At 73.7% G+C, this 57671-nt stretch carries 50 protein-coding genes and 1 pseudogene (2 of these 51 cut by a window edge); 12 read left to right on the top strand and 39 right to left on the bottom strand.

What is annotated here, in order from left to right:
- The 3 genes from recO to leuA form a co-directional block, all read right to left on the bottom strand.
- On the bottom strand, positions 1–221 hold the beginning of the coding sequence (recO, locus tag GXW83_RS07515; RefSeq protein WP_182442113.1) for a DNA repair protein RecO. It extends 526 nt beyond the left edge of the window; 221 of the gene's 747 nt are visible here — the first part of the coding sequence; the start codon lies at positions 219–221; the stop codon falls past the left edge of the window.
- Positions 222–266: 45 nt separating this feature from the next.
- Complete coding sequence (locus tag GXW83_RS07510) at positions 267–932, bottom strand: TerB family tellurite resistance protein (RefSeq protein WP_182442111.1); 666 nt, start codon at positions 930–932, stop codon at positions 267–269.
- A gap of 169 nt (positions 933–1101) precedes the next feature.
- Complete coding sequence (gene leuA, locus GXW83_RS07505; RefSeq protein WP_182442109.1) at positions 1102–2889, bottom strand: 2-isopropylmalate synthase; 1788 nt, start codon at positions 2887–2889, stop codon at positions 1102–1104.
- Between the two features lie 364 nt (positions 2890–3253).
- Between leuA and GXW83_RS07500 the strand changes: the two genes are divergently transcribed.
- The gene (locus tag GXW83_RS07500) at positions 3254–3523 is read left to right on the top strand and encodes a protealysin inhibitor emfourin (protein WP_182442107.1); all 270 of its coding nucleotides are present in this window, start codon (positions 3254–3256) and stop codon (positions 3521–3523) included.
- A 40-nt stretch (positions 3524–3563) separates the two neighbouring features.
- Here GXW83_RS07500 and GXW83_RS07495 read toward each other — a convergent pair whose 3' ends face one another.
- Complete coding sequence (locus GXW83_RS07495; protein WP_182442105.1) at positions 3564–6059, bottom strand: beta-glucosidase; 2496 nt, start codon at positions 6057–6059, stop codon at positions 3564–3566.
- A 2-nt stretch (positions 6060–6061) separates the two neighbouring features.
- Positions 6062–6760 carry an alpha/beta fold hydrolase gene (locus tag GXW83_RS07490; RefSeq protein WP_182442103.1) on the bottom strand — a complete coding sequence of 233 codons (699 nt, stop codon included), beginning with the start codon at positions 6758–6760 and terminating at the stop codon, positions 6062–6064.
- Between the two features lie 134 nt (positions 6761–6894).
- Here GXW83_RS07490 and GXW83_RS07485 point away from each other — a divergent pair, with 134 nt between their 5' ends.
- A complete protein-coding gene (locus GXW83_RS07485) occupies positions 6895–7905 on the top strand; it encodes a LacI family DNA-binding transcriptional regulator (protein ID WP_225446827.1) in 1011 nt (336 codons plus the stop codon).
- Between the two features lie 37 nt (positions 7906–7942).
- On the opposite strand, the gene era is transcribed toward GXW83_RS07485, so the two are convergent.
- From era to GXW83_RS07465, 4 genes are all read right to left on the bottom strand, one after another.
- On the bottom strand, positions 7943–8938 hold the full coding sequence (era, locus tag GXW83_RS07480) for a GTPase Era (protein ID WP_182442099.1): 996 nt from the start codon (positions 8936–8938) through the stop codon (positions 7943–7945).
- A gap of 60 nt (positions 8939–8998) precedes the next feature.
- Complete coding sequence (locus tag GXW83_RS07475) at positions 8999–9157, bottom strand: hypothetical protein (RefSeq protein WP_182442097.1); 159 nt, start codon at positions 9155–9157, stop codon at positions 8999–9001.
- Between the two features lie 32 nt (positions 9158–9189).
- Positions 9190–9564, bottom strand: a complete 375-nt coding sequence (locus GXW83_RS07470) for a cytidine deaminase (protein ID WP_182442095.1) — start codon at positions 9562–9564, stop codon at positions 9190–9192.
- 85 nt (positions 9565–9649) lie between these two features.
- Complete coding sequence (locus GXW83_RS07465) at positions 9650–10867, bottom strand: M20 family metallopeptidase (RefSeq protein WP_225446826.1); 1218 nt, start codon at positions 10865–10867, stop codon at positions 9650–9652.
- Positions 10868–11084: 217 nt separating this feature from the next.
- On the opposite strand from GXW83_RS07465, the gene GXW83_RS33855 reads away from it, so the two are divergent.
- Together GXW83_RS33855 and GXW83_RS07460 are read left to right on the top strand one after the other, a co-directional pair.
- The gene (locus GXW83_RS33855) at positions 11085–11210 is read left to right on the top strand and encodes an AsnC family transcriptional regulator (protein ID WP_225446825.1); all 126 of its coding nucleotides are present in this window, start codon (positions 11085–11087) and stop codon (positions 11208–11210) included.
- On the top strand, positions 11171–12100 hold the full coding sequence (locus tag GXW83_RS07460; RefSeq protein ID WP_225446824.1) for an Lrp/AsnC family transcriptional regulator: 930 nt from the start codon (positions 11171–11173) through the stop codon (positions 12098–12100). Before GXW83_RS33855 ends, GXW83_RS07460 begins: the two co-directional genes overlap by 40 nt.
- 34 nt (positions 12101–12134) lie before the next feature.
- Here the strand turns inward: GXW83_RS07460 and GXW83_RS07455 are convergent, their stop codons facing one another.
- From GXW83_RS07455 to hrcA, 12 genes and pseudogenes are all read right to left on the bottom strand, one after another.
- A complete protein-coding gene (locus tag GXW83_RS07455; protein WP_182442094.1) occupies positions 12135–13379 on the bottom strand; it encodes a M20 family metallopeptidase in 1245 nt (414 codons plus the stop codon).
- Positions 13380–13687: 308 nt separating this feature from the next.
- Positions 13688–14974: pseudogene (locus GXW83_RS07450) on the bottom strand (hemolysin family protein); the annotation flags it as partial.
- 37 nt (positions 14975–15011) lie between these two features.
- Positions 15012–15500, bottom strand: a complete 489-nt coding sequence (ybeY, locus tag GXW83_RS07445; protein WP_182442092.1) for an rRNA maturation RNase YbeY — start codon at positions 15498–15500, stop codon at positions 15012–15014.
- A 14-nt stretch (positions 15501–15514) separates the two neighbouring features.
- The gene (locus tag GXW83_RS07440) at positions 15515–16675 is read right to left on the bottom strand and encodes a PhoH family protein (protein WP_182442090.1); all 1161 of its coding nucleotides are present in this window, start codon (positions 16673–16675) and stop codon (positions 15515–15517) included.
- 214 nt (positions 16676–16889) lie between these two features.
- Complete coding sequence (locus GXW83_RS07435) at positions 16890–17810, bottom strand: ribonuclease Z (RefSeq protein WP_182442088.1); 921 nt, start codon at positions 17808–17810, stop codon at positions 16890–16892.
- Between the two features lie 4 nt (positions 17811–17814).
- Positions 17815–18189 carry a histidine triad nucleotide-binding protein gene (locus GXW83_RS07430; protein WP_182442086.1) on the bottom strand — a complete coding sequence of 125 codons (375 nt, stop codon included), beginning with the start codon at positions 18187–18189 and terminating at the stop codon, positions 17815–17817.
- A 120-nt stretch (positions 18190–18309) separates the two neighbouring features.
- Positions 18310–19389 carry a tetratricopeptide repeat protein gene (locus tag GXW83_RS07425; protein WP_182442083.1) on the bottom strand — a complete coding sequence of 360 codons (1080 nt, stop codon included), beginning with the start codon at positions 19387–19389 and terminating at the stop codon, positions 18310–18312.
- Positions 19386–20786 (bottom strand): 26S protease regulatory subunit, encoded by a 1401-nt coding sequence (locus GXW83_RS07420; protein ID WP_182442081.1) that lies wholly within the window; start codon positions 20784–20786, stop codon positions 19386–19388. Before GXW83_RS07420 ends, GXW83_RS07425 begins: the two co-directional genes overlap by 4 nt.
- A gap of 77 nt (positions 20787–20863) precedes the next feature.
- Positions 20864–24022, bottom strand: coding sequence for a S41 family peptidase (locus tag GXW83_RS07415; protein ID WP_182442079.1), 3159 nt, complete (start codon positions 24020–24022; stop codon positions 20864–20866).
- Positions 24023–24079: 57 nt separating this feature from the next.
- A complete protein-coding gene (locus tag GXW83_RS07410; RefSeq protein ID WP_182442077.1) occupies positions 24080–24823 on the bottom strand; it encodes a 16S rRNA (uracil(1498)-N(3))-methyltransferase in 744 nt (247 codons plus the stop codon).
- Positions 24824–24862: 39 nt separating this feature from the next.
- Positions 24863–26008: a molecular chaperone DnaJ gene (gene dnaJ / locus GXW83_RS07405; RefSeq protein ID WP_182442075.1), complete on the bottom strand. Its 1146-nt coding sequence runs from the start codon at positions 26006–26008 to the stop codon at positions 24863–24865.
- A 61-nt stretch (positions 26009–26069) separates the two neighbouring features.
- Positions 26070–27101: a heat-inducible transcriptional repressor HrcA gene (hrcA, locus tag GXW83_RS07400; RefSeq protein ID WP_182442074.1), complete on the bottom strand. Its 1032-nt coding sequence runs from the start codon at positions 27099–27101 to the stop codon at positions 26070–26072.
- 182 nt (positions 27102–27283) lie between these two features.
- Here hrcA and htpX point away from each other — a divergent pair, with 182 nt between their 5' ends.
- From htpX to GXW83_RS07385, 3 genes are all read left to right on the top strand, one after another.
- The gene (htpX, locus tag GXW83_RS07395; protein WP_182442072.1) at positions 27284–28201 is read left to right on the top strand and encodes a zinc metalloprotease HtpX; all 918 of its coding nucleotides are present in this window, start codon (positions 27284–27286) and stop codon (positions 28199–28201) included.
- Positions 28202–28267: 66 nt separating this feature from the next.
- Positions 28268–28849, top strand: a complete 582-nt coding sequence (locus tag GXW83_RS07390) for a hypothetical protein (RefSeq protein WP_182442070.1) — start codon at positions 28268–28270, stop codon at positions 28847–28849.
- On the top strand, positions 28846–29691 hold the full coding sequence (locus GXW83_RS07385; protein ID WP_182442068.1) for a DUF3097 domain-containing protein: 846 nt from the start codon (positions 28846–28848) through the stop codon (positions 29689–29691). Before GXW83_RS07390 ends, GXW83_RS07385 begins: the two co-directional genes overlap by 4 nt.
- A gap of 26 nt (positions 29692–29717) precedes the next feature.
- Here GXW83_RS07385 and hemW read toward each other — a convergent pair whose 3' ends face one another.
- Together hemW and GXW83_RS07375 are read right to left on the bottom strand one after the other, a co-directional pair.
- On the bottom strand, positions 29718–30947 hold the full coding sequence (gene hemW / locus GXW83_RS07380) for a radical SAM family heme chaperone HemW (protein ID WP_182442066.1): 1230 nt from the start codon (positions 30945–30947) through the stop codon (positions 29718–29720).
- 44 nt (positions 30948–30991) lie between these two features.
- Positions 30992–32917: a long-chain fatty acid--CoA ligase gene (locus tag GXW83_RS07375; RefSeq protein WP_225446823.1), complete on the bottom strand. Its 1926-nt coding sequence runs from the start codon at positions 32915–32917 to the stop codon at positions 30992–30994.
- A gap of 317 nt (positions 32918–33234) precedes the next feature.
- On the opposite strand from GXW83_RS07375, the gene GXW83_RS07370 reads away from it, so the two are divergent.
- Positions 33235–34968, top strand: a complete 1734-nt coding sequence (locus GXW83_RS07370) for an ABC transporter ATP-binding protein (RefSeq protein WP_182442064.1) — start codon at positions 33235–33237, stop codon at positions 34966–34968.
- Positions 34965–36935 carry an ABC transporter ATP-binding protein gene (locus GXW83_RS07365; protein WP_182442062.1) on the top strand — a complete coding sequence of 657 codons (1971 nt, stop codon included), beginning with the start codon at positions 34965–34967 and terminating at the stop codon, positions 36933–36935. Before GXW83_RS07370 ends, GXW83_RS07365 begins: the two co-directional genes overlap by 4 nt.
- 122 nt (positions 36936–37057) lie before the next feature.
- Here the strand turns inward: GXW83_RS07365 and GXW83_RS07360 are convergent, their stop codons facing one another.
- Positions 37058–37912 (bottom strand): AraC family transcriptional regulator, encoded by an 855-nt coding sequence (locus GXW83_RS07360; protein WP_182442060.1) that lies wholly within the window; start codon positions 37910–37912, stop codon positions 37058–37060.
- A 65-nt stretch (positions 37913–37977) separates the two neighbouring features.
- Here GXW83_RS07360 and GXW83_RS07355 point away from each other — a divergent pair, with 65 nt between their 5' ends.
- On the top strand, positions 37978–38562 hold the full coding sequence (locus tag GXW83_RS07355; RefSeq protein WP_182442059.1) for a TIGR03086 family metal-binding protein: 585 nt from the start codon (positions 37978–37980) through the stop codon (positions 38560–38562).
- A gap of 50 nt (positions 38563–38612) precedes the next feature.
- Here the strand turns inward: GXW83_RS07355 and GXW83_RS33850 are convergent, their stop codons facing one another.
- The 3 genes from GXW83_RS33850 to GXW83_RS07340 all read right to left on the bottom strand — a co-directional run bounded on the left by GXW83_RS33850 (position 38613) and on the right by GXW83_RS07340 (position 41503).
- Positions 38613–38786: a peptidoglycan-binding protein gene (locus GXW83_RS33850; protein ID WP_225446822.1), complete on the bottom strand. Its 174-nt coding sequence runs from the start codon at positions 38784–38786 to the stop codon at positions 38613–38615.
- 294 nt (positions 38787–39080) lie between these two features.
- Entirely contained in the window at positions 39081–40952 is a 1872-nt protein-coding gene (gene lepA, locus GXW83_RS07345) for a translation elongation factor 4 (protein WP_182442058.1), read from the bottom strand.
- Positions 40953–41065: 113 nt separating this feature from the next.
- Positions 41066–41503, bottom strand: coding sequence for a hypothetical protein (locus GXW83_RS07340; RefSeq protein WP_225446821.1), 438 nt, complete (start codon positions 41501–41503; stop codon positions 41066–41068).
- Between the two features lie 91 nt (positions 41504–41594).
- Here GXW83_RS07340 and GXW83_RS07335 point away from each other — a divergent pair, with 91 nt between their 5' ends.
- Both GXW83_RS07335 and rpsT read left to right on the top strand, forming a co-directional pair.
- Positions 41595–41882, top strand: a complete 288-nt coding sequence (locus tag GXW83_RS07335) for an antibiotic biosynthesis monooxygenase (protein ID WP_182442057.1) — start codon at positions 41595–41597, stop codon at positions 41880–41882.
- A 100-nt stretch (positions 41883–41982) separates the two neighbouring features.
- A complete protein-coding gene (rpsT, locus tag GXW83_RS07330; RefSeq protein ID WP_182442056.1) occupies positions 41983–42249 on the top strand; it encodes a 30S ribosomal protein S20 in 267 nt (88 codons plus the stop codon).
- Between the two features lie 290 nt (positions 42250–42539).
- On the opposite strand, the gene holA is transcribed toward rpsT, so the two are convergent.
- From holA to GXW83_RS07275, 12 genes are all read right to left on the bottom strand, one after another.
- Positions 42540–43529, bottom strand: a complete 990-nt coding sequence (gene holA, locus GXW83_RS07325; protein WP_182442055.1) for a DNA polymerase III subunit delta — start codon at positions 43527–43529, stop codon at positions 42540–42542.
- A 102-nt stretch (positions 43530–43631) separates the two neighbouring features.
- Positions 43632–43889, bottom strand: coding sequence for a hypothetical protein (locus tag GXW83_RS07320; RefSeq protein WP_225446820.1), 258 nt, complete (start codon positions 43887–43889; stop codon positions 43632–43634).
- 7 nt (positions 43890–43896) lie between these two features.
- A complete protein-coding gene (locus GXW83_RS07315) occupies positions 43897–46362 on the bottom strand; it encodes a ComEC/Rec2 family competence protein (protein WP_182442054.1) in 2466 nt (821 codons plus the stop codon).
- A 15-nt stretch (positions 46363–46377) separates the two neighbouring features.
- Positions 46378–47442, bottom strand: a complete 1065-nt coding sequence (locus GXW83_RS07310) for a ComEA family DNA-binding protein (RefSeq protein WP_182442053.1) — start codon at positions 47440–47442, stop codon at positions 46378–46380.
- A gap of 100 nt (positions 47443–47542) precedes the next feature.
- Positions 47543–48382: a DegV family protein gene (locus tag GXW83_RS07305; protein WP_182442052.1), complete on the bottom strand. Its 840-nt coding sequence runs from the start codon at positions 48380–48382 to the stop codon at positions 47543–47545.
- Between the two features lie 110 nt (positions 48383–48492).
- Positions 48493–49215 (bottom strand): hypothetical protein, encoded by a 723-nt coding sequence (locus GXW83_RS07300; protein ID WP_182442051.1) that lies wholly within the window; start codon positions 49213–49215, stop codon positions 48493–48495.
- Between the two features lie 215 nt (positions 49216–49430).
- Positions 49431–52319, bottom strand: a complete 2889-nt coding sequence (locus tag GXW83_RS07295; protein ID WP_182442050.1) for a leucine--tRNA ligase — start codon at positions 52317–52319, stop codon at positions 49431–49433.
- 328 nt (positions 52320–52647) lie between these two features.
- A complete protein-coding gene (locus GXW83_RS07290) occupies positions 52648–53535 on the bottom strand; it encodes a hypothetical protein (protein ID WP_225446819.1) in 888 nt (295 codons plus the stop codon).
- A complete protein-coding gene (locus tag GXW83_RS07285) occupies positions 53532–55706 on the bottom strand; it encodes a polysaccharide deacetylase family protein (RefSeq protein ID WP_182442049.1) in 2175 nt (724 codons plus the stop codon). Before GXW83_RS07285 ends, GXW83_RS07290 begins: the two co-directional genes overlap by 4 nt.
- Before the next feature lie 103 nt (positions 55707–55809).
- Positions 55810–57036: a glycosyltransferase gene (locus GXW83_RS07280; RefSeq protein ID WP_370466867.1), complete on the bottom strand. Its 1227-nt coding sequence runs from the start codon at positions 57034–57036 to the stop codon at positions 55810–55812.
- A complete protein-coding gene (locus GXW83_RS35275; protein ID WP_370466590.1) occupies positions 56925–57614 on the bottom strand; it encodes a hypothetical protein in 690 nt (229 codons plus the stop codon). The genes GXW83_RS07280 and GXW83_RS35275 overlap by 112 nt, the downstream gene beginning before the upstream one ends.
- Positions 57611–57671 carry the 3' end of a nucleotide sugar dehydrogenase gene (locus GXW83_RS07275; protein ID WP_182442048.1) on the bottom strand. The gene runs 1328 nt beyond the window's last position, so only the last 61 of its 1389 coding nucleotides appear in the window; its start codon lies beyond the right edge, outside the window — the gene reads right to left on this strand; it ends in the stop codon at positions 57611–57613. Before GXW83_RS07275 ends, GXW83_RS35275 begins: the two co-directional genes overlap by 4 nt.

Genomic DNA, 57671 nt, shown 5'->3' with positions numbered 1-57671 from the left:
GCCAGATGGCGGCTGACCAGCTCCTCGCCGCGGGAGAAGAACTGCACGTCGACGTGGGAGAACGGCTCCAGCCGGGCGCCGAACTTGGACTTGGTGCGGCGTACGCCGCGGGCGACCGCGCGCACCCGGCCGTGCTGGCGGGTGAGCAGGGTGATGATGCGGTCCGCCTCACCCAGCTTCTGGGTGCGCAGCACCACACCGTCGTCGCGGAACAGGGCCATGCCGCCATTGTCGCGCACGGCGGCGGCGGAACCGGCCGCCCCGGGTCAGGAGTGCGGCTGGCGGGTGGCGGCGGCCAGCGTCGCCTCGATCCGCTCGGCGCTGAGGCCGAGGCAGCTGCCGGTGGCGCGCAGCGCCTCGCGCTCGGCCGGGCGGTAGGGGCCGTCGGCGAGGGCGATCCAGGCGCCCTGCAGCAGCAGGTGCTCCAGGCCGGGCCCGGCCAGGTGCGGGACCAGCGGCTCCAGCGCGGTGTGCAGCTCGACGGCCAGGCCGCTGCCGCAGCCGTACAGCCCGGACAGCTCCTCGTCGCCCTCGCGCAGCGCTGCCAGCGCGGCCAGCACCTGGGGCTCGTCCAGGTCGGCGTAGCCGGCCTGGTGGATCACCCCGACGGCGGCCTCGCGGGCGGCCCGGACGCCGGTGCCGCCGGCGGCGAGGACGGCCAGGGCGATGGTGTACTGGGCGGTCCGCAGCATCGCCAGCAGATTGCCCGAGGTGGGGCGCTCCAGGGCGTCCAGCCCGTACCGGGCGGAGCAGGCGGTGCACTGGAGGGTGGATCCGGCGCCGCCCAGCGGCAGCACCGGCAGCGCCAGCAGCCGCAGCCAGCGGCGGCCGTGCTGGCGCCGGTAGTTGCGGTCGCCGCCGCAGCCCGGGCAGAAGAACTCTCCGAGCACGTCGGTGCGCCATCGGGCGCTGACACCCACGAGCTGCGTCATGGCGCGACTCCCCTGCCTGCCACACCGACTCCGCTGCCGGTTGCCATGATGCTGTCACGACCTTGACGCCCTGTCAGTACCCAGAGCGGCCGGTGGAACGGAAAATTGTGGCAGAGAACACACCAGCCCCACGCTGAACAGCGGGGGCCGGTGCGGGGAACTGCGGGTGTCAGTTGCGCTGCGCGCGGTTGACGGCGCTGACGACGGCCTTGATCGAGGCCCGGACGATGCTGGTGTCGATGCCGACGCCCCACAGCACCCGGCCGTCGACGGCGCACTCCCAGTAGGAGGCAGCCTGGGCGCCGGAGCCCTGGCTCATGGTGTGCTCGACGTAGTCCAGCAGCCTGGCGTCCACGCCGATGCCGGACAGCGCGGAGAAGAAGGCGTCGATCGGGCCGTCGCCGACGCCGGACAGGGCGATCGGCGCGCCGTCGACCACGGCCTCGACCTCGATGGCGTCCTTGCCCTCGGCGGTGGTGCTCAGCCGGTAGCCGCCCAGCTGGATGCGGCCCCAGGGGTCCTCGGGGGTGGGCAGGTACTCGGCCTCGAAGGCGGCCCAGATCTGCGCCGGGGTGACCTCGCCGCCGTCGGTGTCGGTCCGGGTCTGGATGATCTTCGAGAACTCGATCTGCATCCGGCGCGGCAGGTCCAGCTTGTGGTCGTTCTTCAGGACGTAGGCGATGCCGCCCTTGCCGGACTGGCTGTTGACCCGGATCACGGCCTCGTACGAACGGCCGACGTCCTTGGGGTCGATCGGCAGGTACGGCACGCCCCAGGTGTGCTCGCCGACCGGGTGGCCGGCCGCCGCGGCGTCGGCCTCCAGCGCGTCGAAGCCCTTCTTGATGGCGTCCTGGTGCGAGCCGGAGAAGGAGGTGTAGACCAGGTCGCCGGCGTAGGGGTGGCGCTCGGGGACGACCATCTGGTTGCAGTACTCGTAGGTGCGGCGGATGCCGTCGATGTCCGAGAAGTCGATCATCGGGTCGACGCCCTGCGAGAACAGGTTCATGCCGACGTTGACCAGGTCCAGGTTGCCGGTGCGCTCGCCCTGGCCGAACAGGCAGCCCTCGACCCGGTCCGCGCCCGCCATCAGCGCCAGCTCGGCGGAGGCCACGCCGGTGCCGCGGTCGTTGTGCGGGTGCGCGGACAGGGCGATGAACTCGCGCCGGGACAGGTTCCGCGACATCCACTCCATCTTGTCGGCGTAGACGTTGGGGGTGGAGCGCTCGACCGTGGTCGGCAGGTTCAGGATGATCTCCCGGCCCTCGCCCGGCTGCCAGACGTCCATGACCGCCTCGCAGACCTCCAGCGCGAAGTCCAGCTCGGTGTCGATGAAGATCTCCGGCGAGTACTGGTAGCCGAACACCGTGGCGTCGCCCAGCAGCTTCTCCGCGTACTCCATCACCAGCCGGGTGCCGTCCACCGCGATCTGCCGGACGTCGTCCCGGGAGCCCTTGAAGACCACCCGGCGGAACAGCGGCGAGGTGGCGTTGTACAGGTGCACGGTCGCGCGGGGGGCGCCGATCAGGGACTCCACCGTCCGCTCGATCAGCTCCTCGCGGGCCTGCGTCAGGACGGAGATGGTCACGTCCTCCGGGATGGCGTCCTCTTCGATGATGGAGCGCACGAAGTCGAAGTCGGTGGCGCCGGAGGAGGGGAAGCCGACCTCGATCTCCTTGTAGCCCATCCGCACCAGCAGGTCGAACATGGCCCGCTTGCGGGCCGGCGACATCGGGTCGATCAGTGCCTGGTTGCCGTCCCGCAGGTCCGTGGAGAGCCAGCGCGGCGCCGCGGTGATCACCTTGCCGGGCCAGGTGCGGTCCGGCAGGTCCACCGTGCCGAAGGGTACGTACCGCTGGTACGGCATCTTCGAGGGCTGCTGGCGGACGCCGGCCGCGGTGACGGGCGTGGGCCGCTCGACATAGGGCCGCGCGACGAACTGCTGCTGCGTGTCGGACATGGGTCTCATGCTCCCTGATCGGTGTGGGCTCTCGGAACCGACGACCGACGGACTGCGGCGCGAGATGCGCACAGCACGAGTCCCCCGCGGCGAGGGAGTCGGCCTTGTGTGAACTACAGGCCCTCGCCGCGGCAGCTAAGAAGAAGCAGCCCCGCGCGCATGATGCATTCACAGTAGCCCAGCCCGCCGGGCCGCCACAGCCGAACCCGCGGATGTTCCGCCTGTTGAGACGAGGGTGACATGTGACGTCTGCAACTTTCGCGCACAATGACGGAAATGCCGGAAGAAATTTAACGCCTCGCCGGGCCGGGCGCAGGGGTTAATGACTTTCGCTGCGGACACCCAACGGAGCACACTGGACACTATGCGTATCCAGGTCACCCGCGACGGCGGGGCCGCCGGGGGCGAGCACCGAGCGGCGCTCGACACCGAAGGGCGTCCCGACGCCCCGCACATACACGCCCTGGCCCGGGAGGTGCTGAGCTCCGGCACCCGCACCGTCACCTTCGGCGTGCCCGGCGGCTTCCACTACGCCATCACCGTCGACGGCCGCGGCACCGTCCACTGCACCGAGCCCCAACTCACCGACGGCCAGCGGGATCTGATCGCCCTGGTGCTGACCCAGGGCCGCTGAGCCGATCCGCTGCATCCAGGGCCCGCGCCCGGCCGCCGGGTCAGTCCTGCGGGGGCAGCGTGAGCGCGGCGGCCAGCCGGAGGTCGGCGGCGCTGCGGGCCGCCTCCACCGTGTAGCCGCCCGGGCGCAGCTCCCAGCCCTGTTCGCCCCAGGTCTGGAAGGCGCGCAGCGGCAGCTCCACCCGGGCTTCGGCGGTCTCGCCGGGGCCGGCCTCCACCACGGCGAACCCGGCCAGCCGCCGGTCCGGGCGGGACCGGTCCGAGCCGTCCGGCGCCAGGTAGACCTGCACCGTCTCGCGCCCGGCGCGCGCGCCGGTGTTGCGCACCCGCACCACCGCCTCGGCGCGGGCCGCGTACGGGCCCGCCGCGGCGTCCGCCTCGCACAGCCGGACGTCCAGCCCCTCGTACTCCCAGGCGGTGTAGCCGAGGCCGTGGCCGAACCAGTAGGCGGGGGCCGCTCCGGCCCGCCGCTGCCAGGCCGGGTAGCCGGTGAACAGGCCCTCGTCGTAGGCGAGTCGGCCGTCGACCGGCTGCACCTCCCAGACCGGGCAGTCGCCCTCCTCGGCGGGCCAGGTGGTGGGCAGCCGCCCGCCGGGCTCGCGCACGCCGGTCAGCACCTCGCCCAGCGCCGCGCCCGCCTCCTGGCCGGGGAACCAGGTGAGCAGCACCGCCGAGACGTCCTCGCGCCAGGGCATCAGCACCGGCGCGCCCGCGTTGACGACCACGACCGTACGCGGGTTGACCGCGGCCACCCGGCGCACCAGCTCGTCCTGTCGCCCGGGCAGGGCGAGCCCGGCGCGGTCCACGCCCTCGCTCTCCACCTCCTCGGTGGTGCCCACCACGACCACCGCGACGTCGGTGGCGGCCGCCAGCGCCACCGCCTCGTCCAGGAGCCGGTCGGCGGTGGCGGCCGGTTCGGCGTGGCCGAGTGCGAAGGAGACCAGGCCGAAACCGGCGAAGCCGGAGTCCGGCGGCAGGTCGTGCCGCAGGGTCAGCCGGACCGGCTCGGTGCTGAGCAGCTCCAGCTCGAAGACGGCCTCCGGCGGGTTGAGGAAGGCCCCGGCCGGATCGGTGCCCTCGTACCGCACCTCGCCGTCGAACAGCGGTCGGCCGCCGGCCTCCAGCCGGAAGCGGCCCTGGCCGCGCACGGCCAGCCGGTGCAGGCCGGTGGTGCGCGGCCGCAGCTCCGTCCGGACGCGGACCGCGCACAGCTCGTCGAAGCCGATCCGGCCGGGCAGCTGCCCCAGCCAGCGGACGCCGCCGTCGGGCAGCTCGGCGGTGCCGAGCAGGGTGTCGCCCGCGCCCAGCAGCTCGGCGGTGGCCGGCTCGGCGATCGGCGCCAGGCGGACGGCCGGGTCGGCGCCGACGGCGTAGCCGAGCGCGGTGCTGGCCGGCAGCGCCGAGCGCAGCCCCTCCAGCAGGCCGACCACCCGGGTCGGGAAGACCTGCGCGGAGCCGCCGCCGCCGATCCTGGCCTGGTTGGCGGAGGCGCCGATCAGCGCGACCGAGCCGGGGCCCGGGTCCAGCGGCAGCACGCCGTCGTTGCGGAGCAGGGTGAACGAGCGGGCGGCCACCTCCCGGGCCAGGGCCTCGCCGTCGAGCGGCTCCGGGGCGGCGGTGACAGCGGCGGGCGCGCCCTCCAGCAGGCCGACCCGGGCGGCCAGCAGCAGCACCCGGCGGGCCAGGGCGTCCACCGCCTGTTCCGGCACCCGGCCGTCGCGGACGGCGGCGACCAGGTGTTCGCCGTACACGGTGGCCGGGCCGGGCATGGCGATGTCGAGGCCGCCGAGGGCGTCCCGGACGGTGTCGCGGGCCCCGGTCCAGTCCGAGACCAGCACCCCGTCGAAGCCCCACTCCTCGCGCAGGACGCCGTTGTTGAGCCGGTCGTTCTCGCACATGCCGACGCCGTTGACCTGGTTGTAGGCGGCCATCAGGCCCCACGGGCGGGCCTTGCGGACGATGGCCTCGAACGGCGCCAGGTACAGCTCGCGCAGGGTCCGCTCGTCGACCCGGACGTCGACGGTGTAGCGCTCGGTCTCGGAGTCGTTGGCGACCCAGTGCTTGGGGGTGGTCGCCACCCCGCCTTCCTGCACGCCCCGAACCAGGGCGGCGCCGACCTCGCCGGTCAGCAGCGGGTCCTCCGAGTACGCCTCGAAGTGGCGTCCGCCGCGGGGGCTGCGGTGCAGGTTGACGGTGGGCGCGAGGACGACGTGCGCGCCCTTGCGGCGGGCCTCCTGGGCCAGCAGGGCGCCGGTGCGGCGGGCCAGGTCGAGGTCCCAGGTGGCGGCGAGCGCGGTCGGGGAGGGGACGGCGATGGAGGGGTCGTCCGGGCTCCAGCTCTCGCCGCGCACCCCGGCCGGGCCGTCGGACATCACCAGCCGGCCCAGGCCGATGTCCGGATTGGCGGGCAGCGACCACATGTCGGCCCCGGCGAGCAGGGCGGCCTTGGCGGCCAGGTCGAGTTTGGCGAGGGCGTCCTCGACGGCTCGTTCGCGCTGGATGTCGTCGGTGCTGCGGTTCCGGTCGGTGCTGCCCATGGTCAGATCCAGCCTTCCAGTGCGGTCATGAAGCCGTCGAAGTCGTCCCGGTGGATGGTGTGCCCGGCGCCGGGGACGGTACGCACCTCGAATCCGCGTTCGCGCAGCAGTGCGGCGTCCTGATCGGTGATCAGGAAGCTCGGATCGGCCACCTGGACCAGCGAGGGCACCGCCGGCTTCTCCGGCAGCGCGACCCGGCCGACCAGCGCGGACAGCGCGGCGGCGGAGGCGCGGTCCCACGCCGCGAAGGTCTCCAGCTCGGTCCGGACGTCGACCTCCTCCCAGCGCGGGTTCATCCCGGCGACCGAGGCGTAGGTGGCGCGGTCCGCATACTGGACGAACAGCTCCGGGTCGAAGCCCGCCTCGGACCGGGCGAAGCGCCAGGCCGGGTCGACGTAGACGGCCCGCTGCGGGCCCAGCCGGTCGACGGCGAGGGAGAGGGCGAGACCGCCCAGCGAGTGGCCGACGGCCAGTTCGACGCCCTGCGGCACGGTCTCGACGACATCGGCGGCGAACAGCTCCGGCGTGTACGCGCCGCGCCCGGAGCCGCCGTGGCCGCGCAGGTCCACCGCGACCACCCGGTAGCCGAGGGCGGCCAGGGCCGGACCCAACCGCCGCCAGGTGCGGGAGTCCGACATGATGCCGTGGATCAGGACGGCGATCCGGCCGCCGCTCCCCCACTCGCGGGTGTGGAGCTTCATCTGCTCTGCCTTTCGTCGGGTACCGGCTTCATGGTGGCACGGATGACGGTGACTCGTGTAACCACATGACTCGTGTCACCCTCCGCCTCGCGTGCGCCCGCGCCCGCCCCGGGTCTGGAAGGATGCGCGGTGGAATGACACAGCAACCGACAGCCCCGCGCACGCCGCCCACCAGCGCCGACGTGGCCCGACGCGCCGGGGTCTCCCGCGCCACGGTCTCCTACGTGCTGAACGACAGCGCCGGCGGGCGGATCAGCGAGCAGACCCGGCAGCGCGTCCGCGCCGCGGCCGAGGAGCTGGGCTACATCCCGCACGCAGCGGCCCGCTCGCTGCGGGCCGGGCACACCGGCATCGTCCTGCTCACCATCCCCGAGGTGGTCTTCGGGCCGCTGTTCAGCACCTACCTCGGCGAGCTGCGGAGCGGGCTGCGCGCCCTCGGCTACACCACGGTGATCTACGGCGACTCCGACGGCGGCGACCACGCGGGCCGCTGGGCCGAGCTGCGCCCCACCGCGGTGCTGAGCACCGTCGGCTCCGGGCTCACCGCCCGCGGGGTGGAGCTGCTGCGCCGCTCGGGCACCCGGGCCGTGCTCGCCATCGGCGACCAACCCGTGCCCGGGGCGCACGCGCTGACGCTGGATCAGCACCGGGTCGGCGCGGTCGCGGGCGAACACCTGCTCGCCCGGGGCCACCGCGCGATCGGCGCGATCGTCCCCGCCGACCGCAGCCTGGACTTCTTCAGCCGGCCCCGGCTGGAGGGCGTGCTCGCCGCCTACGCCGGGCAGGGCGGCCGGGTGGAGCCGCTGGAGCTGGACTACACCGAGGAGTCGGCCGCCCGACTCGCCTCGCGCTGGCGGGAGTCGGGCCTCACCGGACTGTTCGGCTACAACGACGAGTACGCGCTGCTGCTGCTCAGCGCCTTCCAGGAGGCCGGGCTGCGGGTGCCCGAGGACGTCGCCCTGGTCGGCGCGGACGACGTGCTGCCCGCCCGGCTGGCCCGGCCCCGGCTGACCACCGTCCGGCTGGAGCTGCCGGACGGCGCCGAACTGGCCGCCCTGATCGACCGGTTGATCCGCAACCCGGACACCCCGGCCGAGACCCACGCGCTCGGGGCCTCGCAGATCGTCGTCCGCGAATCCGGCTGAAAAGGCGACGGAGAACGGATCAGAAGTTGACGGAGCGTCAGAAGCCGAGCTTGCGCAGCTGCTTGGGGTCGCGCTGCCAGTCCTTGGCGACCTTGACGTGCAGGTCGAGGTAGACCGGGGTGCCCAGCAGCGCCTCGATCTGCTTGCGGGCGACCGTGCCCACGTGCTTCAGCCGCGAGCCCTTGGAGCCGATCACGATGGCCTTCTGGCTCTGCCGCTCGATGTAGACGTTGGCGTGGATGTCCAGCAGCGGCTTGCCCTCCGGGCGGCCCTCGCGCGGCAGCATCTCCTCGACCACCACGGCCAGCGAGTGCGGCAGTTCGTCGCGGACGCCCTCCAGCGCGGCCTCGCGGATCAGCTCCGCCACCATGATCTGCTCGGGCTCGTCGGTCAGGTCGCCCTCCGGGTAGAGCTGCGGGCCCTGCGGCAGCAGCGGCACCAGCAGGTCCGCCAGCAGCTCCACCTGCTGGTCGGCGACGGCCGACACCGGGACGATCTCGGTCCACTCGAACCCGAGCTCCGCGCCCAGTTGGGAGACGGCGATCAGCTGCTCGGCGAGCTGCTTGGAGTCCACCAGGTCGGTCTTGGTGACGATGGCGACCTTGGGGGTGCGCTTGATCCCGGCGAGCTCCTTGGCGATGAACTTGTCGCCCGGGCCGAGCTTCTGGTCCGCGGGGAGGCAGAAGCCGATCACGTCCACCTCCGCCCAGGTGCTGCGGACCACGTCGTTCAGCCGCTCGCCGAGCAGGGTGCGCGGCTTGTGCAGCCCGGGGGTGTCCACCAGGATCAGCTGCGCGTCGGGGCGGTGCACGATGCCGCGGACGGTGTGCCGGGTGGTCTGCGGGCGGTCGGAGGTGATCGCCACCTTGGTGCCGACCAGGGCGTTGGTCAGGGTGGACTTGCCCGCGTTGGGCCGCCCGACGAAGCAGGCGAAGCCCGACCGGTGCGGCTGGGCCCCCTGCGGGGTGGCGGCGGCGCCGACAGCGGCGGACTCGGCGGACTGCTGGGTGGGGCGAGAGCTCATGGGGACCATTCTCCCCCATCGGCGGAGCGGCGCGGCGACAGCGGCCCTGCGGCCGCCCCCGGCGCCCGGCTACTTGCCGCGTCTGAAGAGCGAGGCGAGGCCGCTGATCAGGGTGAAGAGGGCGACGATGACGGAGGCCGCCAGCCAGCCGGGGTTGCGGTCCTCCTGCCAGCGGCCCATGCCCATGAGCACGAACAGGACACCCGCGACGAAACCCACGCCCCCCACGGCGCCTCCCCTCCCCCGGCCCTGTGAACGTCTCAGCCGGCCTCGACGGTGCTCCGCAGCACCCCGTCCGGTCCGGCCAGCAGCACCGGGGTGCCCGCGCCGCCGAGGTCGCGGACGGCCGCGAGGTCCTCGGCCGCGACCTCGGCGGCCTCGCCGACCACGGCCGCCGCCTCCAGGCCCCGGGCGCCGCTGGCCACGGCCATGGCCACGGCCGTACGCAGGGCGCTGAGCCGCAGCGACTCCAGCGCGACCGTCCCGGCGACGTAGGTCCGCCCGGTCTCGTCGCGCACGGCCGCGCCCTCGGCGACGCCGTTGCGGGCCCGGGCGGACCGCGCCAGCGTGATGATCTTCCGGTCTTCGGGGTGGGGCACAGTCTCGGGGGTCACGCCCGCCGCCAGCTCGCTCATACGTCCGAGGATACGGCCAGCCGGGGCGGGCGGTCAGCCGACCGGCGAGGTCAGCTGCGCCGGTGAGGTCGGCTGCGCGGCGCGGTCAGCTGCGGTCGGCGGCCAGTTCCAGGCGGCGCAGGGCCAGCCCGGCGAGCAGGGCTGCGCCGTCCGGCAGGACCGCGTCGTCGAAGGCGGCCTGCGGCGAGTGGTTGTCCGGCGCGGTGGCCGGGTCCAGACCGGGCGGGCAGGCGCCGAGGAAGAAGTAGGCGGAGGGCACGCGCTCCGCGACGAAGGAGAAGTCCTCCGCCCCCGCCTCCGGCTGCTCCTTGGTCACCAGCCGCTCCGGGCCCAGCAGTTCACCGGCGACCCGGGCGGCGAGACCGGCCTCGGCGGCGTCGTTGACGGTCACCGGGTAGAGCTCGGTGTACACCGCGTCCGCCTCCAGGCCGTGGGCGGCGGCGATGCCGCGCACCACCCGCAGCGACTCCTGCCGCACCCGCTCGCGCGCCTGCGGCGAGAAGGAGCGGACGGTGGCCTCGAAGAAGGCGTCGTCCGGGATGACGTTGTTGATCGTGCCGGTGTGGAAGGTGCCGACGGTGACCACCACCGGGTCGAAGGCGTCGAAGCGGCGGGTGACCATGGTCTGCAGTGCCAGCACGGCCTCGCAGGCCGCCGGGACCGGGTCCAGCGAGGCGTGCGGGGCCGAGCCGTGGCCGCCGCGCCCGCGCAGGGTGACGCTGAGGGTGTCGGCGGCGGCCATGATCGCCCCCGGACGGCCGACCACCGCGCCGTGGGCGTAGGTCGCGGCGGCGACGTGCAGGGCGTAGGCGGCGACCGGCTCCTCCCCCGCCGCCCGCAGCAGGCCCTCGTCCAGCATGGTCCTGGCCCCGGCGTAGCCCTCCTCGCCGGGCTGGAACATGAACACGACGCTGCCGGGCAGCGATTCCCGCCGCTCGGCCAGCAGCCGGGCCGCCCCGACCAGACCGGCCACATGCAGGTCATGCCCGCAGGCGTGCATCACCCCGGGGAAGCGCGAGGCGTACGGCAGCCCGGTGGCCTCCTGCACCGGCAGCGCGTCCATGTCGCCCCGCAGCAGCACGACCGGGCCGGGCAGCGCGCCGCGCAGCACCGCCGTCACCGAGCTGAGCTTCTCTCCCAGGGTGATCTCCAGCGGCAGCCCCTCCAGCGCCGCCAGGACCTTCGCCTGGGTCAACGGCAGCTCCAGCCCGATCTCCGGCTCCCGGTGCACCGAGCGGCGCAGCGCCACCAGCTCGGGCCCGATCAGGGCGGCGGACTCACGCAGGTCAGGTAGCGAGGTCAACGGCGTTCTCCGGCTTCGTTGCGGGGACGGCGGGACGACTGCTAGCTGTACCAGCTCCGGACCGTCCGGTCACCACCGCCTCCGCCGACGCCTCCGCTGCCCACCGCCCTTCGCGGCCGGGGAGCGGGGCGTCGCGGCGGCCGGGAGAATGGCTAACCTGGGCGGCCATGAACGCGCACCGCAGGGGACGGCAACCGTCCACAGGCACGGATCGGCCATGATCGACGAGTTGGACCTGGCGCTGGTGGACGCGCTGCGGGTGGAGCCGCGGGCGTCCTGGTCGCGGCTGGCCGGGCCGCTGGGGTGGATCCGGCGACGCTGTCGCGCCGCTGGGCCCGGCTGACGGCGGCCGGGGACGCCTGGGTGACCTGCTATCCGTCGACGGACCGGCTGGGGTACGGGGTGACCGCGCTGGTCGAGGTGGAGTGCCTGGCGGGCGAGGTGGCGGCGGTCGCCGGGCGGCTGGCCCGCGATCCGCAGACGGCGTCCATCGAGGTGGTCACCGGCGGCGCGGACCTGCTGCTGACGGTGGGCGCGACCGAGCCGTCCCTGCTGACCCGCTATGTGCTGGACCGGATCGGCACCGTGCCGGGGGTGCTGCGGACGCGTACCTCGCTGGTGGAGCGGACGGTACGGGAGGGCAGCCGCTGGCGGGACGGCGCGCTGGACGCGGAGCAGCGCGAGGCCATCGCCGGACCGGCTCCGGCGGTGCTGCCGGGGCGCGCCCCGGGGCACCAGGGCGTGGTCGACCGGGCGCTGATGGTGGCGCTGGGCGAGGACGGGCGGATGCCGTACGCGGAGCTGTCGGAGCGGACCGGCCTGCCGCCGAGCACGGTCCGGCGGCGGCTGGCGGAGCTGCGGGAGTCCGGGCGGCTGGTGCTGCGCTGCGACGCCTCGCCGCAGCTGACCGGGCACCCGGTGAGCACCATGCTGTGGCTGGAGCTGCCGGCCGACCGGCTGGAGGCGGCGGCGCGGTGGTTCGCCGGGCTGCCGCAGACCCGGATGTGCGCGGTGACGGTGGGCGCGGCCAACCTCAGCAGCTACCTGATGGTGCGTCACCTGCCGGAGCTGCGGCGGCTGGAGCTGGAGCTGAGCCGCCGCTTTCCGCAGACCCGGGTGCGCGAGCGGCAGTTGACCCTGCGCACGGTGAAACTGGTGGGCCGCCTGCTCGACTCCGAGGGCCGCGCCCACGGCTACGTCCCCCTGGACCCCTGGGCCCCCTGGACCGCCTAGGACCGCCTAGGGCCGCCTAGGGCCGCCGCCCGGGTCAGTCGGCGCGGTGCAGGCGGCCCAGGGCCAGGGCGGCGAGGAGGGCGGCGGCGTCGGGGAGGACGGCGTCGTCGTAGGCGGCCTCCGGCGAGTGGTTGTACGGGGAGGTGAAGGGGTCGCGGTCGGCCGGGCAGGCGCCCAGCATCAGGTAGGCGGAGGGGACCAGCGCGCCGATCACGGCGAAGTCCTCGGCCCCGGCGACGGCGTGCGGCATCTCGACGTAGCGGTCCGCGCCGAGCAGCGCGACGGCGGTACCGGCGGCGAAGGCGGCCTCCCGGTGGTCGTTGACGGTGACCGGGTAGCCCTCGCGGACGGCGGCGTCCACGGCCAGCCCGTGCGCCGCGCCGACGCCGCGCACCACCCGCAGCACCTCCTCCAGCACCCGGCTCCTGGCCTCGGGCGAGAACGAGCGGATGGTCGCGGAGAACTCGGCGTCGTCGGGGATGACGTTCTCGACCGTCCCGGCGGCGAAGCGGCCCACGGTGACCACCACCGGGTCGAAGGCGTCGAAGCGGCGGGTGACCATGGTCTGCAGCGCCAGCACGGCCTCGCAGGCGGCCGGGACCGGGTCCAGCGCCAGGTGCGGGCTGGAGCCGTGGCCGCCGTGCCCGCCCATGGTGACGTGCAGGGTGTCGGCGGCGGCCATGACCGGGCCCGGCCGGGTGGCGACCCAGCCGCCGGGCAGCTGGGCGGCGGCGACGTGCAGGGCGTAGGCGGCGACGGGGGCGGCGCCGGCGGCGTCCAGGACGCCCTCGTCGACCATCCGCTGCGCTCCGCCGTCGCCCTCCTCCCCGGGCTGGAACATGAACACGACGCTGCCGGGCAGCGACTCCCGGCGCTCGGCCAGCAGCCGGGCCGCCCCGACCAGACCGGCCACGTGCAGGTCATGCCCGCAGGCGTGCATCACCCCGGGGAAGCGCGAGGCGTACGGCAGGCCGCCGGCCTCCTGCACCGGCAGCGCGTCCATGTCGGCCCGCAGCAGCACCACCGGGCCGGGCAGCGCGCCGCGCAGCACCGCCGTCACCGAGCTGAGCTGCTGCCCCGAGGTGATCTCCAGCGGCAGCCCCTCCAAGGCCGCCAGGACCTTCGCCTGGGTCAACGGCAGCTCCAGCCCGATCTCCGGCTCCCGGTGCACCGAGCGGCGCAGCGCCACCAGCTCGGGCCCGATCAGCGCGGCGGACTCACGCAGGGCAGCGGTGTCGGGGCCGTCCGGCCCGTCGGTCACATCGGTCACGTCGGTCATGTGGCGTCTCCTCAGCGGGGGCTTTGCGCACACATCCTCACCCCGGCCCGGGCCTGCGGCACGGAGCTGCACGGATTCGTCCGCAGGCGGCGCCGCGCCGCACGGATGCGCCGCCGGCCCGCGCCCCGCGCAGCAGCGGGACACGGGCCGACAGGCGGCATCGAACGGCGGCGGGGAGGCGGGCCGCGCTCAGGCGTCCTCGGGTGCTCGGCCGCGTGCTCGGCGACGCGCTCGCCGTGGCGGTCGGCGGCGCGGTCGTCCTCGGCCGGCCCCTCGCGGCGGCCGCCGCGCCCGCGCTGTCCCCGGGGGACGGGCTCGGCGAGCAGCGTGCCGATGCGGTTGCGGCGTCCGGCGGTGCTCTCGGCGGTGAGCCGGATCGCGGTGATCGGCACGTCCTCCTCCTCGGGCACCGGCACCTCCGCGCCGGAGCCGGGGATCGGCACCCGGCCCAGGGCCTTGGCCAGCAGGCCGCCGACGGTGTCGACGTCCTCGTCGTCCAGCTCGATGCCGAACAGCTCGCCCAGCTCCTCCACCGGGAGCCGGGCGGTGATCCGGAAGGCGCCGTCGGCCAGGATCTCCACCGGCGGGGCCTCCCGGTCGTACTCGTCGGTGATCTCGCCGACGATCTCCTCCAGAATGTCCTCGATGGTGACCAGCCCGGCCGTGCCGCCGTACTCGTCGATGACCACGGCGACGTGGATGCGGTCGCGCTGCATCTCCCGCAGCAGGTCGGCCACGGGCTTGCTGTCCGGGACGTACGTGGCCTGCCGCATCACCGCGCCGACCGGCTCGGCCTCGGCCTCGCGGTTGACGTGCGTGACCCGCACCAGGTCCTTGAGGTAGACGATGCCGACGACGTCGTCCTCGTTCTCGCCGACGACCGGCATCCGGGAGAAGCCGCTGCGCAGCGCCAGCGTCAGCGCCTGGCGGACGGTCTTGCCGCGCTCGACCATGACCAGGTCGGTGCGCGGCACCATCACCTCGCGGACGATGGTGTCGCCGAGCTCGAAGACGGAGTGCACCATCCGGCGCTCCTCGTCCTCGATCAGCGAGTCCTGTTCGGCGAGGTCCACCAGCGCGCGCAGCTCCGCCTCCGAGGCGAACGGGCCCTCGCGGAAGCCCTTGCCGGGGGTGAGCGCGTTGCCGACCAGGATCAGCAGCCGCGGGATGGGCCCGAGGATGCGGTTCAGCGGCAGCAGCACCACGGACGAGGCAGTGGCCACGTTCATCGGGTGCTGGCGGCCGATGGTGCGCGGGGAGACGCCCACCGCGACGTACGACACCAGCACCATGGCGCCGATGGCGACCAGCACGGCCTGCCAGGTCTGGTGCAGCGAGCGGACGCAGACCACGGTCACCAGGACGGCCGCGGCCATCTCGCAGGTGACCCGGATCAGCGTCGCCAGGTTCAGGTAGCGGATGGGGTCGCGGGCCAGGGTGAGCAGCCGCTCGGCCCCCCGGCGGCCGTTGCGGACGGCCTCCTCGGCGCGGAAGCGGGACACCCGGGCGATGCCCGCCTCCGCACAGGCCGCCAGCCACGCGAAGACCACGAGGATGACGGCGACCACGAGGAAGCCGGTACTACTGCCACTCATCGCGTTCGACCCGTCCCGCCGATCGTCCCGGTCCCGTTCACCGGGTGGTGGGGGCGGGAGACGGACCGGTCTCGCCGCGTTCCTCGCGCCAGTCGTCCAGGATGCGCTTCTGCAGGCCGAACATGGCCTGCTCCTCGTCCGGGTCCTCGTGGTCGTAGCCGAGGACGTGCAGCACGCCGTGGACGGTGAGCAGTTGCAGCTCCGCGTCCATGGAGTGGCCGTTGGCGGCGCCCTGCCGGGCGGCGACCTCGGGGCACAGCACGATGTCGCCGAGCAGGCCCTGCGGCAGTTCCTCGTCCTCCTTGCCGGGGCGCAGCTCGTCCATGGGGAAGGACATCACGTCGGTGGGGCCGGGCAGGTCCATCCACTGGACGTGCAGCGCCTCCATCGCCTCCGCGTCGACGACGATCACGGACAGCTCGGAGAGCGGGTGGATGCGCATACGGTCCAGGGCGAAGCGGGCGACGTCGAGGATGGCCTTCTCGTCCACCTCCGTGCCGGACTCGTTGTTGATGTCGATCGACATGGGGTTGTGGGGTCTCAGCTTTCGGTGTGTCGGGATGGTCGGGGCTGGGCGGACTGGTGGCCGGGCTGCCGGGCCGGGCGCGCCCGGCCGTCGCGGGCGGCCTGGCCCTGCGACTGGCCCTGCGGCTGGCCCTGGCTGCGGGCGTCGTACTGGCCGTAGGCGTCGACGATCCGCCCGACCAGCTTGTGCCGGACGACGTCCTGGCTGCTCAGACGGCTGAAGTGGATGTCCTCCACGTCGTCCAGGATCTCCTGGACGATCTTCAGCCCGCTGGTGGTACCGCCCGGCAGGTCGATCTGCGTGACGTCGCCGGTGACCACGATCTTGGAGTTGAAACCGAGCCGGGTCAGGAACATCTTCATCTGCTCGGCGCTGGTGTTCTGCGCCTCGTCCAGGATGATGAACGCATCGTTCAACGTCCGGCCGCGCATGTAGGCCAGGGGGGCGACCTCGATGGTGCCGGCGGCCATCAGCCGGGGGATCGAGTCCGGGTCGATCATGTCGTGCAGCGCGTCGTAGAGCGGGCGCAGGTACGGGTCGATCTTCTCGTACAGGGTGCCGGGCAGGAAGCCCAGGCGCTCGCCGGCCTCGACCGCGGGGCGGGTCAGGATGATCCGGGTGACCTGCTTGGCCTGGAGCGCCTGCACGGCCTTGGCCATGGCCAGGTAGGTCTTGCCGGTGCCGGCCGGGCCGATGCCGAAGACGATGGTGTGCCGGTCGATGGCGTCCACGTAGTTCTGCTGGTTGAGCGTCTTCGGGCGGATCGAGCGGCCGCGGTTGGACAGGATGTTGGCGGTGAACACCGAGGAGGGGCTGGTCGAGCCCTCCGGGCTGGTCGGGTCCTCCTCCGCCTTGCGGAGCATGGCGATGGAGCGTTCCACGGCGTCCTCCGTCAGCGGCTGGCCGGTGCGCAGCACCAGCATCATCTCGTCGAACAGGCGCTGCACCAGGCGGATGCCGGACCGGTCGCCGGTCGCGGTGATCTCGTTCCCCCGGGCGTGCAGGTCGATGGCGGGGAAGGCCCGCTCGATCACCTTCAGGAGGGAGTCGCCGGTGCCGAGGACGGTCACCATCGGGTGGTTCGCCGGGATGACGATCTTCGCCTGGACGGGGGCCCCGCGGTCGTCGGGGGCGGCGCGGTCGGCGGTGCGCGGGTCGTGATCGGTGGCAGTCATAGGTCGGCCGCTGGGGCCTGCCTCATCCCATCTCGGTAGGGTCCGCCGGGCTCTCGGCTCGGTGTGTCAAGGGTACGACGGACGCGAAGGCCAGTGGCAACGATGGTCCGCCCTGCCCGGGGGCCGCGCCAGCGGTTTTCGCAGGCGTTCACCGGGGCGTACCGGGCCGGTCGGCGGGGGTCTGCCGACGCGGGAGCGGTCGGCGGCGGGGGCGTCACCGGCGGCGGGGCACCGGGACCCGCAGCAGGTCCTCGGCCAACACCAGGTCACCGTCGAAGTGGCGCCGGGCCTCGGCCCGGTGGCCCTCCAGGTCGGGGTAGCGCTGCGAGAAGTGGGCCAGCACCAGCGTCCGCACGCCCGCCTCGGCGGCGACCCGGGCCGCCTGGCCGGCGGTCAGGTGGCCGTGCGCCTGCGCCAGCTCGGCGTCCGCCTCCAGGAAGGTCGCCTCGATGACCAGCAGGTCCACCCCGGCGGCCAGCTCGGCGACGCCGTCGCAGAGCCGGGTGTCCATGACGAACGCGGCGCTCTGCCCGGGCCGCTCCTCGCTGACCTCGGCCAGCGCCACCGTGGAGCCGTCCGGGGCGGTGACCGTGCCGTGCCGCTGCAGCTCGCCGACGAGCGGCCCGCGGATGCCGCGCGCGGCCAGCCGCTCGGGCAGCAGCCGGCGGCCGTCCGGCTCGGTGAGCCGGTAACCGAAGGACTCCACCGGGTGCGACAGCCGGGCCGCCCGCAGCGAGTACGGCGCGCCCGGCGCCGCCAGTTCGCCGGGCCCGGTGATCGGCTCGGGCCGCAGCTCCACGGTCTCGTGGAAGACGCTGGCGTGCCGCAGCCGCTCGAAGAAGTGCTGCCCGGAGGCCGGGTAGTGGACGCTGAAGGGGTGCGGCGGCCGGTCCAGGTTGATCCGCTGGATCACCCCGGGCAGTCCCAGGCAGTGGTCGCCGTGGAAGTGCGTGACGCAGACGCGGCGGACGGCGGAGGCGCTCACCCCGGCGTACAGCAGCTGCCGCTGGGTGCCCTCGCCCGGGTCGAACAGCAGGCCCTCGCCGTCCCACAGCAGCAGGTAGCCGTTGTGGTTGCGGGTCCGGGTCGGCACCTGGCTGGCCGTCCCCAGCACCACCAGCTCGCGCTGCGACACGCCGCTAGACCAGCCTCTCGCGCAGCCCGTCCCCGCCGCCGAGGACGTGGACGTGGGCGTGGAACACGGTCTGCCCGGCCCCGGCGCCGGTGTTGAAGATCAGCCGGTAGCCGGCGCCGCCCGCGCTCTCGGCGACCTTCTCGCTCTCGGCGACCCGCCCGACCTCGGCCAGCAGCGCGCCCGCGAGCGCCGGATCGGCCTCGGCGAGCGAGGCGGCGTCCGGGTAGTGCGCCTTGGGGACGACCAGGACGTGCGTCGGCGCCTGCGGGCTGATGTCGCGGAAGGCCAGGGTCGCGTCGGTCTCGCGGACGACGGTCGCCGGGATCTCCCCCGCCACGATCCTGCAGAACAGGCACTCCGCCTGCGGCTCTCCCGACACGTCGTCATCTCCATCTGTCGCCTGGGAAGCTGTGCTGTGGTCGCATCGTACCGGCGGCGCCGGGGCGCGGCCGGACCGCCGGTGCGTCGCCCGGGCGGTCACCGGGCGGTCACCGGGCGGTCACCCGTGCAGGGCGGCCTTCTCCTGTCGGACGCTGCGCTGCGCCGCCCGCAGCGCCAGCACCTGGAACACCACCCCGGCGAACAGCAGCACGGTCGCCGCCCCGGACAGCGCCGGGACGGTGAGCAGCACCAGCGCGACCAGGGTCAGCACGGACACCCCGAACAGGGTGAGCCGGACCGAGTGGCTGGCCCCGGCCGTGCGCAGCAGCGGGCGGCGCAGCCGGGGCGGGACCTGCCGGGCGGCCCACAGCGTCCAGACCGCCCAGGCGGCGAGCACCGCCGCCAGGCACAGGCCGCGGGTGAGCCAGTCGAACCGGGGCTGCAGGCCGACGACGGCGTTGACGCCCAGGAAGCAGGCCAGCGAGATCCACCGGGCCGGGGCGATCAGCCCCACCGCGACCAGCCGCAGGTTGTGCTCGCCCGCGCCGGAGACCGCCTGGTCGGAGGCGGCGACGGCGGCGAAGCCCTGGACGGCGGCGTAGTGGTCGCCACGCCGCATCTGGATCACCGCGAGCTGGTTGCGGGCCCCGGTGTGCTCGGGCGAGAGCCGCAGCGCCTCCCGGTAGCACTGCTCGGCCTCGGCCAGCCGCTCGGAGCGCTCGCACACCAGGCCGACGATGAAGTGGGTCTCCGGCTCGTGCGGGGCCAGCTCCCGGGCCCGGGCCGCGGCCTGCATGGCCACCGGCGCGTGGAAGTAGCCGCTGGAGTTGGCCAGCAGCACCTTGGCCACCAGCATGTGGCCGTACCACTGGAGCGGCTCCAGCCGGACCGCCTCGCCGGCCGCGGCCCAGGCGTCCTCCCAGCGCTCCAGCTCGATCAGCGCCAGCGTGCGGAAGCGCCAGGCGACGGCCATGCCCGGCCGGACCTCCAGCGCCCGGCCGGTGGCCTCCAGCGAGCCGGGGAAGTCGCGCCGGGCGAAGCGGCAGCGGGCCATGGCGCACCAGGCGTCGGCGTTGCCGGGCTCCTCGGCGATGGCCTCCGCCAGCAGCGGCTCGGCCTGCTCGGGGCGGCCGAGGTCCATCAGCGCCCGGGCGCGCTGCAACCGCCCAGCACCCTCGGCCCGGGGCTCGCCGGTCACAGCCGGCGGCTCTTCTTGAGGTACGCCACCAGGTCGTCGTACATGCCGCCCTCGTTGGCGAACATGGCGACGTTGCGGGCGGCGGTGAACCAGGACTCGATGGACGGCTGGACCTGCTCGACCGCGTCCAGCAGGTCGCGCATGCCGATCATGCGGACCCGGCCGCTGGCGGCGGAGTCCAGCAGGGCGGCCTCGGCGGCGGTCTCGCACAGGTGGGCCAGGTCGGCGCCGGAGTAGCCCTCGGTCTTCTTGGCCAGCTTGGCCAGGTCCACGCCCTCGATCGGACGGTCCCTCAGGTGGTAGCGGAGCACGGCCTCGCGGGCGGGCTGGTCCGGCGGCAGCACCAGCAGCGTCCGGTCCAGGCGGCCGGGGCGGCGCAGGGCGTCGTCCACGTCCCAGGGGTGGTTGGTGGCGGCGAGCACGAACACCCCGTCGTTGTCGGCCTGGGCCCCGTCCAGCTCGGTGAGCAGCTGGTTGACCGTGCCGCGCATGGCGTTGTGGCGCAGGCTGCTGCGCTTGCCGCCGAGGGCGTCGATCTCGTCCAGGAACACCACGCAGGGGGCGTTCATCCGGGCCGCGGCGAAGACGTCGTGCAGATTGCGCTCGGACTGGCCGATGTATATGTCGAGGACGTCGCTGAGGCTGACGGTGATGAACTTGGCGCCCAGCTCCCCGGCGACCGCGCGGGCGATGAAGGTCTTGCCGCAGCCGGGCGGCCCGTACAGCAGCAGGCCGCCGCGGAGCGACTTGGCGTACAGCCGGCGCAGCTCCGGATTGCGCATGGGCGCCAGGAAGGCGGCCTCCAGGCGCTTCTTGACCTCGGTCATGCCGCCGACGTCGGCGAGGCCGATGTGGCTGGTCTCGATGTCCCAGGCGGGCTCGTCGCCCGGGTCGTCGTCGGCGCCGTCCGCGGCGGCGGGCTGGACGAAGCGCGGCTGGACGACGTCGCTGAGCTGCTGTTCGGCGGTGCGCCAGTCGAAGGCGGCGTCGGCGGCGTCGGCGGTCCCGGCAGGGTCGGCGGTCTCGGCGGCGGGGCCGGGCCCGGCGGCGGGTTCGGCCGGTCCGGGCGCGGGCTGTGCGGGCTCGTACGGCGCGGGCTCGTACGGCGCGGGCTCAGGCTGTGCGGGCTGGTACCCGGTCGGCGGCGTCCAGGCGGCCGGGTCGGCGGCGGGCGGGACCGGGGGCGCGGCGGGGACGCCCATGGCCCGCAGCATCAGCTCCCGCGCCTCGCCGCTCGCGGGCTCGTGCTGCAGGGCGACCGCGGTCTGCGCCACCGCCTCCTGCGCCGCGCCTGCGTCCAGCAGCAGTGCGGCCAGGTGCAGCCGCAGGGGTACGTCCGCCGGAGCCGCCTCGACAGCGGCCCGCAGACTGCGGATCAACGGGGAGTCATCAGCCATACGGTGACCCTACGGGGTGGTGATCCGCCGGTGCCACGGGGTCGGGATATGCGTCCGCCCCGACCCCGTGGCACAGGTCACAGCCCCGGGACGGCCGGGGGCGCGGCCGCCGGGTGCTCGGCCAGCTCCGCGAGGGCGATCCGGATCGCCTCGTCCAGCTGCGGATCGCGGCCGGCCGCCCAGTCCTGCGGCGCGCAGACCACCTCGACGTCCGGGTCCACGCCGTGGTTCTCCAGGCCCCAGCCGTAGCCCTCCATCCAGAACGCGAAGCGCGGCTGGGTCACGCCGGTGCCGTCCACCAGGGAGTACCGGCCGTCGATGCCGATCACCCCGCCCCAGGTGCGGACGCCGACCACCGGGCCCAGCCGGAGCGCCTGGAAGGCGGCGTTGACGATGTCGCCGTCCGAGCCGGAGAACTCGTCGGCGACCGCGACCAGCGGGCCGCGCGGGGCGTAGGCGGGGTACGAGTAGGCGGTCGGGAAGTCCCGCACCCGGTCCCAGCCGACGATGCGGCGGCTGAGCTTCTCGATGATCAGCTGCGAGGTGTGGCCGCCGCGGTTCTCCCGGGTGTCCACGATCAGGCCGTCCCTGGCCATCTCCTGCCGCAGGTCGCGGTGGAGCTGCGCCCAGCCGTTCCCCTGCATGTCCGGGACGTGCAGGTAGCCCAGCGCCCCGCCGGAGCGCTCGCGGACGTAGGCGCGGCGGCCGGCCACCCAGTCGTGGTAGCGCAGCGGCTCCTCGTCGGCGAGCGGCACGACCACCACCGCGCGTTCCGGCCCGCCGTCGGCCGGGGCGACGGTCAGCTCCACCGGCCGTCCGGCCGCGCCGACCAGCAGCGGGGCCGGTCCGGCGACCGGGTCGACCGGGCGGCCGTCGACGGCGGTGACGGCGTCGCCCGGGCGGAGGTTGGCCCCGGGCGCGGCCAGCGGCGAGCGGGCCCGCGGGTCGGAGGACTCGCCGGGCAGCACCCGGGCGATCCGCCAGCTGCCGCCCTCGCGGACCAGGTCCGCGCCGAGCAGCCCCAGCTGACGGCTGCCGGAGGCGCCGCCGCCGACCGGCTGGACGTAGGAGTGCGAGGTGCCGGTCTCGCCCTGGAGCTCCCAGAGCAGGTCGACCAGGTCGTTGTAGCTGCCGACGCGCTCCACCAGCGGCCGGTAGCGGGCCTGGACCGCCGCCCAGTCCAGGCCGCCCATGTCGGTCCGCCAGAAGTTGTCCCGCATCAGCCGCGCGGTCTCGTCGAACATCTGCCGCCACTCGGCGGCCGGGTCCACGGTGACCCGCACCCGGCCCAGGTCCACCCCGACCGAGTCGTCCGGGTTGTCCTTGGACGCCTTGCGGTCGGCCGGGACGATCCGCAGCTCGCCGCGGTCCACCACGGCCAGCCGGGTGCCGTCGCCGGAGACGGCGAACCGGCTGAGGGCGTCCACCAGGGTCTCGGCGCGGCGGGCGGCGAAGTCGAAGCGCTCCAGCGAGGGGCGCGCGGACTCGCTCTCCGGCGTCGCCCTCCCGGCCCGGCCGCCGAGCGGGCTGTCCAGCCACACCACGCCGCCCTTGACCGCGCGCAGCGACGAGTAGCGCCCGGCGGGCACCGGGAACGGCACCACCCGGTCGGCGAGGCCGTGCAGGTCGATCCGGGTGACGGCGGCCTGCCCGTCGTCGTCGCCGGTGTCCTCGGCGTCGGCCCGGCCCGGGGCGCGGCCGAGCGGCTGCGGGCCGAACGGCGAGAGGGTGTCGGCCGCCAGCGTCATCAGGTACGGGCGGCAGGCCAGCGGGAACGACAGGTCGAAGACGTGCTCGTCGTAGACCGGGTCGAAGTCCCGCAGCGACAGGAAGGCCAGGTGCCGGCCGTCCGTGGTGAACACCGGGGCGTGGTCGTTGAAGCGCGGCGGGGTCAGGTCGGTCACCGTGCCGTCGGCGAGGTCGGCCAGCCGCAGCTGGCGCGGGCTGTTCTCGACGGACACCGCCCGGGACCAGGCCAGCCACCGCGAATCCGGCGAGAAGGCCAGGCCGGAGGCGTGCACATGGCCGCTGCGGTCCAGTTCGCGGATCTCGCCGTCCTCGACCAGCAGCACCATGCCGTCGCGGTTGGCGAGCGCGATCCGGGTGCCGTCCGGGGAGGCGGCCAGCTCCTCGACCCGGCTGAACTGCCCCACCGCGACCCGGCGGCCGTCGGAGAACTCCAGCGCGTCCTCGCCGTCGGCGTCGGTGACCCAGACCGACGCGCCGTCAGGCAGCGCCTGCGGCAGCCGGTTGCGCACCCCGGGGGCGGCCGACAGCACCCGGGCCGGGCCGTCCCGGTGGGTGACCCGGTGGATGGTGCCGCGGACCTCGACCACGCTGGAGCGGCCGTCCTGGTCCGGGGCGACGGCGCCCAGGTGCCGGGCGGCGGTCACCGGGTACGGCTGGCGGTCGGTGCGCGGGCCGCCGAGGCGGATCTCGGCGCGGCGCGGCTCGGCCCCGTCCAGGTCGTCGACCAGCCACAGGTCGCCGCCGCTGTGGTAGACCACCCGCCCGCCGTCGGTGGCGGCGTTGCGGGCGTAGAACGCGTGCTCGCTGTGGCGGCGCAGCTGCGAGCCGTCCGGCAGGCTGGACCACAGCTGGGCCACCCCGCCCTCGTGGTCCGACAGGAACGCGATCCTGTCGCCGACCCACATCGGGGAGTCGATGTTGCCGTCCAGCTCCTGGTGCACCCGGGCGAAGTCGCCCTCGACGCCCAGCCACAGCCGCCCGGCCCGGCCGCCGCGGTAGCGCTTCCAGTGGGCCGGTTCGCGGTTGTTGCGGGTCACCAGCAGCACCCGGTCGCCGCCCGGCTCGGCCGCGGCCCCGCCGATCCTGCCGTACGGCAGCTCCCGGGCCGGGCCGCCGTCCAGCGGCACCGCGAAGGCCCACGGGTGGGCCCGGGACATCCGGCCGACGGAGCTGAGCGCCAGCACCTCGCCGTCCGGCGTCCAGCCCAGGACGGAGGTGTTGTCGCTGCCCCAGTAGGTCAGCCGCCGTGCGGGGCCGCCGTCGACCGGTGCTATGTGGACCTCGGGGGCGCCGTCGCGGGTGGAGGTCCAGGCGATCAGGGCGCCGTCCGGGGAGAAGCGCGGGGTGCTCGCCTGCGTCTGGTCGGCCGAGATCCGCCAGGCCCGGCCACCGGCCGCGGGGGCCAGCCAGACGTCGTCCTCGGCCACGAAGGCGAGCAGGTCACCATGGATGTGGGGGTGCAGGAAGTAGCCCTCGCCAGCAGTCATCCGATCACCCTAGCCGTCACCCCGGAGGGTGCGACAGGGCCCGTCGCCGCCTGCCGGTCAGCCCCAGCGGCCGCTGCGGCCGAGCAGCAGCGCACCCGCGGCGACCCCGGCGGTGGAGGTCCGCAGCACCGAGCGGCCGAGCCGGTAGGGGGCCGCGCCCGCCTCGGCGAAGCGCTCCAGCTCGTCCGGGGAGACCCCGCCCTCGGGGCCGACGACCAGCACCAGCTCGCCGGAGCCGGGCAGCTCCGCCGAGGCCAGCGGCTGCGCGCCCTCCTCGTGCAGCACCGCGCCCAGGGCCGCGCCCGCGAGCCGCTCGGCGACCTGACGGGTGCTCATCGGCTCGGCCACCGCGGGGAAGCGCAGCCGACGCGACTGCTTGCCCGCCTCGCGGGCGGTGGCCCGCCACTTGGCCAGGGCCTTGGCCCCGCGCTCGCCCTTCCACTGGGTGATGCAGCGGGAGGCGGCCCAGGGCACCACCTCGTCCACGCCCACCTCGGTCATCAGCTCGACCGCCAGCTCGCCCCGGTCGCCCTTGGGCAGCGCCTGGACGACGACCAGCCGCAGCTCCGGCTCGGGCTCGGCGAGCTGCTCCCGGACCTCGACCTCCAGCACGTCCTTGCCGCTGACGCCGACGACGGTGCCCGAGACGCCCGCGCCCGCGCCGTCCGCGAGCACCACCGGCTCGCCGACGGCCAGCCGCCGCACCGCGACGGCGTGCCGACCCTCGGGCCCGTCCAGGCGGACGACCGCGCCGACGGGCGCGAGCCGCTCGGTGTCCACCAGGAACACGGGGGCTGTCACGGGTTCTTCTCCCTGCTGTCCGCGGGGCCGCCGGTGCGGCTAGCGGCCGTTGAAGGCGTCCTTGAGCCGCGAGAACAGGCCCTGCTGGCCCGGCGCGAAGGTGCCCGAGGGGCGCTCCTCGCCGCGCAGCTTGGCGAGCCGGCGCAGCAGCTCCTCCTGGTCCGGGTCGAGCTTGCTGGGGGTCTGCACCTCGACGTGCACTATGAGGTCGCCCCGGCCGCCGCCGCGCAGGTGGGTGATGCCGCGGCCGTGCAGCGGGATGGACTGCCCGGACTGGGTGCCCGGGCGGACGTCGATCTCGACGGTCCCGTCCAGGGTCTCCAGCGGCACCTTGGTGCCGAGCGCGGCGGCCGTCATCGGCAGCGTGACCGTGCAGTGCAGGTCGTCGCCGCGGCGCTGGAAGGTCGAGTGGGCGTTCTCGCTGATCTCGACGTACAGGTCGCCGGCGGGGCCGCCGCCGGGGCCGACCTCGCCCTCGCCCGCCAGCTGGATCCGGGTGCCGTTGTCGACGCCGGCCGGGATCTTCACAGTCAGGGTGCGCCGGGCGCGGACCCGGCCGTCGCCGGCGCACTCCGGGCAGGGGGTGGGCACGACCGTGCCGAAGCCCTGGCACTGCGGGCACGGGCGGGAGGTCATGACCTGGCCCAGGAAGGACCGGGTGACCTGGGACACCTCGCCGCGGCCGCGGCACATGTCACAGGTCTGCGCGGAGGTCCCGGGGGCCGCGCCCTCGCCGTTGCAGGTGGTGCAGACGACGGCGGTGTCGACCTGGATGTCCTTGGTGGTGCCGAACGCGGCCTCTTCGAGGTCGATGTCGATGCGGATCATCGCGTCCTGGCCGCGCCTGGTCCGCGAGCGCGGACCGCGCTGGCCGCCGGCCGCGCCGCCGAAGAAGGCGTCCATGATGTCGCTGAAACCGAAGCCCGCGCCCGCGCCGAAGCCGCCTGGGCCCGCGCCGCCGCCGTTGGCGGAGAGCGGGTCGCCGCCCAGGTCGTAGACCTGCCGCTTGTTGGGGTCCGAGAGGACCTCGTAGGCGGCGTTGATCTCCTTGAACCGCTCCTGGGTCTTCGGGTCGGGGTTGACATCCGGATGGAGTTCGCGCGCCAGGCGGCGAAACGCCTTCTTGATCTCGTCCTGACCCGCGTCACGCCGGACGCCGAGTACCGCGTAGTAGTCCGTGGCCACCAAAATGCTCCGCTTGTTTCCGTTCGCGCCGACGTTCCAGTATCCAGCTCAGGCAAGGAGGCTAGGACGCCGCCAGGATCTGGCCGACATATCGTGCCACCGCCCGGACGGCGCCCATGGTGCCCGGGTAGTCCATACGCGTCGGCCCGACCACGCCCAGCTTGGCGACGGTCTCGTCGCCCGAACCGTAGCCCACCGACACGACCGACGTGGAATTCAGCCCTTCGTAGGCGTTCTCCCGGCCGATCCGAACCATCATGCCCGCGTCGGCCGTCTCCCCGAGGAGCTTCAGCAGGATCACCTGCTCCTCCAGCGCCTCCAGGACGGGGGCGATGGTGAGCGGGAAGTCGTGCGGGAACCGGGTGAGGTTGGCGGTGCCGCCGAGGACGATGCGCTCCTCGGTCTCCTCCGCCAGGGCCTCGAAGAGGGTGCTGAGCACGGCCGTGACCGACTGCCGGTCCTCGCGCTCGAAGCTCTCCGGAAGGTCCTGCAGCAGCAGCGGCACCTCGGCGAAGCGCTGCCCGCCGGCCTTGCTGTTGAGCCGGGCGCGCAGGTCCGCCAGGACGGTCTCGCCCACCGGCGTCGGGCAGTCGATGAGCCGCTGCTCGACCCGCCCGGTGTCGGTGATCAGCACCAGCATCACCCGGGTGGGGGTGAGCGCGACCAGCTCCACGTGCCGCACCGAGGAGCGCGACAGCGAGGGGTACTGGACCACGGCGACCTGCCGGGTCAGCTGCGCCAGCAGCCGGACCGTGCGGGCCACCACGTCGTCCAGGTCCAGGGCGTGGTCGAGGAAGCTGGTGATGGCGCGGCGCTCCGCGCCGGACAGCGGCTTGACCTCGGTCAGGCGGTCGACGAAGAGCCGGTAGCCCTTGTCGGTGGGCACCCGGCCCGCACTGGTGTGCGGCTGGTGGATGTAGCCCTCGTCCTCCAGTGCGGCCATGTCGTTACGCACCGTGGCCGGGGACACGCCGAGATTGTGGCGCTCCACCAGGGCCTTGGACCCGACGGGCTCCTCGGTGCCCACGTAGTCCTGCACGATGGCACGCAGCACCGCGAGCTTGCGGTCGTCGAGCTTGCGCTCCTCATGCACGGGGCACGCACCTCCTGACGTTCGGTCGGTTCTGGCACTCTTGGTGAACGAGTGCCAGCACCCGTCCGGCCAGTGTAAGGCGGAAGGGTGCGCTACCGGAACGGCCGGGCCGCCCCGGACGTACTTGTGGGTAGACCCGACAGGGCAGAATTGCAGGAGAAGGCACACTTTGAGGAGGGGCCATGGCCAGGACACGCTTTGCGCCGGACCGCGGCTTGACCAACCGCATGCTGCTGACGATGTTCATGATCGGTCTGCTCTACGTCGTCTTCGTCGGCGCGCTGCTGGTGCTGCTCAAGGGCGCCTGGCCGATCATCGCCATCGTGGCCGGCGGGCTGTTCATCGCCCAGTTCTGGTTCAGCGACAAGATCGCCGCCTTCAGTATGGGTGCGCGCGAGGTGACGCCGGAGGAGTACCCGGGCCTGCACGGGGCCGTGGACCGGCTGTGCGCGCTGGCGAACATGGAGAAGCCCCGGGTCGCCGTCGCACAGAGTGACGTACCGAACGCGTTTGCGACCGGCCGCAACGAGAAGAACGCTGTGGTGTGCGTCACCACCGGGCTGCTGCGCCGGCTGGAGCCGGAGGAGCTGGAGGGCGTGCTGGCGCACGAGCTGTCGCACGTGGCCCACAAGGACGTCATGGTGATGACCATCGCCGGGTTCCTCGGCGTGCTGGCCGGGATCATCACCCGGGTCGGCGTCCAGTTCGGCCTGTTCGGCGGCTTCGACCGGCGCGACAACCAGAACGACAACACCGCCATCGCCGCGCTGGTGGTGATCGGCGTCAGCGCCGTCGTCTACTCGATCAGCTTCCTGCTGACCCGGCTGCTCTCCCGCTACCGCGAGCTGTCCGCGGACCGCTCGGCGGCGCTGCTGACCGGCCGCCCCTCGGCCCTGGCCTCGGCGCTGACCAAGGTCACCGGGCAGATGGCGGCCATCCCCACCCAGGACCTGCGCCGCGCCCAGCCGTTCAACGCCTTCTACTTCGCCCCGGCGCTCAAGCCCAGCGAGGCCCTGAGCAACGCCTTCTCCACCCACCCCTCGCTGGAGAAGCGGCTGGAGCAGCTCGGCCGGATCACCGCCGAGCTGGGCCGCCCGTAACGTCTTCCCGACACCCTCCGGATTCCGCGCCTGCCCCCTGCCCCTGCCGCACGAGGAGCTGACCCCATGGGCTTCCTGGACGCCCTGCTCGGCCGCACCAAACCCGTCAAACCCGATCTGGACCAGCTGTTCGGCCTGCCGTCGGCGGCGATCACCCTGGAGGCCGCCGCCGGCTTCAAGCCCACCGGCGTCGGCTCGGTCTGCTTCGCCGCCGTCGAGGGCGGCGCGTTCGCGCAGATCCAGCAGGACGTCCAAGCCCTGCTGGACGCCGACAGCGGCACCGACGGCGGGCGGCCGATCGAGTCCAGCCGGGACTCCTACGGCTACACCTGGCTGACCTCGCGGCACAGCCCGGACGACATCGTCTCCCTGGTCAACGACGTGCACGCGGTGAACACCGCGCTGGAGAGCACCGGCTTCGGGCCGCAGCTGCTGTGCTCGCTGGTGAACTTCACCGACGCGCAGCAGCGCAAGCTGGCGCTGGTGTACCTGTACAAGCGCGGCAGCTTCTACCCCTTCGCTCCCTTGCAGGGCGAGAAGCGGGACAACCCGCTGGAGATCCAGATCAAGGCGATGCTCGGCAACGACCTGCGGGTCGAGCAGGAGCTGAACCGCTGGTTCCCGGTCTGGGGAGCGCCCGGCCTGTGACCGCCACCCCCTCGTCCCGCCGCTACAGCCCCGACCTGACCCCGCCGTGGAAGCGCTCGACGCCGCCGCCGGAGGTGCCCGCCGAGCGCGACCTGGTGGTCGAGGAGGTCACCACCGGCTTCTGCGGCGCGGTGCTGCGCTGCGAGAAGACCGCCGAGGGCCTCACGGTCACGCTGGAGGACCGACACCGCAAGGTGCGGGTGTTCCCGATGACCCCGGGCGGCTTCCTGCTGGACGGCAGGCCGGTGACCCTGGTGCGGCCGGGGGCGGGCACGGCCAGGGGCCCGGCCGTCCCGGCCCGGACCGCCTCCGGCTCGGTGGCGGTGCCGGGCGCCCGGGCGCGGGTGGCGCTGCCCAGCCGGATCTACGTCGAGGGCAGGCACGACGCCGAGCTGGTCGAGCGGGTGTGGGGCGACGACCTGCGGATCGAGGGCGTCGTGGTGGAGTACCTGGAGGGCATCGACGACCTGCCGGCCATCGTCCGGGAGTTCGCCCCGGAGCCGGGGCGGCGGCTGGGGGTGCTGGTGGACCACCTGGTCCCCGGCTCCAAGGAGTCCCGGATCGCGGAGCAGGCCGCCGGGGAGCACGTGCTGGTGGTCGGCCATCCGTACATCGACGTGTGGGCGGCGGTGAAGCCGTCCTCGGTGGGCATCGCGGCCTGGCCGGAGGTGCCGCGCGGCGAGGAGTGGAAGCTGGGCGTGTGCCGGCGGCTGGGCTGGCCGGCCGACACCCGCGACGCCTGGCGGCGGATCCTGGCCTCGGTGGACTCCTTCCGCGACCTGGATCCGGCGCTGCTGGGCCGGGTCGAGGAGCTGATCGACTTCGTCACCGCCACGCCGTAGGGCCCGCCCCGGCGCGGCGCGAGCGCTCAGTCCACCAGGTCCCGGACCACCGCGTCGGCCAGCAGCCGGCCGCGCAGGGTGAGCACGGCCCGGCCGTCGGCGTACGGCCCGGCCGCCAGCAGGCCGTCGGCCAGCGCGCGGTCGGCCGCCTCCCGGCCGGCCGGGTGCAGCAGGTCGAGCGGGCAGCCGTCGGAGAGCCGCAGCTCCAGCAGGATCCGCTCCACCCGGCGGTCCTCCTCGGCCAGCCGTTCGCGCCCCTGCGCGGGCGTGCGGCCTTCGGCGAGCGCCTGCGCGTAGGCGGCCGGGTGCTTGGCGTTCCACCAGCGCACGCCCCCGACGTGGCTGTGCGCGCCGGGGCCCGCGCCCCACCAGTCCGCGCCGGTCCAGTACAGCTCGTTGTGGCGGCAGCGGGCCTTGGCGTCGACGGCCCAGTTGGAGACCTCGTACCACTCCAGGCCGGCCGCGGTCAGCAGCTCCTCGGCGATCAGGTAGCGGTCGGCGTGGACGTCGTCGTCGGTCATCGGGATCTCGCCGCGGCGGATGCGGGCGGCCAGCCTGGTCCCCTCCTCGACGATCAGGGCGTACGCCGAGACGTGGTCCGGGCCGGCCCCGAGCGCGGCCTCCAGCGAGGCCCGCCAGTCGTCGTCGCTCTCCCCCGGGGTGCCGTAGATGAGGTCCAGGTTGACGTGGTCGAAGCCCTCGGCCCGGGCCTGGGCGACGCAGGCCTCCGGGCGGCCGGGGGTGTGCCGCCGGTCGAGCAGCTCCAGCACGTGCGGCCGGGCGCTCTGCATGCCGAAGCTGAGCCGGTTGAAGCCACCGGCCCGCAGCTCGGCCAGGTAGGCCGGGCCGACCGACTCCGGGTTGGCCTCGGTGGTGACCTCGGCGTCGGGCGCCAGGCCGAACTCGTCCCGGACGGCGGCCAGCATCCGCACCAGGTCGGCGGCGGGCAGCAGGGTGGGCGTGCCGCCGCCGAGGAAGACCGTCTGCACCGGCAGGTCGGCGTCGCCGAGCACCCGGCGGGCGTGCCGGACCTCGGCGACCAGGTTGTCCGCGTAGGTCTCCTGCGAGGCGACCGCCCCGGAGGAGCGCAGCTCGGTGGCGGTGTAGGTGTTGAAGTCGCAGTACCCGCAGCGGGTGGCGCAGTAGGGGACGTGGATGTAGAAGCCGAAGGGCCGCTGCCCGAGCCCGCGCAGGGCGTGCTCGGGCAGGGCCCCGTCGGCGGGGACGGCTTCGCCGTCGGGAAGTGCGGAGGGCATGCCCCCATTGTCCGGCATGGCGGCCGGACACCCGCCCGGGCCGGTCAGGCCTCGACGGCTCCCTCGTACATCTTCTCGATGGCGGCGGAGTTCTGCCGCTCCACGACCGGGCGCTTGACCTTGAGGCTGGGCGTCAGCTCGCCGTGCTCGACGTCGAGGTCCCGGGGCAGCACGGTGAACTTCTTGATCGTCTGCCAGCGCTGGAGGTCGGCGTTGAGCCGCTGGACGAAGCCGCCGATCAGCTGGTGCACCTCGTCGGAGGAGCAGACCTCGGTGTAGCTGCGGCCCTCCTGGCCGTGGGTCCTGGCCCACTCCAGGATGACCGGCTCGTCCAGGGTGATCAGGGCGGTGCAGTAGTTCCGGCCCGCCCCGATGACCAGGATGTTGCTGACGAACGGGCAGACCGCCTTGAACCGGCCCTCGACCTCGCTGGGGGCGACGTACTTGCCGCCGGAGGTCTTGAACATGTCCTTCTTGCGGTCGGTGATCCGGACGAAGCCGTCCTTGTCGATCTCGCCGATGTCGCCGGTGTGGAACCAGCCGTCGCTCTCCAGCACCTCCGCGGTCTTCTCGGGCTGGTTGTGGTAGCCGCGCATCACGCCGGGGCTGCGCAGCAGGATCTCGCCGTCCTCGGCGATCCGGACCTCGGAGCCGGGCAGCGGGGTGCCGACGGTGCCGACGCGGTAGTCCTCGCCGGGGTTGACGGTGGAGCCGGCGCTGCTCTCGGTCATCCCGTAGCCCTCCAGGATGTGCACCCCGGCACCGGCGAAGAAGTAGCCGATCTCGGGCGAGAGCGCGGCGCTGCCGGAGACGCAGGCGCGCATCCGGCCGCCGAACGCGGCCCGGATCTTGGCGTAGACCAGCCGGTCGGCGACGGCGTGCTGGAGCCGCAGGCCGAGCGGGACGCTCTTGACGCCGGTGGCCACCTGGTTCGCCTGGCCGGTGCGGGCGTAGTCGCGGGCGACCTTGGCGGCCCACTGGAAGATCTTGTACTTGGCGCCGCCCTCGGACCGGGCCTTGGAGGCGATGCCGTTGTAGACCTTCTCGAAGACGCGCGGCGCGGAGGCCATGTAGGTGGGCTGGACCACCGGCAGGTTGTGGATGATCCGGTCGACCCGGCCGTCCACCGCGGTGACCGAGCCCAGCTGGATCTGCCCGGAGGTGAGCGTCTTGCCGAAGACGTGCGAGAGCGGCAGCCACAGGTACTGGACGTCGTCGGCGGTCAGCAGCCCGCCGCTGGCCTGCGCGGCGGCCTGGTAGGACCAGCAGTCGTGGACCAGCCGGACGCCCTTGGGCCGTCCGGTGGTGCCGGAGGTGTAGATGAGGGTGGCGAGCTGGTCGCGGTCGATGGCGGCGACGGCCTCGGCGACGGAGTCCGGGTGCTCCTTGAGGTGGCCCCGGCCGCGCTCCTCCAGCTCGGCCAGCGACAGCACCTCGACGCCCTCGGCCGGCTCGGCGGGCGTGCTGCCGTCCACGGTGACCACGAAGCGCAGCTCGGGCAGGCGCCCGCACTCGCCGAGGACCTTGGCCAGCTGCTGGGCGTCCTCCACGACGACGCCGCGGCTGCCGGAGTCCTCCAGGATGAAGGAGGTCTCGTCGGCGTTGGTGCTGGGGTAGACGGCGGTGACGGCGGCGCCCGCGCACATGATGCCGAGGTCGGCCAGGATCCACTCGATCCGGGTGGAACAGGAGATCGCCACCCGCTCCTCGGGGCGGACGCCCAGCGCCATCAGCCCGGCCGCGATGGCGGTGACCCGTTCGGCGGCCTGGCCCCAGGTCATCGAGCGCCACTGCTCCGCGCCGGGGGCGGAGTCGGCTGCGTGCTCGTCCACCGGCACCGGGTAGCGGTACGCCTCGCGGGCGGGGGTCTCCGCGACCCGGGAGAGGAAGAGCTGGGCCACGGAGTGGGGGCGGTCCTCGACCAGCGGGGTGGCGGGGGTGGCGGTCGCAGTCTGGGGGGTGGGGCTCACAGTGACCTCCGAGGGCCCAGCGTCCGGGCCGAGACGGTAGTTAACCCACGAGTAACTCCGGGGTGACGATCAGAGTAGAACGTCGGCGGCCTGCATGTAAGGGGCACGGACGGCCAGTCGCGGGGTCGGCGAGAAATAACTTGCCGGTCGGCAAGTAAGCGACCTAACATGACTGCCGTCAAGCTATATCCCTCCCGACCCGCTTGAAAACCGGGTACGGTGTACGCAGATATATTGACCCCCTCGTGCCGCCCCACCCCCCGACTGCCGCCTCACCCCTCCGATCCTCGATCTCCTCGACTTCCTGAGAGAAACGTGTGCTGATCCGACTCCTGCGGGCCCACCTCGGCCCCTACACCAGGCCGATGGCGTACCTGGTGCTGCTGCAGCTGATCCAGACCATCGCCACCCTCTACCTGCCCACCCTCAACGCCGACATCATCGACAACGGCGTGGTCAAGGGTGACACCACCTACATCCTGCAGACCGGCGGGATCATGCTCGGGGTGACGGTGGCCCAGGTCGTCTGCGCCATCGGCGCGGTGTACTTCGGCGCACGCACCGCCATGGCCCTGGGCCGGGACGTCCGCGCCTCGGTCTTCGACCGGGTGCAGTCCTTCTCCGCCCGCGAGGTCGGCCACTTCGGGGCGCCCTCCCTGATCACCCGCAGCACCAACGACGTCCAGCAGGTCCAGATGCTGGTGCTGATGACGTTCACGCTGATGGTGTCCGCGCCGATCATGTGCGTCGGCGGCATCATCATGGCGCTCAACCAGGACGTCCCGCTGTCCACGCTGCTGGTGGCCATCGTCCCGGTGCTGGGCGTCATCATCGGCCTGATCGTCAGCCGGCTGCGCCCGCTGTTCCGCTCCATGCAGGTCCGCATCGACGGCGTCAACCGGATCCTGCGGGAGCAGATCACCGGCCTGCGGGTGATCCGGGCCTTCGTCAAGGACACCCACGAGCGCGAGCGCTTCGGCGCCGCCAACGAGGAGCTCACCGACACCGCGATCCGCGTCGGCAAGCTGCTGGCGCTGATGTTCCCGCTGGTCATGATGGTGGTCAACATCTCCAGCGTGGCCGTGCTGTGGTTCGGCTCGTACCGGATCAACAGCGGCCACATGCAGATCGGCGCGCTCACCGCCTTCCTCAGCTACCTGATGCAGATCCTGATGTCGGTCATGATGGCCACCTTCATGTTCATGATGGTGCCGCGCGCCGAGGTCTGCGCCGAGCGCATCCAGGAGGTGCTGGACACCGAGACCACGGTGGTCCCGCCGCTCGCCCCGGTCCGCGAGCTGAAGCGGGCCGGCTACCTGGAGCTGCGCAACGCCGAGTTCCGCTACCCCGGCGCCGAGTCCGCCGTGCTGCGCAACATCACCCTGGACGCCCGCCCGGGCGAGACCACCGCCGTCATCGGCAGCACCGGCAGCGGCAAGACCACCCTGCTGACGCTCATCCCCCGGCTCTCCGACGCCACCGACGGCAGCGTCCTGGTCGACGGCGTGGACGTCCGCGACCTTGATCCGGTGCTGCTGGCCCGGACCGTCGGCCTGGTCCCGCAGAAGCCGTACCTCTTCTCCGGCACCGTCGCCAGCAACCTCCGCTACGGCAACCCGGACGCCACCGACGAGGAGCTGTGGGCCGCGCTGGAGACCGCGCAGGCCAAGGACTTCGTGGAGAAGCTCCCCGAGGGCCTGGACGCGCCCATCGCCCAGGGCGGCACCAACGTCTCCGGCGGCCAGCGCCAGCGCCTGGCCATCGCCCGGGTCCTGGTCCGCCGTCCGGAGATCTACCTGTTCGACGACTCCTTCTCCGCCCTGGACTACGCCACCGACGCCCGGCTGCGCGCCGCCCTCGCCCGCGAGACCGCCGACGCCACCGTGGTCATCGTCGCCCAGCGGGTCAGCACCATTCGTGACGCCGACCGGATCATCGTCCTGGACGAGGGCTCGGTCGTCGGCACCGGAACCCACCACGAGCTGATGGACAGCAACGAGACCTACCGAGAGATCGTCCTCTCCCAGCTGACCGAGGCGGAGGCGGCATGAGCACCGAACAGGAAGCAGCGGCCAAGCGGCGCGGCCCCGCGCCCATGGCCGGCCCCGGCCGCTTCATGGGCGGGGCGCCGGTCGAGAAGTCGATGAACTTCAAGGCGTCCGGCAAGCGCGTCCTGGCGCTACTGCGCCCGGAGCGCAACCTGATCGCCATGGTGCTGGCCCTGGCCGCCACCAGCGTCACGCTGTCGGTGATCGGGCCCAAGATCCTCGGCCACGCCACCGACCTGATCCTGGCCGGCGTCTTCGGCAAGCAGCTCCCCGCGCACACCACCCAGGCCCAGGTCGTCGCGCACCTGCGCGCCACCGGCCAGGGCAAGAAGGCCGACCTGCTGGCGGCCATGCAGAACGTCCACCCCGGCCAGGGCATCGACTTCCACGCCGTCGGCGGAGTGCTGCTGTGGGTGCTCGGCATCTACGTGGTCGCCGGGGCCTGCGGCATCCTGCAGGCCCGGCTGGCCAACCGCGCCCTTCAGCGCGCCATCAAGCGGCTGCGCGGCGACGTCGAGGACAAGATCGGCCGGCTGCCGCTGAGCTACTTCGACCAGCAGCCGCGCGGCGAGGTGCTCAGCCGGGTCACCAACGACATCGACAACATCGGCCAGACCCTGCAGCAGACGCTGAGCCAGATCATCACCTCGCTGCTGACCATCGTCGGCGTGCTGACCATGATGTTCTACATCTCCTGGCTGCTCGCCCTGATCGCGCTGATCAGCATCCCGGCCTCGGTGCTCGTCGCCACCAAGGTCGGCAAGCGCGCCCAGCCGCAGTTCGTCGCCCAGTGGAAGACCACCGGCAAGCTCAACGCCCACATCGAGGAGATGTACAGCGGGCACGCCCTGGTCAAGGTCTTCGGCCGGCAGGAGGAGTCGGCGGAGCTGTTCCGCGAGCAGAACGAGAAGCTCTACGCCTCCAGCTTCAAGGCGCAGTTCGTCTCCGGCCTGATCCAGCCCTGCATGATGTTCATCGGCAACATCAACTACGTGCTGGTCGCCGTGGTCGGCGGACTGCGGGTGGCCTCCGGGGCGCTGTCCATCGGCGACGTCCAGGCGTTCATCCAGTACTCGCGGCAGTTCAGCCAGCCGCTGACCCAGGTCGCCAGCATGTCGAACCTGGTGCAGTCCGGCGTCGCCTCCGCCGAGCGGGTCTTCGAACTGCTGGACGCCCCCGAGCAGGAGCCCGACCCGGTCGCCCCGGAGCGCCCGGCCGCCCTGGTCGGCAAGGTCGCCTTCGAGCACGTGGCCTTCCGCTACGACCCGGCCAAGCCGCTGATCGAGGACCTCTCGCTGACCGCCCAGCCCGGCCACACCGTCGCCATCGTCGGCCCCACCGGCGCGGGCAAGACCACCCTGGTCAACCTGCTGATGCGGTTCTACGAGGTCACCGGCGGCCGGATCACCCTGGACGGCGTGGACATCGCCCGGATGTCCCGGGAGGAGCTGCGCTCCGGCATCGGCATGGTGCTCCAGGACACCTGGCTGTTCGGCGGCTCCATCGCGGAGAACATCGCCTACGGCCGCGAGGGCGCCACCCGCGACGAGGTCGTGGCCGCCGCCAAGGCAGCCCACGTGGACCGCTTCGTGCGCACCCTGCCCGAGGGCTACGACACCGTCATCGACGACGAGGGCACCGGCGTCAGCGCGGGCGAGAAGCAGCTGATCACCATCGCCCGGGCGTTCCTCGCCGAGCCGTCGATCCTGGTCCTGGACGAGGCCACCAGCTCCGTCGACACCCGCACCGAGGTGCTGATCCAGCGCGCCATGGCCAAGCTGCGCACCGGCCGCACCGCGTTCGTCATCGCCCACCGGCTCTCCACCATCCGCGACGCGGACACCATCCTGGTGATGGAGAACGGCGCGATCGTCGAACAGGGCAGCCACAGCGAGCTGTTGGAGGCGGAGGGCGCGTACGCCCGGCTGTACTCCGCGCAGTTCTCGCAGGCGGTCGCCGAGGTCGACTGACTGACGGTGCGTCACACTGCTGGAACCGCAGGCCGGTTGTCGATCCTTTCTCGGCAACCGGCCTGCTGGCTTTGCGACTTCGGGCCACGGATGCGACCCGGGCCGACGGCCGGACGCCGGGCTCACTGCCGGGCGTAGCGGCCGGGCGGCAGGCCGACGACAGCGGTGAAGTCGCGGCTGAGGTGCGCCTGGTCGGCATAGCCGAGGTCGGCGGCCAGCAGCGTCCAGTCCACGACGCCGGCGTCCGCCCGCAGCGCGGCCTCCTGCAACCGGGCCCGGCGCAGCACCCACTTGGGCCCCACCCCGACGTACTCGGCGAAGAGCCGCTGGAGGGTGCGGACCGAGACCTCGCAGCGGGCCGCGAGCTGCTCGACCCGGACGATGGTGTGATCCGAGGTGGCGGTGTCCACCATCGCCGCCACCTCGGCGACCAGCGGATCCGGCTCCGGCAGCCGGGCCAGGAGGAAGGCGTCGGCGAGGGCGGCCATGGCCGGGGTGTCGTCCAGCTCCAGGACGCGCCGGGCGGTCCCGGCCACCGCCGCGCCGAGGACGTCCACCGCCGGGACCACCCGGTCGGCCAGCTCCTGGACCGGCCGCCCCCAGAACGGGCGGAAGCCGCCGGGCCGGAACTTGACCCCGAACACCTGCCCGCGCCCCTCCAGGCGCCGGACGAACAGTCCCCGGTCCACCCCGTACACCGCCGCCTCGGGCTGCTCGAAGACCAGGTGCACCTGCGGGTGGGCGAGCACCTTCTGCTCGTGGGCGGGCCGCCCGCGCAGATCCCAGCGCACCGTCCAGTACGACTCCACCAGGGCGCCCAGCTCCGCCGCCGGCCGGGGCTGCTCCAGGGTGAACCGGCCGGCCGCGCCCTGCGGATGCAGCACCCCGCGCACCTGCGGCCCGGCCCCGGCGCCGGTCTGCCCGGTCGCCCGGTCGCCCTCGGGTTGCGCGCCGCCGTCGGCGTCCGTGCTGGTCATGCGTGCCAGCCTAGGATGTCGCGTTTCTTCAAGACAGCCGGACACGGCCCGCCTAGCGTGGCCCCATGACCACCCTTCTTCCCCAGCTGACCGCAGCCGCCGCCGAAGCCGTCCGGACCGCCCGCGCGGTCGCCCCGGAGCAGCTGGACGATCCCACGCCCGACACCGAGTGGAACGTCAGAACCCTCGCCAACCACCTCGTGCTGTGGACCTCGTACAACTTCGAGCTGCGGGCCCGCGGCGCATCCGCCCCGGAGGAGATGCAGCGGCGCGACTTCACCGCCGAGCCCGGCTGGGCCGAGGACTACGCGGACCGGCTCGACCGGGCCCTCGCCGCCTGGTCCGACCCGGCGGTGTGGGAGGGCGAGGTGACGATGGGCGACTCGTCCATGCCCGCCGCCGCCGTCGCCGGGATGATCCTGCTGGAGATCGCCCTGCACGGCTGGGAGCTGGCCGTCGCCACCGGCCAGCAGCCGCAGATCGCCGAGCCGGTGGCGGAATCGGTGCTGGGCCTGGTCGGCGAGTACGCCGACATGTACCGCTCCTACCCCGGCGGCTTCGCCCCGGCGCTGCCGGTGGCCGACGACGCACCCGCCTTCGCACGGGCCCTGGCGCTCTCCGGCCGCGACCCGCACTGGACGGCGGGCTGAGCTGTCCGCGCCGTGGCGGCGGGCGGGCGGTCAGACGGTCAGCCGGTCGGTCAGCTGGAGCTGCGCAGTGCGGGCCAGGTCTGCGGTCCCACCTGGCCGTCGACCTCCAGCCCCCGGGCCGACTGGAACGCCTTGACGGCGGCCTCGGTGTTCGGCCCGAACTGGCCGTCGACCCCGCCGGGGTTGTAGCCCCGGTAGGTGAGGATGCACTGGATCTCCTTCACCGCCGCCCCGGTCGCGCCGGGATCGGTCTCGGCGCTGCCGGATCAGTAGTGGCAGTCGGCGATCCAGGCGGGCACCGGCGGCGCGGCCGGGGCGGTCGTCGGCGGTGGCTGCTTGCCGGGCTGCCCGGGGTCGGGCGTGCTGCCCGGGCTGCTGCCGGGACCGGCCGGGGCGGTGATCGCGCCGCTCCCGGCGGGGGAGGCTACCGCAGCCGGGCCGAAGCAGGTGGGGCCCGCCGCCTGGCGAACCCCACCTGTTACCGGGCCGCGACCCGGCCCGCCGTACCGTCCCGGCCGCTACTTCTTCTTCTCGGACGGGCCGTCGGCGTCGGTCGACAGCGCCGCGATGAAGGCCTCCTGCGGGACCTCGACCCGGCCGACCATCTTCATCCGCTTCTTGCCCTCCTTCTGCTTCTCCAGCAGCTTCCGCTTACGGGAGATGTCACCGCCGTAGCACTTGGCGAGGACGTCCTTGCGGATGGCGCGGACGGTCTCGCGGGCGATGACGCGCGAGCCGATGGCGGCCTGGATCGGCACCTCGAACTGCTGGCGCGGGATCAGCTTCTGCAGCTTCCCGGCCATCATCACGCCGTAGTTGTAGGCCTTGTCCTTGTGGACGACGGCCGAGAAGGCGTCCACCGCGTCGCCGTGCAGCAGGATGTCGACCTTCACCAGGTCGGCCGCCTGCTCGCCGACGGGCTCGTAGTCGAAGGAGCCGTAGCCCCGGGTCTTGGACTTCAGCATGTCGAAGAAGTCGAAGACGATCTCGGCCAGCGGCAGCGTGTAGCGCAGCTCGACCCGGTCCTCGGAGAGGTAGTCCATGCCCTGGAGCGAGCCCCGGCGGGACTGGCACAGCTCCATGATCGCGCCGACGAACTCGTTGGGCGCGAGGATGGTGCCGCGCACGACCGGCTCGTTGACCTCGGAGATCTTGCCGCCGGGGAACTCGCTGGGGTTGGTGACGGTGATCTCGCTGCCGTCCTCCATCACCACCCGGTAGACCACGTTCGGCGCGGTGGAGATCAGGTCGAGGTTGAACTCGCGCTCCAGCCGCTCCCGGATGATCTCCAGGTGCAGCAGTCCGAGGAAGCCGCAGCGGTAGCCGAAGCCCAGCGCCACCGAGGTCTCCGGCTCGTAGACCAGGGCGGCGTCGTTCAGCCGCAGCTTGTCCAGCGCGTCGCGCAGCAGCGGGTAGTCGCTGCCGTCCAGCGGGTACAGCCCGGAGAACACCATCGGGCGGGGGTCCTTGTAACCGCCCAGCGCCTCGGTCGCACCGTGGTGCATGGAGGTGATGGTGTCACCGACCTTGGACTGCCGGACGTCCTTCACCCCGGTGATGATGTAGCCGACCTCGCCGACGCCCAGGCCGTCCGCGACCTTGGGCTCCGGCGAGATGACGCCGATCTCCAGCAGTTCGTGGGTCGCGCCGGTGGACATCATGGCGATGCGCTCACGCTTGGTCAGCTCGCCGTCCACCACCCGGACGTAGGTGACCACGCCGCGGTAGGTGTCGTAGACCGAGTCGAAGATCATCGCGCGGGCGGGGGCGTCCTTCACCCCGACCGGGGCCGGGACGCGCTCCACCACCGCGTCCAGGATCGCCTCGACGCCCAGGCCGCTCTTGGCGCTGGCCAGCAGCACCTCCGAGGGGTCGCAGCCGATGATCCGGGCCAGCTCCTCGGAGTACTTCTCCGGCTGGGCGGCCGGGAGGTCGATCTTGTTGAGCACCGGGATGATGGTGAGATCGTTCTCCAGCGCCAGGTACAGGTTGGCGAGGGTCTGCGCCTCGATGCCCTGCGCCGCGTCCACCACCAGCAGCGTCCCCTCGCAGGCCGCCAGCGACCGGGAGACCTCGTAGGTGAAGTCCACGTGGCCCGGGGTGTCGATCATGTTGAGGATGTGCGTGGTGCCCTGCTGCCCGCCGCTCAGCGGGGCCCAGGGCAGGCGCACCGCCTGCGACTTGATGGTGATGCCGCGCTCGCGCTCGATGTCCATCCGGTCGAGGTACTGCGCGCGCATCATCCGGGGGTCGACGACGCCGGTGATCTGGAGCATCCGGTCGGCGAGCGTGGACTTGCCGTGGTCGATGTGGGCGATGATGCAGAAGTTGCGGATCAGCGCCGGGTCGGTGCGGCTGGGCTCCGGAACGTTGACGGGGATGGCGGGCACGCAGGATCCAATGGTGTCGAGTGGAGGAGCAGGGCGGGGACGTCACGGGGTGTTCCCCGCCTATCGTCCCACGACCGGGGGGCTCGCCGCTCGGACCGCCCCCGGGCCCGCCGTCACACCGGCCGGTCCGGGCTCCCCGCCCCGCCGCGCACCGCCAGTGCCCAGCCGACCAGCGGGGCCTGCAACGGCAGCCGCCCGTACGCGACGCAGCGCTTGAGCACGGAGGTGTGCCGCCAGTCGTAGGCCATCTGCACGTTGGCCGGGAACACGGCGGCGAACAGTCCGGCGGCGGCCAGCCCGCCCACGCGGCGGGTCTGCGGCACCGCCACGGCCAGGGCAACGGCCAGCTCGGCCACCCCGCTGGCCTTGGTCCAGCTGCGGGCGCTGCCCGGGAGCGCCTTGGGCACCAGCGCGTCGAAAGGGCCGGGCACGGCGAAGTGCAGCACCCCCGCCCCGGCCAGCAGGCCGGACAGGGCCAGGGCGGAGCGGGGACCGGAGACGGTCCCGCGCAGACGGCGGACATCACGCAGACGGCGAACAGCTGAGGTCATGCCCGCCACCCTCGCAGTCGGCGGCGCCCCCGTCCAGACGCCGCCAGTGAATACTGGCAACGCGAGGCGCGGTTCGGCATGATCACACCGCATGATCCTGGAATCCGCACGCCTCGACGTCCTGCCAGGCCAGGAGGACGCCTTCCTCGCCGCCTTCGAACAGGCCCGCCCGCTGATCGCCGGGCAGCCCGGCTTCGGCTCGCTGCGGCTGCTGCGCTGCCTCGACCCGGGCGGCGAGTCGCGGTTCCTGCTCCAGGTGGAGTGGGAGCGGCTGGAGGACCACACCGAGGGTTTCCGGCGCTCCCCGGAGTACGTCCGCTGGCGGGAGCTGCTGCACCACTTCTATGCGCCGTTCCCGCTGGTCGAGCATTTTGGGTAGCGCTGGAGCCCCTGGTAGCCTGGGCCATCGTGTCTGCGCTGCCGCATGCCCGCAGGGCGGACACCAATTCCGTTCCAACAAGACAGACTGAGGCTCCTTCGTGGCGAACATCAAGTCCCAGATCAAGCGCATCAAGACCAACGAGAAGGCTCGTCAGCGCAACAAGGCTGTCAAGTCCTCGCTCAAGACCGCTGTCCGCAAGGCCCGTGAGGCCATGGAGGCCGGCGACGTCGAGAAGGCCCTCGTGCTGACCCGCGAGGCCAACAAGAAGCTCGACAAGGCCGCGAGCAAGGGCGTCATCCACAAGAACCAGGCTGCCAACAAGAAGTCGGCGCTCGCCGCCAGGGTTTCCGGGCTCCAGGGCTGAACTGCCTTCTCGGTCGCGCTTGTGTGACCTGCACCACCCGCCGGATCGGATGACGCGGTCCCTCTCAACCGCTCCGCTCCGGCCCCGCACAGACCGTCCGGCCCTCTACCCGGACACCGTGCGCTCTCGCACCGCACGCGGCCTGCGTTCGCCACGCGGGTGCGGTGCAAGCTGAGACCTCAGCAAAGCGGCTGTTCCTCGGCCGTTCGTACTGCCCGCCAGGGATGCCCTGGCGGGCAGTACGCATTCCGGGCAGTACGCATTCCGGGGCCGTCGGGCCTTCCGGCGGTTCAGCGCTGGTGTTGGGAGCGGGCGGCGCGGGCGATGGTGACGACGCACTGTTCCAGGGCGTAGGCGGGGTCGCCGGAGCCGCCCTTGACGGCGGCGTCCGCTTCGGCGATGGCCTGCAGGGCCGCCGCCACGCCGTCGCCGGACCAGCCGCGGAGCTGCTGGCGGACGCGGTCGATCTTCCAGGGCGGCATGCCCAGTTCGCGGGCCAGATCGCCGGGGCGCATGCCGCGGTCGGCGGTGGCCACCCGGCCGATCGCGCGGACGCCGGAGGCCAGGGCGAAGACGATGCCGGTCGGCTTCTCCCCCACCGCCAGCGCCCAGCGCAGCTGGCCCAGGGCCTCGGCGGCGCGGCCGGTCACGGCCAGGTCGGCGACCTGGAAGCCGGAGGACTCGGCCCGGCCGGTGTAGTAGCGGGCGACGACGGTCTCGTCGATGGTGCCCTCGGTGTCGGCCGCCAACTGGCTGCAGGCGGAGGCCAGTTCGCGCAGGTCGCTGCCGACGGCGTCGAGCAGCGCGGTGCAGGCGTCCTCGGTCGCGGAACGGCCGGTGGCGCGGAACTCGGCGCGGACGAAGGCCAGCTTCTCGGCGGGCTTGGTCAGCTTGGCGCAGGCCACCTCGCGGGCGCCCGCCTTCCTGGCCGCGTCCAGCAGGCCCTTGCCCTTGGCGCCGCCCGCGTGGACCAGGACCAGCATCACCTCGGGGGCCGGGTCGTCCAGGTACGCCTTGACCTCCTTGACGGTGTCGGCGGCGAGGTCCTGGGCCGCGCGGACCACGATGACCTTGCGCTCGGAGAACAGCGACGGGCTGGTCACCTCGCTCAGCATGCCCGGCTGCAGCACCCCCGGCTGGAGATCCCGGACGTCGGTGTCGGGGTCGGCCCGGCGGGCCGCCGAGGTGGTCTGCGCCACGGCGCGGTCGAGCAGCAGCTCCTCCTGGCCGACGACGAGCGTCAGCGGGGAGAGCAGGTCTTCGCTGGGTTTCCTGGCCATCGCGGTCAGCCTAGCGGCTGCCGCCGACAGGCCCGGCCGGGCGCGTGCGGTACCGCTCCTGCCTGCGTCACGCCAGCGCCACTCCTGGCGTCGCTCCTGGCGTCACTCCAGCCAGCCGTCGTGGTCGGCGGCGACGGCGTCCAGCGCGACCCGGGTGAGCCCGGCGGGCAGCGGGGGCTGGAGCACCACCAGCCACTGGGCGTCCTCGGCGTCGTCCTCGCCCGCGAGGGCCTCGCGGTGCAGTTCCGGGTCCGGGAGGTCCGGGTGCTGGTCGGCGAGCAGTTCGGCGACGGCCTCGGCGGCGTCGCGGTCGGGGAGGACGAGGACGCACGGGTCCAGGTCGTGGTTGTCGGCATGCACCGCGCCATTATCGGGGATCGGTGGCGGCGGCCAGTCGGCCGCCCTCGTCGGTGACGGCCAACTCGCCCTGGGTGTCGGTGCGCAGCACCGTGCTGCCCACCGAGCGCAGCAGCTCCAGCGTGGAGCGGGCGGGATGGCCGTAGCTGTTGCCCAGGCCGCAGGAGATGAGCGCGAGCCTCGGTGCCAGTGCCCGGACCAGGTCGGCGTCCTGCTTGGCCGAGCCGTGGTGGGCGACCTTCAGCACGTCCACGTGGCGCAGCCCGGGGTAGGCGGCGAGGTGCTCCAGCAGCCGGGACTGGGCCGGGGGCTCCAGGTCGCCGAGGAAGGCCATGCGCAGTGTCGGGGTGGTGATCAGCAGCGCGACGCTGGCGTTGTTGGGGCCAGGCGTCGCCGGGCCGAGCGGGCCGTCCGGCCACAGCACCTGCCAGCTCAGCTCGCCCAGGCTGCGGCGCTCACCGGGCACCGCCTGCACCAGCGGCACCTTGGCCGCCGCCGCCCAGCGCCGGACCCGGGCGGTCTCGCCCTGCGGATCGGCGTCGGTGGTGGTCTCGATCGCGCCCACCCGGCGGCCGTCCAGCACCCCGGGCAGGCCCTCGACGTGGTCCGCGTGCTCGTGGGTGAGCAGCAGCAGCGGGATGCGGGTGATGCCCAGCTGCCGCAGGCAGTGGTCGACGGCGCGCGGCTCCGGCCCGGTGTCGATGACCAGCGCGGTCGCCGGATCGGTCCCCGGGGAGACCACGAAGGCGTCCCCCTGGCCGACGTCGCAGGCCACCACCCGCCAGTGCGGCGGCGGCCAGCCGGTGACCAGGCGGGTGACCGGGGCCGGGCGCAGCAGCACCCCGAGCAGCAGCAGGGCCAGGCCTACGGCCGCCAGCCGGTACCGGAGCACCGGCAGGCACAGCACGACCGCGCAGGTCACCGCCGTCAGCAGCAGCGCGCCCGGCCAGCCGTCGGGCCAGCTGATCTCGGCGCCCGGGATCTCCGCGCCCCGCCGGGCCAGCCAGGCGATCCAGGCGGTGGGGACGCCCGCCAGCCGGGCCAGCAACGTGGCCGCGCCCATCGACACCGGTGCGGCGGCGAGCGCGGCGAAGCCCAGCAGGGTGGCCGGGGCGACCGCCGCCTCGGCCAGCAGGTTGCAGGGGATGGCGACCAGGCTCACCTGCGCGGCCTTCAGCACCAGCAGCGGGCCGCAGCACGCCTGGGCCGCGGCGGCGCAGGCGACGGCCTCGGCCGCCCGGTGCGGCCAGCCGTGCCGGACCAGGGCCCGGCTCCAGCGCGGTCCGAGCGTCAGCAGGCCCGCCGTGGCCACCGCCGACAGCGCGAAGCCGAAGGACCGGGCCAGCCACGGATCCAGCACCATCAGCAGCAGCGTGGCCCCGGCCAGGGCCGCCAGCGGGGACGCCCGGCGGCCGGTGGCCAGCGCCAGCAGCACGATCAGGCCGGTGGCGGCGGCCCGCAGCACGCTCGGATCGGGGCGGCACAGCACGACGAAGCCGACGGTGAGCGCGCCCCCGAGCAGCGCGGCGCAGCGCAGCGGCAGCCCCAGCCGGACGGCGATGCCGCCGCGCTCGGGGGTGCGGGAGCGGGCGGCCGCGCCGAGCAGCAGCACCAGCAGCACGGACAGGTTGGCCCCGGAGACGGCGGTGATGTGGGCGAGGTCGGTCACCAGGAACGCCTGGTCCAGGTCGGGGGGCACCCGGCTGGAGTCCCCGTCGACCAGGCCGGGCAGCAGCGCCCGGGGGTCGGGGGCGAGGGGATCGCAGGCGCGGCTCAGCCCGGCCCGCAGCGCCCCGGCGACGCGCTGCACGAGCGACGGCCCGGCGAGGACCTGCGGCGGCCCCCGGGTGAACAGCACCGCAGCCGTGTCGCCGTCGGCGTCCGCCGCCTCCAGCCGCGCCCGGGTGGCCAGCCTGGTCGACGGCAGCAACCGCAGCCAGCGCTCCGCGCCCGGCCCCCGCGCCACCACCGTGACCGGCGTCCGCGTCACCACCGGCCCGCTGCGCGGCGCACCGGCGCTGTCCGGGGTGACTTGGTTGATCGTGGCCGGGAGGACTACGTAGTTCCTGGTGGTTCCGCTGTTTCCCTCGTGGGGGTCTCCGGTGACGGTCAGTCGGACGGCGACGGTGGCCTGGCGGCGGGCGAGGCCGGGGACGGGGCCCTGGTGCAGGTCGGCTGTTGCCAGGACGGCGGAGGAGGCAGCCGCAGCCGCGCTCAGCAGCAGCCCGGCGAGCGGGCGCAGCAGCCGGGGGCGGGCGCGGGACGGGTGGGCGCGGCGGTGGTGGTCGGCGAGCAGGAGGCTGACCGCTGCCAGCAGCGCGAGGGCGGCTGCCGACAGGGCCCAGGGGCCTGCCCGCTCCCCCGCGCCGAGGACGGCGGCGGCCGCCCCCCAGGCGGCGAGCGCCGGTCCGACCAGCCGGATGTCCTGCGGCGGCCGCTGGGCCTCCGTCTCGGCCGCCGTGCTCTGCTGCTGCATGTGCCTGCCCCCGTTTCAGGGCCGCAGGACCGGCTTGAGGTCCTGAAGCCGTCGCTCGCCGAAGCCGCTGACGTGGCGGAGCTGGTCCACCGACTGGAAGCCGCCGTGCTGCTCGCGGTACTGGATGATGCGTTGCGCCAGCACCGGGCCCACGCCCGGCAGGGCGTCGAGCTGCTGGAGCGTCGCGCTGGTGAGGCTGACCGGTCCGGGCGAGGGCCCGCCGCCGCCGACCGCGCCCCCCGGCGCGCCGACCACGACCTCTTCGCCGTCGTTGAGCTGCCGGGCCAGGTTGAGCCCGGTCAGGTCAGTCCCCGGGAGGGAGCCCCCGGCGGCCCGCAGGGCGTCCTGCACCCGGGAGCCCGGCGGCAGTGTGCGTACGCCCGGTTCCCGGACCTTGCCGGCGACGTCCACGACCACGGCCGGGTGCGGCAGGCCGCCGGGCGGGCCGGAAGCGGGGGCCGGGGCTGCGACCAGGCCGGGGCTGGTGCCGGGGCTCGGGGCGGGGACCGGGCCGGTCAGCGGCTCCGGCGGGGTACTGGTGGCACTGGAGGCCGACAGGGCGCCGCCGTCGGCGACCGGCACCGCGACCGGCTCCGGCCGCCCGGCCCAGAAGTGCTGCACCCCGTAGCCGAGCGCCAGCGCGAGCAGCACCGCCAGCCCGACCACCGCGCGCCGGTCGAGGTCCAACCGCTCCTGCAACACCAGCGGCAGGCGCGCCATCAACGGGAGCCGCCCGGCTGTGGGCGGCGGCTGCTCCGGCGGCTCGGGCCCCCGCAGGCCGCTTGGCAGCGGCAGGCCGCCCGCCGACACGCCCCTCCCCGCCTCGGGCGTGTCGGCAGCCGCAGCCGTCGGCGCTGGGTACGGCGGCGGCAGGGCGGCGACGTCCGGGGCGGCGGGGGTGGCCGGGGCGGCGCAGGACGCGGAGGTCGCGGCAACGGGCGCGGGACCGGCAGGAGCCGGAGCAGGGGCCGGAGCAGGGGCAGGAGCGGGGAGCGGCTCCGGGGGCGGGGTGAAGAGGGTGTGGAGGCGCTGGTGGACCAGGGGGTCGGGGGTGCGACGGGTGGGGAGGGAGGCTTTCATGGTGATGACGCTAGGGGCCGGGAACGGGCGGCCGTGGACGTCGGGGGCGTTCTGTGGACAAGGGTGGGGGTGTGCAGAACTCCGTCACCCGTGCGGGTGACTACCAGGGCGAGACGACGACGGCGAGGAGCCCGGGGCCCACGTGCGCGCCGATCACCGCGCCCACCTCGCCGACGTACAGCTCGCGCAGGCCGGGGATGCGTTCCCGCAGCCGGGCGGCCATCGCCTCGGCCCGTTCCGGGGCGGCCAGGTGGTGGACCGTCACGTCCACGCCCGCGGCGCCGGCCTGCTGGATGGCGATCTCCTCGAGCCTGGCGATGGCACGGCTGGAGGTGCGGACCTTCTCCAGCGGCTGGATCCGGCCGTCCTCCAGGTGCAGCAGCGGCTTCACCGCGAGCGCCGATCCGAGCAGGGCGCGGGCGGAGCCGATCCGGCCGCCGCGGCGCAGGTGTTCCAGGGTGTCGACGTAGAAGAACCCGGCGGTGGCCCCGGCCCGCTTCTCGGCGGCGGCGGCGACCTCGTCGGCGGTGCCCCCGGCCTGCGCGGTCTGGGCGGCCGTCAGCACGCAGTAGCCGAGGGCCATGCCGACCATGCGGGTGTCCACGACCCGTACCGGCAGCGGGGCCTCGTCGGCGGCCAGGACCGCCGCCTCGTGGGTGCCGGAGAGGGCCGCCGACAGGTGCAGCGAGACCACCGCGTCGGCGCCCTGCTCGGCGGCGGCGCGGTAGGCGGCCGCGAAGGCCTCGGGGCTGGGCCGGGAGGTGGTGACCCGGACCCGGCGTTGCAGCGCCTGGGCGACGTCGGCCGGGGACGCCTCCCGGCCTTCGCTGAGGACGTCGTCGCCCATGACCACGCTCAGCGGCACCACGTCGATCCCGAACCGGGCGACCGCCTCGTCGGGGAGGTAGGCCGTTGAGTCCGTGACGATCGAGACGCGCATGTCCGGGAGGTTACCCCGCGCGGCCCGGGCAATGTCAGGCCAGCCGGGTCGGGCGGCCCGGGTGTCCGGCCAAGGGGCCGGGGGCCGGGAAGCCGGTGGCCGCGGCCCGGTCAGCCGACCGAGCCCTCCGGGCGGGGCTTGCGCAGCCGCAGCCAGACGCCGTCCGCCCAGCCTGCGTCCGCCGCGTCGTCCGGGCCGCCGACGGCGCGGTGGCGCTCGGCGGCACGCTCACCGCCGCGGGCCGCACCGCCGCCGGGCGTGTCCTGCGGGGCGCCGTCGGCCCGGTCGGACGCCGGGGCCCAGTGCCGCAGCGCGCCCGCCTCCGCCTCGCACTCGTCGCCGAGCCGGGCGAGGTCCTCGTCGGCGAAGCGGTGCATGCGGTCCTGGGCGGCCCAGCGCAGCGAGGAGGCGGAGTGGATGATGCGGTCGGCGCGGTCGCGGACGGCCTGGTAGCGGCCCTCCACCCGCTTGGGGTCGGGTTCGCGTTCCAGCAGCCGCAGCTCGGCGTCCAGCTGCGCGGCGTGCTGCTCGAGCCGGGCGAGCAGGGTGAGCGCCTCGGAGAGCTGGGCGTCGGCGCCCGAGCCCGCCTCCAGCACCCGGCGGGACGAGGTGAGTGCGCCGCGGATCTCGGTGCGCAGGGCGGCGACCCGGCCGTGGGCGCCGCCACGGGTCAGCGAGCGGGCCTTGATCGCCACGTCCTCGACGGCCCGGCGGGCCTGCGGCGCGGCCTGCTGGACGGCCTGCCGGGTCTTGACGACGGCCAGGGTGATGACGCCGACGACGGCGGCCAGGAACAGCAGGACGATGCCGAGTGCGACGGTGAGTGCCTCCACGACGGGTTTCCTCCCCGGAACTCATGACTCCCTGAAAAAAGAGCCGATGTCCCCCCACGGTAGCCCCGTGGGGGGACATCCAGGACCGTTTCGGGCGGCGGCCGGGACAGTTCAGGGGAAGCTCAGGGTCGCCCCTGACCCGTCTCCGGCCCGTCTCCGGCCCGTCTCCACCCCGTCTCCGCCGCGGTCCGTGGCCGGAATCCGACGGCCGGCGGTCAGCCGGTGACGATGTTGACCAGCTTCGGCGCGCGGACGATGACCTTGCGCACCTCGGCCCCGTCGATCGCCGCGACCACGCCCGGCGCGGCCAGCGCCAGCGCCTCCAGCTCGGCGTCGGCGATCGCGGGCGGGACCTCCAGCCGGGCCTTGACCTTGCCCTTGACCTGGACGACGCAGGTGACCGTCTCGTCCACCAGGTAGGCGGGGTCGGCCTCGGGCAGCGGCTGGTGCAGCAGCGAGCTCGTGTGGCCCAGCCTGGACCACAGCTCCTCGGCGATGTGCGGGGCCAGCGGGGCGACCAGCAGCACCGCCTGCTCGGCCACGACGCGGGGCGTGCTGCCGCGCTTGACCAGGTGGTTGTTCAGCTCGGTGGCCTTGGCCACGGCGGTGTTGAAGCGCAGACCGGCCATGTCCTTGCGGATGCCGTCGATGGCCTTGTTCAGGACGCGCAGGGTGGCCTCGTCCGGCTCCTCGTCGGTGACGACGACCGCGCCGGTCTCCTCGTCCACGACGGTGCGCCACAGGCGCTGCAGGAAGCGGAAGGAGCCGACCACGGCGCGGGTGTCCCAGGGGCGGGAGACGTCCAGCGGGCCCATGGCCATCTCGTACAGGCGCAGGGTGTCCACGCTGTACTCGCCGGTGACCTCCTCGGGGGCGACCACGTTCTTCAGCGACTTGCCGATCTTGCCGATCTCCCGGCTGACCTGCTCGCCCTGGTAGTACCAGGCGCCGTCGCGCTCCTCGACCTCGGCCGCCGGGACCGGGAAGCCGCGCTCGTCGCGGAAGACCTGGCCCTGGATCATGCCCTGGTTGAACAGCTTGTGGAACGGCTCGCTGGAGCTGACGTGGCCCAGGTCGAACAGCACCTTGTGCCAGAAGCGCGCGTACAGCAGGTGCAGCACGGCGTGCTCGGCGCCGCCGACATACAGGTCGACGCCGCCGGCGGGCTTGGCCGCGTCCGGGCCCATCCAGTAGCGCTCGTTGGCCGGGTCGACCACGGCCTCGTCGTTGTCGGGGTCGATGTAGCGCAGCTCGTACCAGCAGGACCCGGCCCAGTTGGGCATGGTGTTGGTCTCGCGGCGGTAGGTGCGGACGCCGTCGCCGCGTCCCAGGTCCAGCCGGACGGTGACCCAGTCCTCGCGGCGCGACAGCGGCGTCTCCGGGGAGGTGTCGGCGTCGTCCGGGTCGAAGGTGCGCGGCGAGTAGTCGTCGATCTCGGGCAGCTCGACCGGCAGCAGGGACTCGGGCAGCGGGTGGGCCACGCCGTCCTCGTCGTAGACGATCGGGAAGGGCTCGCCCCAGTAGCGCTGGCGGCTGAACAGCCAGTCGCGCAGCTTGAACGTGACCGTGCCCTCGCCGATGCCGCGCGCGGCCAGCCAGTCGGTGACGGCCTTCTTGGCGTCCGCCACGCCCAGGCCGTCCAGCGAGATGTCGGCGTTGGCGGAGTTCACGACGGCGGCGTCGTAGGAGACGAAGGCGTCGTCCCAGCCGTCGGTGTCGGTGGAGCGGCCGTCGGTGGGCCGGACGACGCAGCGCACCGGCAGCCGGAAGGCGCGGGCGAACTCGAAGTCGCGGTGGTCGTGCGCCGGGACGGCCATGATCGCGCCGGTGCCGTAGCCGGCCAGCACGTAGTCGGCGATGAAGACCGGGACCTGCTCGCCGCTGACCGGGTTGGTCGCGTACGCGCCGGTGAACACGCCGGTCTTGGCGCGGCCCTCGCTCTGCCGCTCGACCTCGGACTTGGATGCGGCCAGCTTGCGGTAGGCGGCGACGGCCTCGCCGGGGGTGGCGTGGTCGCCGGTCCACTCGGCGGGCAGCGCGGCGGAGCCGTCGGCGGCGCTCGGCCAGGCGTCCGGGACGATCGAGTCGACCAGCTCGTGCTCGGGCGCCAGCACCATGTAGGTGGCGCCGAACAGGGTGTCGGGGCGGGTGGTGAAGACGGTGACCCTGGCGTCGGGGCGGCCGGTGACGGCGAAGTCGACCTTGGCTCCCTCGGAGCGGCCGATCCAGTTGCGCTGCTGCAGCTTGATGGCGTCCGGCCAGTCCAGCAGGTCCAGATCGTCGATCAGCCGGTCGCTGTACGCGGTGATCCGCATCATCCACTGGCGCAGGTTGGACTTGAACACCGGGAAGTTGCCGCGCTCGGAGCGGCCGTCGGCGGTGACCTCCTCGTTGGCCAGCACCGTGCCCAGGCCCGGGCACCAGTTCACCGGAGCCTGCTTGATGTAGGCCAGCCGGTAGTCGCTCAGCAACTCGTCACGCTCGGCGGGGGTCAGCTCGGCCCAGGGGCGGCCGTCGGCGGTCGGCTGCTCGCCGCGCTCGAAGCGGGCGACCAGCTCGGCGATGGGCCGGGCCTGCCGCGCCTGCGGGTCGTACCAGGAGTTGAAGATCTGCAGGAAGATCCACTGCGTCCACTTGTAGTACGAGGGGTCGATGGTGGCGATCGAGCGGCGCTGGTCGTGGCCCAGGCCCAGGCTGCGCAGCTGGCAGCGGAACTCGACGATGTTGGCCTCGGTGGTGACCCGGGGGTGGGTGCCGGTCTGCACCGCGTACTGCTCGGCGGGCAGGCCGAAGGCGTCGAAGCCCATGGTGTGCAGCACGTTGTGGCCGGTCATCCGCATGAAGCGGGCGTACACGTCGGTGGCGATGTAGCCCAGCGGGTGCCCGACGTGCAGGCCGCTGCCGGACGGGTAGGGGAACATGTCCATGATGAACGCGTGCGGCTGGGCGGTGACGTCCGTGCCGTCGGCCAGCGTCCCGTGCGGGTTGGGGGCGTCGAAGGCGCCCTCGCGCTCCCAGCGGTCCTGCCATGCGCTCTCGATCCGCGCGGCCAGCGCGGGGGTGTAGCGGTACGCCTCGGGCGCCTCGGGTGTGCTCTCGCTCATCGTCCTCAAACTCCATCAGGGGTCCGGCCGGGCCGTACCGGGCCCGTCCACCAGCAGAACCGTGCGGTCACGTGCTGTCGCTGCGACAGGACCGCCAAAACAGAAAGACCCCTCGCAGGAGGGGTCGCCACGCTGACTCCGGCCGCGCCGTTCGGGCGGGCCGGTCCTCGTCAGCGCGGCCGGCTAAGGAGAAGGCGCGCGGTTCGCATGGGCACAGGTTACCGCAGCGCCCGCCCGGGGTGGACGGGCATCACCCGCACTCCCCCGACCGGGCGCGCGCCGGGGCGCCCGGCCCGCCCGGACGGGTCCGGCCGGCGCCCCGGCGGGGTCAGCCGGTGACCGGGGTGGCGGTGAAGTCCCGGAACCAGAGCTGGGAGTTGTCCACCCGCAGGCCGACGCCGCCCGGCCCGAGCAGTGCCCCCGGCTCGCGGTCCACCACCGACAGCACCGTGCGCCCGTTGATCTCCAGGCTCAGCCGGACCGTCCCCGAGGGGCCGTTCACGGCGCGGGCGGCGATCTGCTGCCAGGCGCCGTAGGCCACCGGGAAGGTCGCCTGCGCCAGGGTGGCGTAGTCGCCGCCGTCCACGGCGGCGGCGTTGTCGCTGGCGATCTTGCGCTTGACCACCACCGAGCCGTCGCGGCGGCGGAAGCTCAGGGCGTACAGCTGCTGCGGGCTCTGGTAGCGCAGCCAGACGTGGCCGCCGTCCCAGTCCGAGGCGGGGGTGCGCTTGGTGGTGATCGGCCGGTCCACCAGCACCCCGGTCCCGACCTCGACGTCGCCGAAGTCGCGCCGCCGGGTGACCAGGCGGAACACCGCCGAGTCGGTGAAGCGGGCGGAGTCGGTCCCGGTCTCGCCGGAGTCGGGGACGCCGGTCCAGCCGTCGCCGTGCTGGGCGAAGAGCGAGCCGCTGGTGACGATCCAGTCCGCCGAGTCGTGCGCCTGCGGGCTGTTCGGCTCCCGGTAGGCGAACTCGTTGGTCACCAGACCGTCGACCGGGAACCGGGCGACGAACGGCTGCACCGGGCCGGAGCCGCCGGACGCCGAGCCGTCCGAGCCGCCGGAACCGCCCGAGCCCCCGGAGCCTCCGGAGCCGGAGGGCGAGCCGCCCGACGAGCCCCACTCCAGCGCCGCGCCCGCGCCCGCCGCGCCGACCGCGGCCGCGCCCAGGACCAGCCCGCCGATCACGGCGCGGCGCGAGTGCGGCCGGTCGTTCACGACGCGGTCCCGGTCACGGTGAAGCGCTGCACCACCGGCCAGGAGCGGCGGGTGAGGTCCCGGTAGGCCGAGAAGGCCACGCCGCCGGTCTCGCCCTTGGCCCGCAGCGACATGGTGACGCTGCCGTCCACCGAGATCAGGGTGCTGGACGGGGTGACCGTGACCGTCACCCGGTGCGTCGCCGAGGGCGTCAACGGCCGGGTACCGATGAGCTGCTGGCTGTCGGCGTCGCCGGAGAAGACCTCCAGCTGGCCGCGGAACACCTGGACGCTGATCGCCAGCGGGCTGCCGACCCGGACCCAGACGGCGCCGCTGACGGCGGTGTTGGTCAGCCGGGCGACGGTGCCGTCGACGGTGTAGTCGGTCCAGGCGCCGGTGCGCTCGGGCTGGTAGGCGCCGTACGCGGAGAGGCTGCCCGCGCTGACCGGCTCCAGCTCCTGCGAGGTGGTCCGGAACGGCGCGGCCACGCCGGGCGCGGCCTCCCACTCGGCGTTGGGGTCGAGCAGTACGGCCTGGTCCACGGTCAGCGCGTCGGGCCCGCCGGGCCGTACGGCGGGCGCGGCCTGGGTGACGCTGAGCGCGCTGAAGCGCGGCCAGGAGACGCCGGGCTGGTTGATGCCGACCCGGATGCCGAAGCCGCCGGTGAGCTGGGTCGGGTCGGTGACCTTGGAGGTCCAGCTGAGCACCGCGGTGCCGTCCACCCGGGCGGTGGTGGTCCTGCCCTGCACGGTGACCTGCAGGGTGTGCGTGGAGACGTCGGCGAGCTTCTTCTCGGCGAGCTTCACGTTGTCGCGCGAGAGCGACATGGTGCCCCGGCTGACGCCGACCACCAGCGGCTCCGCGCTGTCGTCGCGGACCGAGACGGACACCTGGTTGGTGCCGTCCTCCAGGCCGCTGACGGTGGCGTCCACCCGGTAGCCGTCCCAGTCCAGGCTGCTCATGGAACGGAAGTCGGCGGCGGCGTAGTGCGCCCCGGAGGGGTAGGGACCGCTGCCGGTGAACGGCCCGAGACCGTTCTGCTTGGAGCCGTCGGTGCGGCTCCACTGGGCGGGCTCGGTCAGCGGCGCCGGGTCCGACGGGGCGACCTGGGTCCACTGGGCCAGCTCGGAGAGCAGCTGCGCCGGGCTGGTGTTGCTGAGCACCTCGAGCCGCTGCACGTTCTGCATGGCGGCGGCGCGGCGGCTGGCGGTCAGCGGCCGGGAGGAGACGTCGGTGAGGGTCGCCACGAAGTACTTGGACAGCAGCGTCTGGATGGTCGGGCCGGGCCGGGGCAGGTTGGCCCGCTCGGAGGACTCCGAGTAGGGGTAGGCGAAGAACAGCGGCTTGGGCAGGCCGTGGCCGGTGATGGTGGCGATGGACTGCTTGATGTCCGCCTCGACCCGGGTCTGGTACTCGGCGTAGGTCTCCAGCCGGTTCAGCGCGGGCAGCCAGAGCCGGTTGGCCAGCGCCGAGCCCTGGTCGCCCTTGGCGTCCACGGCGGCCCGGTAGTGCAGGTCGTAGGTGTGGTCCTGGAAGTCCCAGCGGCCCGAGGCGGCCATCCGGCTGATCTCATTCCAGGTCAGGTAGTACGGCCGGTCGTGGTCGACGCGCTCGGCGATCAGGAACGAGGTGCCGTGCATGTGGTACTTGGCCATGATCCGGTCACCATAGACCCACAGGCCGTTGGTGCCGTCGTCGAAGGTGATGAAGACCGAGCGCGGCGGGGCCGGCCCGCCGCGCAGGTAGTCGGCGAACTCCTGGCTGCTCAGGCTGCGGTAGCCGGCCGCCTGGAGCGCGGCCATCTGCGCCGAGAAGGTCTGCGGGGTGACCACGTACGGGCTGGTGCTTTTCGGGCTGATGTCGTGGTAGGTCAGCACGATCGGCGCGGACGTCGCGGGCAGCGACTTCACCTGCCCGGACCAGGCGGCGGTCTGCGCCGGGGCCAGCTGCACCACGGTGTCCGGGGCCTGCGGCGTCATGTACTTCTGGTACTCGTAGTACTCCGCCGCCGCGTAGAAGGGCATGGCGAGGATCGCCAGCGCGAGCCCGAGCAGGCCGAGCCGGGCGGCCCAGTGCCCGGAGCGGGCGCCGCGGGCGGTGGCGGTGCGCCGGGCAGCGCGGATCTCGGCGGCACCGCGGCGGGCGGCGGCGTCCGGCCCGCCCGCGGTGCCGCCGGGGGTGGGGGTGGTCACGGCAGGATGCTCCCTCTGCTGAGCACGATGGCGTAGACGCCGCAGACGACGGCGATGGAGATCAGGGCGGCGAGCAGCCGCCCCACGGCACGCAGGGCCTTCATCAGGTAGCGCTCCTCGACCAGACGCCGCGCCGGATGGTGGCGAAGGAGTACGGCAGCAGCCAGGCCAGCAGCAGCGACGAGAGCAGGCTCATCAGCGGCCGGTAGCGCCAGCGGGTGTCGCCCGGATTGTCGATCTTGAAAGCCAGCCCCCAGACGCAGCCCTTGAGGACGACGCCGCAGAGGTACAGCAGGGTCAGGAAGGCGGCCCCGTTGGCGGGCGCCCAGACGATGTGACGGAACGCCATGATCGGCGCGGCGACCACCCACAGCGCGTGCCCGTAGTACAGCAGCGCCGGGCCGGGCCCGCGCCGCCACATGAAGGAGCCGGTGAAGAACAGGTTCCGGATGAAGCTCTTCTTCCAGCGGATCTGCTGCTTCATGAACGGCCGGAAGTGGGCCGGGACGTTGGTCCACACCTTGGCGGACTGGACGTAGCCGATGCGCCACTTGCGCTCCGGGTAGTCCTGCGCGGTGACGAACGGCGAGTCGGCGTACTTCTGCTTCAGGCCCTGGCCGCGCCAGCGCTGCCCGAGGACGTAGCCGGTGAGCTGGCGGTCGGTGGCGAAGCGGAACGGCGCGCCCATGAAGCGGTCACCGGCCCAGGCCGGGAGGTAGTTGTAGATGGCGTCCCGGCGGAACACGGCCAGCGGGCCGGAGACGCAGGTGACCGAGCCGAAGGTGGACTCGGCGGCCTTGGCCACCCGGAACTGCCCCTCGTACCAGACGTCCTGCATCTTGGTGAACACGGTGTCGCCGGCGTTGAGCGCGCGGGCGTGGCCGCTGACCGCGCCCAGCTCCGGGTGGGCCACCAGGGCCTCGACGCAGCGGGAGAGCGCGTCCGGGGCCAGGATGCAGTCCGAGTCGGAGAAGGCGATGACCTCGCCGTCGGCGATCTCGCAGGCGCGGACCAGGGCGTGCTTCTTGCCGAGGTTCTTGTCCAGGTAGATGACGGTGATGCCGAGCTCGGTCTCCAGCCGGCGCAGCACATCCCGGGTGCCGTCCTCGGAGAGGTCGTCCACCACGATGATCTGGAGGTTCTCGTAGTCGCACAGGGCCATCGAGCGGACGCACTCCTCGATGACCTCCTCCTCGTCCTTGACCGCCAGCAGGAAGCTCACCCGGGGCGTCGCCGAGGAGAGCGGCGGGAAGTCGGCGAGGTCGCGCGGGCGCTTGCGCAGCGTCCGCTCGGAGGGGTCGTCGTAGCGGCTGTACGCGATGAACAGCATCGAGATGGTGCCGACCAGCACGGTGAAGCCGTAGCCGAGGACGAGCGGGCTCTGCTCCAGCCGGGGGCCTCGCGGGCGAGGATCAGCAGCAGCGGCAGCAGGCACAGCAGCGTCAGCACCCGGCGGGTGGCGTGCCGGACGGACGGGTGCATCCGGTCCAGGGTGCGCCGCAGCGGGCCGGGCGGCCGGACCACGGCGGAGCGCAGCGGCGGCAGCGGGGGCGGCGCGGGCCGGAACGAGGGCGCGCGCGGCGCGAGGGTCGCGGTGGCGGCCCCGGTCGCGGCTCCGGCTCCGGCGGTCGCTCCGGCGGCGGCCGGGCCGGTCCAGTCGCCCCAGGACGGCTGCGGCGCGGCCGGCGCGGCTGCCGGGTAGGGCTCGTACGGCTCGTAGGACGGGCCGCCGTACGGCTGCTGCTGCCCGGCGGACGGCTCGTACGGCTGCTGCCCGTGGCGGGGCTGCTCCGGGGGCTGCGCGCTCCAGGACTCGTACGGGTCGTACGGCTGGTGCTGCGGCTGGTAGGGCTCCTGCGGCTGGTAGGGCTGGCCCGGCTGGTGGGGCTGGTACTGGCCGTCGGTCACAGGATCGCCCTCGCCGGAACCGAGTCGAGCCGGTAGGTGGCGTCCAGCACGTTGGGC

The organism is Streptacidiphilus sp. PB12-B1b (genome assembly GCF_014084125.1).
GTDB lineage: Bacteria > Actinomycetota > Actinomycetes > Streptomycetales > Streptomycetaceae > Streptacidiphilus.
Note: the sequence above shows the minus strand (reverse complement) of the source record. Positions and strands in the feature narration are given on the sequence as shown.

What these genes read in the sequence shown, in the direction of transcription:
- GXW83_RS07510 (WP_182442111.1), bottom strand. Translation starts at nt 932, where the DNA reads ATGACGCAGCTCGTGGGTGTCAGCGCCCGATGGCGCACCGACGTGCTC.
- ybeY (WP_182442092.1), bottom strand. Translation starts at nt 15,500, where the DNA reads ATGTCGATCGACATCAACAACGAGTCCGGCACGGAGGTGGACGAGAAG.
- GXW83_RS07390 (WP_182442070.1), top strand. Translation starts at nt 28,268, where the DNA reads ATGGGCTTCCTGGACGCCCTGCTCGGCCGCACCAAACCCGTCAAACCC.
- GXW83_RS07340 (WP_225446821.1), bottom strand. Translation starts at nt 41,503, where the DNA reads ATGACCTCAGCTGTTCGCCGTCTGCGTGATGTCCGCCGTCTGCGCGGG.
- htpX (WP_182442072.1), top strand. Translation starts at nt 27,284, where the DNA reads ATGGCCAGGACACGCTTTGCGCCGGACCGCGGCTTGACCAACCGCATG.
- GXW83_RS07305 (WP_182442052.1), bottom strand. Translation starts at nt 48,382, where the DNA reads ATGCGCGTCTCGATCGTCACGGACTCAACGGCCTACCTCCCCGACGAG.
- GXW83_RS07365 (WP_182442062.1), top strand. Translation starts at nt 34,965, where the DNA reads ATGAGCACCGAACAGGAAGCAGCGGCCAAGCGGCGCGGCCCCGCGCCC.
- GXW83_RS07415 (WP_182442079.1), bottom strand. Translation starts at nt 24,022, where the DNA reads ATGACTGCTGGCGAGGGCTACTTCCTGCACCCCCACATCCATGGTGAC.
- GXW83_RS07485 (WP_225446827.1), top strand. Translation starts at nt 6,895, where the DNA reads ATGACACAGCAACCGACAGCCCCGCGCACGCCGCCCACCAGCGCCGAC.
- hemW (WP_182442066.1), bottom strand. Translation starts at nt 30,947, where the DNA reads ATGCCCTCCGCACTTCCCGACGGCGAAGCCGTCCCCGCCGACGGGGCC.
- leuA (WP_182442109.1), bottom strand. Translation starts at nt 2,889, where the DNA reads ATGTCCGACACGCAGCAGCAGTTCGTCGCGCGGCCCTATGTCGAGCGG.
- GXW83_RS07490 (WP_182442103.1), bottom strand. Translation starts at nt 6,760, where the DNA reads ATGAAGCTCCACACCCGCGAGTGGGGGAGCGGCGGCCGGATCGCCGTC.
- GXW83_RS07495 (WP_182442105.1), bottom strand. Translation starts at nt 6,059, where the DNA reads ATGGGCAGCACCGACCGGAACCGCAGCACCGACGACATCCAGCGCGAA.
- GXW83_RS07335 (WP_182442057.1), top strand. Translation starts at nt 41,595, where the DNA reads ATGATCCTGGAATCCGCACGCCTCGACGTCCTGCCAGGCCAGGAGGAC.
- era (WP_182442099.1), bottom strand. Translation starts at nt 8,938, where the DNA reads ATGGTCCCCATGAGCTCTCGCCCCACCCAGCAGTCCGCCGAGTCCGCC.
- GXW83_RS07360 (WP_182442060.1), bottom strand. Translation starts at nt 37,912, where the DNA reads ATGACCAGCACGGACGCCGACGGCGGCGCGCAACCCGAGGGCGACCGG.
- GXW83_RS33855 (WP_225446825.1), top strand. Translation starts at nt 11,085, where the DNA reads ATGATCGACGAGTTGGACCTGGCGCTGGTGGACGCGCTGCGGGTGGAG.
- GXW83_RS07310 (WP_182442053.1), bottom strand. Translation starts at nt 47,442, where the DNA reads ATGAAAGCCTCCCTCCCCACCCGTCGCACCCCCGACCCCCTGGTCCAC.
- GXW83_RS07420 (WP_182442081.1), bottom strand. Translation starts at nt 20,786, where the DNA reads ATGGCTGATGACTCCCCGTTGATCCGCAGTCTGCGGGCCGCTGTCGAG.
- GXW83_RS07355 (WP_182442059.1), top strand. Translation starts at nt 37,978, where the DNA reads ATGACCACCCTTCTTCCCCAGCTGACCGCAGCCGCCGCCGAAGCCGTC.
- GXW83_RS07455 (WP_182442094.1), bottom strand. Translation starts at nt 13,379, where the DNA reads ATGACCGACGTGACCGATGTGACCGACGGGCCGGACGGCCCCGACACC.
- GXW83_RS07295 (WP_182442050.1), bottom strand. Translation starts at nt 52,319, where the DNA reads ATGAGCGAGAGCACACCCGAGGCGCCCGAGGCGTACCGCTACACCCCC.
- GXW83_RS07470 (WP_182442095.1), bottom strand. Translation starts at nt 9,564, where the DNA reads ATGAGCGAGCTGGCGGCGGGCGTGACCCCCGAGACTGTGCCCCACCCC.
- GXW83_RS07500 (WP_182442107.1), top strand. Translation starts at nt 3,254, where the DNA reads ATGCGTATCCAGGTCACCCGCGACGGCGGGGCCGCCGGGGGCGAGCAC.
- GXW83_RS07280 (WP_370466867.1), bottom strand. Translation starts at nt 57,036, where the DNA reads ATGCTGTTCATCGCGTACAGCCGCTACGACGACCCCTCCGAGCGGACG.
- holA (WP_182442055.1), bottom strand. Translation starts at nt 43,529, where the DNA reads ATGGCCAGGAAACCCAGCGAAGACCTGCTCTCCCCGCTGACGCTCGTC.
- GXW83_RS07315 (WP_182442054.1), bottom strand. Translation starts at nt 46,362, where the DNA reads ATGCAGCAGCAGAGCACGGCGGCCGAGACGGAGGCCCAGCGGCCGCCG.
- GXW83_RS07440 (WP_182442090.1), bottom strand. Translation starts at nt 16,675, where the DNA reads ATGACTGCCACCGATCACGACCCGCGCACCGCCGACCGCGCCGCCCCC.